This is a genomic window from Chryseobacterium mulctrae (assembly GCF_006175945.1).
Lineage (GTDB): Bacteria > Bacteroidota > Bacteroidia > Flavobacteriales > Weeksellaceae > Chryseobacterium > Chryseobacterium mulctrae.
This window is the reverse complement of record NZ_VAJL01000001.1, coordinates 2797843-2855513: the sequence shown is the minus strand read 5'-3', so window position 1 is coordinate 2855513 and position 57671 is coordinate 2797843. Positions and strand designations below refer to the sequence as shown.

54 protein-coding genes (2 of these 54 only partly in view) are annotated in these 57671 nt (G+C 33.8%); 27 read left to right on the top strand and 27 right to left on the bottom strand.

Going from position 1 to position 57671, the window contains the following annotated elements; translation table 11 throughout:
- Positions 1-446: the 5' portion of a hypothetical protein gene (locus tag FDY99_RS13075; protein ID WP_139422072.1), read on the bottom strand. It extends 49 nt beyond the left edge of the window; the window shows 446 of its 495 coding nt (coding positions 1-446); it begins with the start codon at positions 444-446; its stop codon lies beyond the left edge, outside the window.
- Between the two features lie 308 nt (positions 447-754).
- Between FDY99_RS13075 and FDY99_RS13070 the strand changes: the two genes are divergently transcribed.
- The 5 genes from FDY99_RS13070 to pyk are packed head-to-tail and all read left to right on the top strand — an operon-like array spanning position 755 to position 4934.
- A complete protein-coding gene (locus FDY99_RS13070) occupies positions 755-994 on the top strand; it encodes an acyl carrier protein (RefSeq protein ID WP_002976354.1) in 240 nt (79 codons plus the stop codon).
- A gap of 31 nt (positions 995-1025) precedes the next feature.
- On the top strand, positions 1026-2270 hold the full coding sequence (gene fabF, locus FDY99_RS13065; RefSeq protein ID WP_074232019.1) for a beta-ketoacyl-ACP synthase II: 1245 nt from the start codon (positions 1026-1028) through the stop codon (positions 2268-2270).
- 10 nt (positions 2271-2280) lie between these two features.
- Positions 2281-3045 (top strand): ribonuclease III, encoded by a 765-nt coding sequence (rnc, locus tag FDY99_RS13060; protein WP_074232020.1) that lies wholly within the window; start codon positions 2281-2283, stop codon positions 3043-3045.
- Positions 3023-3496 (top strand): IPExxxVDY family protein, encoded by a 474-nt coding sequence (locus FDY99_RS13055; protein ID WP_139422070.1) that lies wholly within the window; start codon positions 3023-3025, stop codon positions 3494-3496. The genes rnc and FDY99_RS13055 overlap by 23 nt, the downstream gene beginning before the upstream one ends.
- The gene (gene pyk / locus FDY99_RS13050; RefSeq protein ID WP_102981574.1) at positions 3489-4934 is read left to right on the top strand and encodes a pyruvate kinase; all 1446 of its coding nucleotides are present in this window, start codon (positions 3489-3491) and stop codon (positions 4932-4934) included. Before FDY99_RS13055 ends, pyk begins: the two co-directional genes overlap by 8 nt.
- A 114-nt stretch (positions 4935-5048) precedes the next feature.
- Here the strand turns inward: pyk and FDY99_RS13045 are convergent, their stop codons facing one another.
- Genes FDY99_RS13045 through FDY99_RS13035 form a run of 4 tightly spaced genes read right to left on the bottom strand, consistent with a single transcriptional unit; the run spans position 5049 to position 7936 of the window.
- Positions 5049-5558: a hypothetical protein gene (locus FDY99_RS13045; RefSeq protein WP_139422068.1), complete on the bottom strand. Its 510-nt coding sequence runs from the start codon at positions 5556-5558 to the stop codon at positions 5049-5051.
- A gap of 3 nt (positions 5559-5561) precedes the next feature.
- Positions 5562-5783 carry a hypothetical protein gene (locus tag FDY99_RS23000; RefSeq protein WP_162304169.1) on the bottom strand — a complete coding sequence of 74 codons (222 nt, stop codon included), beginning with the start codon at positions 5781-5783 and terminating at the stop codon, positions 5562-5564.
- Positions 5783-6349, bottom strand: coding sequence for a DUF6705 family protein (locus tag FDY99_RS13040; RefSeq protein ID WP_139422067.1), 567 nt, complete (start codon positions 6347-6349; stop codon positions 5783-5785). The genes FDY99_RS23000 and FDY99_RS13040 overlap by 1 nt, the downstream gene beginning before the upstream one ends.
- A gap of 12 nt (positions 6350-6361) precedes the next feature.
- Positions 6362-7936, bottom strand: a complete 1575-nt coding sequence (locus FDY99_RS13035; RefSeq protein ID WP_139422065.1) for a hypothetical protein — start codon at positions 7934-7936, stop codon at positions 6362-6364.
- Positions 7937-8110: 174 nt separating this feature from the next.
- Here FDY99_RS13035 and FDY99_RS13030 point away from each other — a divergent pair, with 174 nt between their 5' ends.
- Together FDY99_RS13030 and FDY99_RS13025 are read left to right on the top strand one after the other, a co-directional pair.
- Entirely contained in the window at positions 8111-8512 is a 402-nt protein-coding gene (locus tag FDY99_RS13030; RefSeq protein WP_139422063.1) for a helix-turn-helix domain-containing protein, read from the top strand.
- A gap of 239 nt (positions 8513-8751) precedes the next feature.
- Positions 8752-9135, top strand: coding sequence for an HU family DNA-binding protein (locus tag FDY99_RS13025; protein ID WP_139422061.1), 384 nt, complete (start codon positions 8752-8754; stop codon positions 9133-9135).
- A 56-nt stretch (positions 9136-9191) separates the two neighbouring features.
- Here FDY99_RS13025 and FDY99_RS13020 read toward each other — a convergent pair whose 3' ends face one another.
- From FDY99_RS13020 to hutI, 4 genes are all read right to left on the bottom strand, one after another.
- Positions 9192-10484, bottom strand: a complete 1293-nt coding sequence (locus FDY99_RS13020) for an aldehyde dehydrogenase family protein (RefSeq protein WP_139422059.1) — start codon at positions 10482-10484, stop codon at positions 9192-9194.
- A 274-nt stretch (positions 10485-10758) separates the two neighbouring features.
- Entirely contained in the window at positions 10759-11673 is a 915-nt protein-coding gene (gene hutG / locus FDY99_RS13015; protein ID WP_139422057.1) for a formimidoylglutamase, read from the bottom strand.
- A gap of 9 nt (positions 11674-11682) precedes the next feature.
- Positions 11683-12789 carry a DUF695 domain-containing protein gene (locus FDY99_RS13010; RefSeq protein WP_139422055.1) on the bottom strand — a complete coding sequence of 369 codons (1107 nt, stop codon included), beginning with the start codon at positions 12787-12789 and terminating at the stop codon, positions 11683-11685.
- 1 nt (position 12790) lies between these two features.
- Entirely contained in the window at positions 12791-14017 is a 1227-nt protein-coding gene (gene hutI / locus FDY99_RS13005; RefSeq protein WP_139422053.1) for an imidazolonepropionase, read from the bottom strand.
- A gap of 287 nt (positions 14018-14304) precedes the next feature.
- On the opposite strand from hutI, the gene ruvB reads away from it, so the two are divergent.
- From ruvB to coaE, 4 genes are all read left to right on the top strand, one after another.
- A complete protein-coding gene (gene ruvB, locus FDY99_RS13000; protein WP_074232027.1) occupies positions 14305-15327 on the top strand; it encodes a Holliday junction branch migration DNA helicase RuvB in 1023 nt (340 codons plus the stop codon).
- A gap of 191 nt (positions 15328-15518) precedes the next feature.
- Complete coding sequence (locus tag FDY99_RS12995; RefSeq protein WP_139422051.1) at positions 15519-16130, top strand: FMN-binding negative transcriptional regulator; 612 nt, start codon at positions 15519-15521, stop codon at positions 16128-16130.
- A 339-nt stretch (positions 16131-16469) separates the two neighbouring features.
- Positions 16470-17336, top strand: coding sequence for an MBL fold metallo-hydrolase (locus FDY99_RS12990; protein WP_074232030.1), 867 nt, complete (start codon positions 16470-16472; stop codon positions 17334-17336).
- Positions 17337-17344: 8 nt separating this feature from the next.
- Positions 17345-17983, top strand: a complete 639-nt coding sequence (gene coaE, locus FDY99_RS12985; protein WP_139422048.1) for a dephospho-CoA kinase — start codon at positions 17345-17347, stop codon at positions 17981-17983.
- A 116-nt stretch (positions 17984-18099) separates the two neighbouring features.
- Here coaE and FDY99_RS12980 read toward each other — a convergent pair whose 3' ends face one another.
- Both FDY99_RS12980 and FDY99_RS23210 read right to left on the bottom strand, forming a co-directional pair.
- On the bottom strand, positions 18100-22686 hold the full coding sequence (locus FDY99_RS12980; RefSeq protein WP_139422046.1) for a GEVED domain-containing protein: 4587 nt from the start codon (positions 22684-22686) through the stop codon (positions 18100-18102).
- Positions 22687-23020: 334 nt separating this feature from the next.
- The gene (locus FDY99_RS23210; RefSeq protein ID WP_139422044.1) at positions 23021-25084 is read right to left on the bottom strand and encodes a T9SS type A sorting domain-containing protein; all 2064 of its coding nucleotides are present in this window, start codon (positions 25082-25084) and stop codon (positions 23021-23023) included.
- A 142-nt stretch (positions 25085-25226) separates the two neighbouring features.
- Between FDY99_RS23210 and FDY99_RS12970 the strand changes: the two genes are divergently transcribed.
- A complete protein-coding gene (locus FDY99_RS12970) occupies positions 25227-25673 on the top strand; it encodes a hypothetical protein (RefSeq protein ID WP_139422042.1) in 447 nt (148 codons plus the stop codon).
- 21 nt (positions 25674-25694) lie between these two features.
- Here the strand turns inward: FDY99_RS12970 and FDY99_RS12965 are convergent, their stop codons facing one another.
- The 10 genes from FDY99_RS12965 to lpxB all read right to left on the bottom strand — a co-directional run bounded on the left by FDY99_RS12965 (position 25695) and on the right by lpxB (position 39139).
- On the bottom strand, positions 25695-26357 hold the full coding sequence (locus FDY99_RS12965) for a DUF6048 family protein (RefSeq protein ID WP_139422040.1): 663 nt from the start codon (positions 26355-26357) through the stop codon (positions 25695-25697).
- The gene (locus FDY99_RS12960; protein ID WP_139422038.1) at positions 26323-26793 is read right to left on the bottom strand and encodes a DUF6452 family protein; all 471 of its coding nucleotides are present in this window, start codon (positions 26791-26793) and stop codon (positions 26323-26325) included. Before FDY99_RS12960 ends, FDY99_RS12965 begins: the two co-directional genes overlap by 35 nt.
- 10 nt (positions 26794-26803) lie before the next feature.
- Positions 26804-29281 carry a zinc-dependent metalloprotease gene (locus FDY99_RS12955; protein ID WP_228448791.1) on the bottom strand — a complete coding sequence of 826 codons (2478 nt, stop codon included), beginning with the start codon at positions 29279-29281 and terminating at the stop codon, positions 26804-26806.
- 42 nt (positions 29282-29323) lie between these two features.
- Complete coding sequence (rlmD, locus tag FDY99_RS12950) at positions 29324-30730, bottom strand: 23S rRNA (uracil(1939)-C(5))-methyltransferase RlmD (protein ID WP_139422034.1); 1407 nt, start codon at positions 30728-30730, stop codon at positions 29324-29326.
- A gap of 164 nt (positions 30731-30894) precedes the next feature.
- Positions 30895-32430: a TlpA family protein disulfide reductase gene (locus FDY99_RS12945; RefSeq protein ID WP_139422032.1), complete on the bottom strand. Its 1536-nt coding sequence runs from the start codon at positions 32428-32430 to the stop codon at positions 30895-30897.
- Positions 32431-32570: 140 nt separating this feature from the next.
- The gene (locus FDY99_RS12940; protein WP_074232040.1) at positions 32571-33338 is read right to left on the bottom strand and encodes a succinate dehydrogenase/fumarate reductase iron-sulfur subunit; all 768 of its coding nucleotides are present in this window, start codon (positions 33336-33338) and stop codon (positions 32571-32573) included.
- Between the two features lie 24 nt (positions 33339-33362).
- Positions 33363-35375 (bottom strand): fumarate reductase/succinate dehydrogenase flavoprotein subunit, encoded by a 2013-nt coding sequence (locus tag FDY99_RS12935; protein WP_139422029.1) that lies wholly within the window; start codon positions 35373-35375, stop codon positions 33363-33365.
- A gap of 15 nt (positions 35376-35390) precedes the next feature.
- Positions 35391-36053: a succinate dehydrogenase cytochrome b subunit gene (locus FDY99_RS12930; protein WP_066674590.1), complete on the bottom strand. Its 663-nt coding sequence runs from the start codon at positions 36051-36053 to the stop codon at positions 35391-35393.
- A gap of 145 nt (positions 36054-36198) precedes the next feature.
- Positions 36199-37974, bottom strand: a complete 1776-nt coding sequence (locus tag FDY99_RS12925; RefSeq protein ID WP_139422027.1) for a ComEC/Rec2 family competence protein — start codon at positions 37972-37974, stop codon at positions 36199-36201.
- Positions 37975-38029: 55 nt separating this feature from the next.
- Positions 38030-39139 carry a lipid-A-disaccharide synthase gene (gene lpxB, locus FDY99_RS12920; protein WP_139422025.1) on the bottom strand — a complete coding sequence of 370 codons (1110 nt, stop codon included), beginning with the start codon at positions 39137-39139 and terminating at the stop codon, positions 38030-38032.
- Between the two features lie 121 nt (positions 39140-39260).
- On the opposite strand from lpxB, the gene FDY99_RS12915 reads away from it, so the two are divergent.
- The 13 genes from FDY99_RS12915 (at position 39261) to ligD (ending at position 51995) form a co-directional block, all read left to right on the top strand.
- Positions 39261-39770 (top strand): DUF2480 family protein, encoded by a 510-nt coding sequence (locus tag FDY99_RS12915; RefSeq protein ID WP_139422022.1) that lies wholly within the window; start codon positions 39261-39263, stop codon positions 39768-39770.
- Positions 39770-41023: a glycosyltransferase family protein gene (locus tag FDY99_RS12910; protein WP_139422020.1), complete on the top strand. Its 1254-nt coding sequence runs from the start codon at positions 39770-39772 to the stop codon at positions 41021-41023. The genes FDY99_RS12915 and FDY99_RS12910 overlap by 1 nt, the downstream gene beginning before the upstream one ends.
- Positions 41024-41096: 73 nt before the next feature.
- Positions 41097-41756: a DUF937 domain-containing protein gene (locus FDY99_RS12905; protein WP_139422019.1), complete on the top strand. Its 660-nt coding sequence runs from the start codon at positions 41097-41099 to the stop codon at positions 41754-41756.
- A gap of 146 nt (positions 41757-41902) precedes the next feature.
- Positions 41903-42457 carry a DUF2975 domain-containing protein gene (locus FDY99_RS12900; RefSeq protein WP_139422018.1) on the top strand — a complete coding sequence of 185 codons (555 nt, stop codon included), beginning with the start codon at positions 41903-41905 and terminating at the stop codon, positions 42455-42457.
- A gap of 56 nt (positions 42458-42513) precedes the next feature.
- Positions 42514-42939 carry an ankyrin repeat domain-containing protein gene (locus FDY99_RS12895; RefSeq protein WP_139422016.1) on the top strand — a complete coding sequence of 142 codons (426 nt, stop codon included), beginning with the start codon at positions 42514-42516 and terminating at the stop codon, positions 42937-42939.
- 9 nt (positions 42940-42948) lie between these two features.
- Positions 42949-43545 carry a DUF2975 domain-containing protein gene (locus tag FDY99_RS12890; RefSeq protein ID WP_139422014.1) on the top strand — a complete coding sequence of 199 codons (597 nt, stop codon included), beginning with the start codon at positions 42949-42951 and terminating at the stop codon, positions 43543-43545.
- A 3-nt stretch (positions 43546-43548) separates the two neighbouring features.
- Positions 43549-43755, top strand: a complete 207-nt coding sequence (locus FDY99_RS12885; RefSeq protein WP_139422012.1) for a helix-turn-helix domain-containing protein — start codon at positions 43549-43551, stop codon at positions 43753-43755.
- Positions 43756-43841: 86 nt separating this feature from the next.
- On the top strand, positions 43842-46013 hold the full coding sequence (locus tag FDY99_RS12880) for a S41 family peptidase (protein WP_139422011.1): 2172 nt from the start codon (positions 43842-43844) through the stop codon (positions 46011-46013).
- A 58-nt stretch (positions 46014-46071) separates the two neighbouring features.
- Positions 46072-46506 carry an ankyrin repeat domain-containing protein gene (locus FDY99_RS12875; RefSeq protein WP_139422009.1) on the top strand — a complete coding sequence of 145 codons (435 nt, stop codon included), beginning with the start codon at positions 46072-46074 and terminating at the stop codon, positions 46504-46506.
- 135 nt (positions 46507-46641) lie between these two features.
- On the top strand, positions 46642-48396 hold the full coding sequence (gene aspS / locus FDY99_RS12870) for an aspartate--tRNA ligase (protein ID WP_139422007.1): 1755 nt from the start codon (positions 46642-46644) through the stop codon (positions 48394-48396).
- A gap of 241 nt (positions 48397-48637) precedes the next feature.
- Positions 48638-49423 (top strand): non-homologous end joining protein Ku, encoded by a 786-nt coding sequence (ku, locus tag FDY99_RS12865; protein WP_139422006.1) that lies wholly within the window; start codon positions 48638-48640, stop codon positions 49421-49423.
- Positions 49424-49425: 2 nt separating this feature from the next.
- Positions 49426-50028 carry a DNA polymerase ligase N-terminal domain-containing protein gene (locus FDY99_RS12860; RefSeq protein ID WP_139422004.1) on the top strand — a complete coding sequence of 201 codons (603 nt, stop codon included), beginning with the start codon at positions 49426-49428 and terminating at the stop codon, positions 50026-50028.
- Positions 50029-50105: 77 nt separating this feature from the next.
- The gene (gene ligD, locus FDY99_RS12855; RefSeq protein WP_139422002.1) at positions 50106-51995 is read left to right on the top strand and encodes a DNA ligase D; all 1890 of its coding nucleotides are present in this window, start codon (positions 50106-50108) and stop codon (positions 51993-51995) included.
- Between the two features lies 1 nt (position 51996).
- On the opposite strand, the gene FDY99_RS12850 is transcribed toward ligD, so the two are convergent.
- From FDY99_RS12850 to nusB, 5 genes are all read right to left on the bottom strand, one after another.
- Positions 51997-52458, bottom strand: coding sequence for a hypothetical protein (locus FDY99_RS12850; protein ID WP_139422000.1), 462 nt, complete (start codon positions 52456-52458; stop codon positions 51997-51999).
- A gap of 11 nt (positions 52459-52469) precedes the next feature.
- Entirely contained in the window at positions 52470-53195 is a 726-nt protein-coding gene (locus tag FDY99_RS12845) for an SDR family NAD(P)-dependent oxidoreductase (protein WP_139421998.1), read from the bottom strand.
- A 269-nt stretch (positions 53196-53464) separates the two neighbouring features.
- Positions 53465-53821 carry a preprotein translocase subunit YajC gene (gene yajC, locus FDY99_RS12840; RefSeq protein WP_167494296.1) on the bottom strand — a complete coding sequence of 119 codons (357 nt, stop codon included), beginning with the start codon at positions 53819-53821 and terminating at the stop codon, positions 53465-53467.
- A gap of 4 nt (positions 53822-53825) precedes the next feature.
- Positions 53826-54353 (bottom strand): DUF1573 domain-containing protein, encoded by a 528-nt coding sequence (locus FDY99_RS12835; RefSeq protein WP_102979978.1) that lies wholly within the window; start codon positions 54351-54353, stop codon positions 53826-53828.
- Positions 54354-54371: 18 nt separating this feature from the next.
- Positions 54372-55277, bottom strand: coding sequence for a transcription antitermination factor NusB (gene nusB / locus FDY99_RS12830; protein WP_074232058.1), 906 nt, complete (start codon positions 55275-55277; stop codon positions 54372-54374).
- Between the two features lie 90 nt (positions 55278-55367).
- Here nusB and FDY99_RS12825 point away from each other — a divergent pair, with 90 nt between their 5' ends.
- Complete coding sequence (locus FDY99_RS12825) at positions 55368-57029, top strand: ABC transporter ATP-binding protein (protein WP_139421994.1); 1662 nt, start codon at positions 55368-55370, stop codon at positions 57027-57029.
- A gap of 101 nt (positions 57030-57130) precedes the next feature.
- Positions 57131-57466, top strand: a complete 336-nt coding sequence (locus FDY99_RS12820; RefSeq protein WP_029295477.1) for a DUF3276 family protein — start codon at positions 57131-57133, stop codon at positions 57464-57466.
- 144 nt (positions 57467-57610) lie between these two features.
- Here FDY99_RS12820 and FDY99_RS12815 read toward each other — a convergent pair whose 3' ends face one another.
- Positions 57611-57671 carry the 3' portion of a DUF4132 domain-containing protein gene (locus FDY99_RS12815; protein WP_139421992.1) on the bottom strand. The gene runs 4976 nt beyond the window's last position, so the window shows 61 of its 5037 coding nt (coding positions 4977-5037); its start codon lies beyond the right edge, outside the window — the gene reads right to left on this strand; its stop codon occupies positions 57611-57613.

Here is a 57671-nt window from a genome sequence, read left to right as displayed (position 1 = left end):
GCATCAAAATTAAGAAGAGATTCTATAGTAATGTAATGCTGAAATTTGCCTTCAACCTTATTGAAGGACAATTCAATATCTTTATTGTAAGTCGCTACAATTCTCACAACAGAAAAACCATTGTACGCAACTTCAAAGCCATCAAACAAACACTTGCTTTCGGCTTTATTGTAATATTTATATTCATCAAGCATCGAAGGAGAATCATTTTCATCCAACTCATTATTATGAGAGAGCGATTTCCAATCTGAATAATTTTTGGGTTCCTTCAAAATATTACCAAGCTGATCTGTTGGCACAAACATTTCCAGCGACAAAAGCATCTTAAGAAAATTAGCATAATTATTCATGACCTTAAGGGTATGAAGATCTGCATATCCTTCATGCGAATAGTATTCAATTACAAAATCCGTCATCGGAACCAGCATATGAGAAGCAGTTGACATTGGTATTAATTTTAAAACGCAAATATAAAATATAGAATCAATGCTTTTTAGTAGTAAAGCTATTTTAAAATCAATCAAAATAACCAGAATGAATAAATTGATTATACATAAATATACAAGAAGGGAGGTTAAAGATATTTTTAAAACTCAATAAAAAACAAAGGAACTATAAAACACTGATTACGAAAACACTACCGCAAAATATAATAAATTATCATCAGTCTACCGACAAAAAAGGTTAAAAAAATGTTTTATCGTAAAGAATTTTATATATTTGCACCATCTAACAATAAAAAAAATAATTTACTATGTCAGACATTGCATCAAGAGTAAAAGCTATCATCGCTGATAAGCTTGACGTTGAAGAAACAGAAGTAACTCCTGAGGCTAGCTTCACAAATGATTTAGGAGCAGACTCACTAGATACAGTTGAGTTAATCATGGAATTTGAAAAAGAATTTAACATTCAAATCCCTGATGACCAAGCTGAAAAAATTACTACTGTAGGGCACGCTATCGCTTATATAGAAGAAGTAGTAAATAAATAATATTCTTCAACAAAGAAAATTTACAAAGTTTATGGAATTAAAAAGAGTAGTTGTAACTGGTTTTGGCGCAATAACACCCGTCGGTAATAATGCGAATGAATACTGGGAAAGTCTTGTAAAAGGCAAGAGCGGTGCCGCTCCTATTACTCTTTTTGATGCCACAAACTTTAAAACCAAGTTCGCTTGCGAGGTGAAAAACTTCAATCCATTAGACCATTTCGATAAGAAAGAAGCTAAAAAAATGGATAGAAACACTCAGCTTGGGCTGGTTGCTGCAAGAGAAGCAGTAAGCCATTCAAGAATCATGGAAGACAATGTTGATAAAAACAGAGTCGGAGTGATTTGGGGATCAGGAATTGGTGGTTTAGAAACTTTCGAAACCGAAGTTTTGGGTTGGGCAAATACAGACATCCCAAGATTTAACCCTTTCTTTATTCCAAAAATGATTGCGGACATTACACCGGGACATATTTCTATTGAATATGGTTTCCACGGTCCCAATTATACTACAGTTTCTGCTTGTGCATCATCTGCAAACGCATTAATTGATTCTAAAATGCTTATTCAGCTTGGCAAAGCAGACGTTATCGTTTGCGGAGGCTCTGAAGCTGCCGTTACGGCAAGTGGTGTTGGAGGATTTAATGCAATGATGGCACTATCTACAAGAAATGACGATCCTACTACAGCATCAAGACCGTTCGACAAAGACAGAGATGGTTTTGTTTTGGGCGAAGGTGCAGGTTCTATTATTCTTGAAGAGTACGAACACGCTGTGAAGCGTGGTGCAACAATTTATGCAGAATTATTAGGTGGCGGTATGAGTGCAGATGCACATCACATGACGGCACCGCATCCTGAAGGTTTAGGAGCTTATTTAGTAATGAAAAATTGCTTAGAAGACGCAGGTTTAACTGCTGATGAAGTAGATCACATCAATATGCATGGTACATCTACTCCATTAGGAGATATTGCAGAATCAAACGCAATTTCAAGATTATTGGGTGAGCATGCTTACGACATTCAGATTAATTCTACAAAATCAATGACGGGTCACCTTTTGGGTGCAGCCGGAGTTATTGAAGCAATTGCTGCTTTAGGAACTATTATTCATGGTATTGTACCTCCTACAATCAACCATTTTACTGATGATGAGAACATCGACAGCAGATTAAATTTCACATTTAATGACGCTGTAAAAAAAGATGTAAAAGTAGCCATGAGTAATACTTTTGGATTTGGTGGGCACAATGCTTGTGTTCTGTTTAAAAAAATCTAATTATTACTGAATGGAGTTACAGAAATACTTTTCTAAATTCCTTATCAAAAAAAGAAAAAGACAACTTACGGAAAGAGACTATTTCCTGAGCACAGAACTAAATAAAATTTTAGGGATTGAGATTCAGAATGTCAACTTTTATCGTGAGGCTTTTTCAATTAAAACTTCTTCTAAAAATCAGGAAAGCAATTACGAAAGGCTTGAGTTTTTAGGAGATTCTGTTTTGGGCACAATTGTTTCGTGTCATTTGTTTCAAACTTATCCTAAAGCTAATGAAGGATACATGACGCAGATGAAATCTAAAATTGTAAACAGAAAGAATCTTAACAAATTAGGAGAAGATTTAAAGCTTACCGATCTTTTACAAAAAAACAATCATGCTGTTGCTTTAGGAGATAACATTTCAGGAAATCTCTTTGAAGCATTAATTGGTGCTGTTTATTTAGACTTCCAATACGAAATTTGCAAAAAAATCGTTCTGGATAGACTGCTTACGCCAACAGAAATCAATAAGCTTGAAAATAAAATTGTAAGCTACAAAGGTCTTTTGCTGGAATGGAGCCAGAAAAAGAAACTCAATATAAAGTACGAAACCTGTGAAGAAATTCAGGTAAACAAATCGATCGTCTTCCGATGCCATGTTTGGCTGGGAAATGAAAACATTTCGAATGCCACAGAAACTTCAAAGAAAAAAGCCGAAGAAAAAGCTGCACAAAGAGCATTTTATATTTTAAATAAAAAAGAAAATATACTTGGAAATCCAAAAACTTTATGATCTTGATGATATAGAATTTGAAGATATTACCATCGCTTTGGTAAGATTAGTCAAACACATACCAGATCACGAGTTTTTTTTCAAAATCAATCAAAACAACGATTTAAAGTTTTCAAGAATAAAAGACCTTGTCTATCACGGGTCTCATTATGATTTTCATTTCCCAAGGTTTGAAGCTTATCACAAGTATACAAGAACCTGTTTTACCTTCATCTCCAACAAATCTTCAGAAAGTAAACAAAAAAAATTACAAACTGAACTCTTCGCAGAAGAAGAAAACATTAAATTTTTATTAAATAATCATCCAGAAGTAGAATATATTCTGCACAGTTCGGAACAGTTTCCTGATTTTTCCGTAATTTTGCTGGCTGAAAATCTTGTGTTTCCTATTCAAGATTACAATCTGAGTTCTGAAGAAGAGCTCTATCAAATAATACAGTATTATGAATAAGTATTTAAAGAAGACAAAAATTATTGCAACACTAGGACCTGCTTCATCTTCGAAGGAGGTAATGTTAGGATTGATGAGAGCGGGTGTTGACGTTTTTAGAATAAACTTTTCTCATGCCGACTATGATTTAGTTCGTTCCAATATAAATATCATCAGAGACCTTAATAAAGAATACGGTTATTCCGTAAGTATTTTAGGGGATTTACAGGGTCCAAAACTTAGAGTAGGTGTTGTAAAAGAAGGTTCATACCTTAATCCTGGAGACATTCTTACGTTTACAAACGAAAAAATTGAAGGAGATTCTACGAAAGTTTATATGACTTATCAACAGTTTCCTCAGGATGTAAATGTAGGTGAAAGAATCCTTATTGATGACGGAAAACTAATGTTGGAGGTTATTGAAACCAACAAAATAGACACCGTAAAAGCAAAAACAATTCAAGGGGGACCATTGAGTTCTAAAAAAGGAGTAAACCTTCCGAATACCAACGTTTCTCTTCCTGCTTTGACAGAAAAAGATATTCAGGATGCCAATTTCATGATGGATATGGAGGTTGACTGGATCGCTTTATCATTCGTTCGTCACGCTCAAGATATTATCGACTTAAAAGAGTTAATCAAAAATCATCCAAACGGAAAATTCAAAACGCCGATCATTGCTAAAATTGAAAAGCCAGAAGGTGTTAAGAACATCGATGAAATTCTATTGGAATGTGATGGTTTAATGGTTGCTCGTGGAGATCTTGGTGTAGAAGTTCCTATGGAAGAAGTTCCTGCCATTCAGAAAAACTTGGTTGAAAGAGCTAGATTCTTCTCAAAACCGGTAATCATTGCCACTCAAATGATGGAAACAATGATTAACAGCTTAACGCCTACAAGAGCTGAAGTAAATGACGTTGCCAACTCTGTATTAGACGGAGCCGATGCGGTAATGCTTTCAGGAGAAACTTCTGTGGGTAGATATCCTATTCAGGTTGTTGAAAATATGGCGAAAATTGTGAAGAATATAGAAATGACTTCTTTTTATCAGAACAAAAATGAGCCACTGGAAAAAGATTACAACTGTATCGACGAGCGTTTTATTACAAACAGAATTTGTCTTGCAGCGGTAAGAATCGCAAAAAGTACCAACGTTGCTGCAATCGTAACTTTAACAAGTTCTGGTTATACAGCGTTCCAATTATCGGCGCACAGACCAAACTCTCACATCATTGTTTATAGTGGAAATAAGAGAGTAATTACGATGCTTAATCTACTTTGGGGAGTTCGTGCTTATTATTACGATATGAACAAACCAACGGATGAGACCATTATTCAGGTGAATATGTTGACGCACAATCACGGATATATTGAAACCGGTGATTTCGTAATCAACATCAATGCAACGCCGTCTTACGAAGGTGGAAAAACAAATACATTGAGATTAACAACGATTTAATTATTGTTTTTGATATAAGTAAAAACCTCCCGAAATTTTCGGGAGGTTTTTTATTTTGACTTTTACATTTCCTTCTGAAAGATTATATACGTCAATGGTAAAATTATTAGTCAATTATCTTTTTTCAATAAAAATACTTATCTCGAATTGTGTTTTTACAGGAAACCGATGATTTATTGCAGAACGCCATTGATTTAATTCTTTAGACTTAAATATTTGCTCAATTTGCCTTTTGCTGTCTTCATCTGTATATTTTAAAAATACTATACTTTTAATACTATCTTTTTTACCAATAGTAACAAGTATTTTATTTTCTCCCTTTTTTGACTCTGAATTTACTTGAAACTGCTCGAAGATGGTCTTTCTGAATGCTGTTATACCATTTTTAAAATGTGCATCTTGCCTTGGATTATCATCAATACAGTTTCCGCCATTCTTTTGACATTTTTCGAGAAACTTTTTTTTATCAAGTTCTAACTTTTCAATTATAATCACTTCTTCATTTGTAGGTGGAAGTATCTTTATATTTTCAAGTGTAGAAATATAATGTACAAGTGTTTTTTTTCTAACACTACAGTTTGTTAATAAGCTAAGTATTACAATAAATAAGAATATTTTTTTCATCTTTTATTTGCCCTCCCAATTTGTACTATTATATCCATTAACTCCTATAAATTTTATTTTCTCAATTTTCATATGCGAAAAAAGTTGAACAAAATTAAAATTCCTTTCACCTTGACTTTGTAAAACCATATCTTTCATACGGGTATTTAAAGGGTATGTTTGTGCTTTACAATGAATAAAATTCATTAAGATAGCAGATGCAATTAATATTCTAATATTTTTCATTATTGCTTGGTAAATATCAAATCCTCCGTTACTGGTAGATAAACTTTTGTATCAGGATTTCCGGGGCATTCCTCATCTTTATTTACAAATATCCTTCCTTCAGGTCGATAGATCCATTTTATCTGGTTGGGATTAATTTTAGAAAGATAAACAGTTCCATATCCTACACCACAATTGGTTCCAGGATAATATAAAGCAACTATATTTTCCTGCGGAAAAGTCCTTATACTATAAAATTTATTATTAAGATTATTTTGGGTATCCTGAAGAACAGTACCTGATGAATTTTTTACAGTATATCGTACTACTATAGCATCCATGTAATAAGTTTTGGTAGTTCTTTCCTTTAATATATGTTCGACTTTTGTTATATACAAAGTTGTTTCATTTCCCTGATAAATAGCTTTATATATGCCTATATATGAGTTTAACTCATTATTTAAATCTTTAATATATGAGTATGAAGGTATATTTTCATAATCCGTATTTAAAGGATATGTTTGTGCTCTGCAATGAATAAAATTCATTAAAACAACAGAAATAGCAATAATTCTAATATTTTTCATAATTATTTTGATTTATGGGCATGGTACAGGGGTCGTAGTACCATCAGGGTTTAAATTTATATTACTTATACTTCCACTCTTTTCTATTTTTTGCAGGACAACTTGGTCAGGAGTAATATTCATCTTTGCAAGAATGCCGAAAAGTAATTGTTCCAACCCCTGGGAATTAAGATCTGCAATTGGACTGGGACCATTTCTTAATGATGGATTCCCTAATAATTTCATTTTTAGTGCAGTATAGTCATCCTCTAATTTATCTTTTTGCTCCTTACTAAGGTAAGCAATAGCTCCGGTTTGAGAAAAATCACCATTGAAGCGTAAAAGATAGTTGTGATAGAAAAAATTATTCGGCGGACAATTGCAGCTTTCATTCACTACCATTCCTACAAAGGCTTCTTTTGCTATTACTGCATCCAGTTGTTTTACAACAGTTTTATACATTGTTACAATATCTTCTACCGAAAACATTTTTGTACCAGCAGGTGTATGATTATGATATATCCCCTTATAACCTGAGTAAGGAGTTATGTTCACCTCATGATCACCACCATCAATCATCTCCGAAGCAGTATTATCTTTCATATAAAGAAAAGCTTTTTCACCAATGGTTTTAGATTTTTTTTCTAAAGAATCTATCTTTGATTTCACAGCAGGATCTTCCAGTAAAGCTTTTGTTTTTTTGCAAGGATTATTAGCAGGTAAAGGTAAATTCGGTTGCGTAGGAATTCCGCTTCCACATCCACCACCTATACTAGGGTTCAGAGAAGGGTTCAATGGTTCTGTAGGAACTTCCGGTGCAGTGCAGGGTTCAGAAGGTTGTTCTGGTGGACAATCAGGACATGGTCCACCGCCGCCGCCGTTAGAGCCCGATCCCGGAATAGGACCGCCAATATCACCATCATCTACATCAAGACAAACTAATGCTACCATTGAATAGCTTTTAGCACGATTGTCTCCTGTTAGAGTACATCCTCCTTGACCCGGCATATGATCTCCCGATGCACAAGATATATTTATAGTTACCGTTTCATAAGAGCAAGATTGATATTTTCCAAAAATGTTAGAAGCGTTTCCTGTAGATAGCTCAATGATTTCCGTTTTATCTTTCGTATCTACAAATTCGTTATTCAAGATTTTTATTTTCTCGCTCTCTGTCAGATTATAACGTACTAAAAATTCTTTATAAGTGCCATCGGGAAGCGGAGTCAATAGAAGATTCTCTACAGGCGCATCTGCAGATGCATTACTTCTTATAATTCTAAAAGTGTAGGTATGGTAATTAGGTCCATTTTCTATATAGATAATATCTTCAGTATCTATAAAAACTCCGTTTCCATAATCAATTACCCTTCCGTTGACATTGGTTTTAGAGATTGCCTTAAAACTTGTCTCAGCTTTATCAAGCTCGGCAATGAGCTTTTCTTTGTGCTTGCTTTCATTCAAAGAAATCCTTTTCGAGGTAAGCTGGAATTTTGAGATGTTGTTATACTTTGTTTCATTTTCGGGAAGATGATCTGTTCTACAGGCGTAGATTGTAAGAAAGACCAAAAGAATCAGGCAAAGCCTGAGTAATAGATTTTTTTTCATACTGATTTGGTTTTTATTGAGTTAAATATAAAAATAATTTTGCAATTACAATAATGTAATTACTATTTTTCAAAAGTAATTATTGTAAAGCAGAGTTTTAATAAGTTTACTTATAAAATCAATAAGTGATCTTATAATCGTAAAAAGATTAGTATTTTTGAAAAAAATATTACAATGAGCTTAGGGGTAAAACTTAGAAATCTTAGACACAGCAAGAATTTGTCACAGGCGGAAATCGCCGACAGGTTGAGGGTTTCCCAACCTGCCTATCATCTTTGGGAAACAGATCAGGCAAAGCCAACTACAGATAACCTGCTTAGAATTTCTGAGATTTATAATATAGATCTTTATAATTTATTAGATACAAAAGATCAGAATATTGTTAATCACAATCCTGTATTTAATGACAATAGCTCCGTTCAACAACAGTATTATCCTACCATCAACAATATGGCTCCTCCCGAGTTGCTGGAAAGCCTTGTAAAAAACCAGGAGCAGATCACCCTGCAGCAGCAGCAAATCACACAGCTTATAGAATCGCAGAACAGACTTATAGAAAGTCTTTTAAAGAAATAATGTTTATTCCTTTTTTACAATACAATAATTACCTTTTAAAATTAGACGTGTAAATTAGTAAAGTTACACGTCTAACTTAATCAAATGAGACGTCTTATTTTTTTAAGTTAGACGTCTTATTTTTCAGAGCCATTATTTTCATTTGTAGATGTTTATCTACAAGCGTTATTTCGTTTGTTTTTTTAATGTACCTTAGTATTACAAATGAGCAAATGTTTAACACTAAAAAATGAAAAAAAATGCCTATCACATTCAACGCTATTCAAAAAAGAAATCCCCAAGATCCTGATGCGACACAAAAATTCTATGCAGATATCGTAGGCAACGGTGAGACCACTCTTTCAGATCTTGCCAAATACGCTTCTACAGTTTCTACCGTATCCAAAGCCGACATTCTCGCTGTATTAGAAAGTACATTTTCTAAAATTGCCGATGATGTAGCCGACGGAAAGATTGTTTACGTAGGAGAATATTTTACCTTACAGGCAGGAGGTTCCAGCGAAGGCAAAGACACTGCTGAAGAAGTAAATGCATCAAGCATCAAAAGTGTAAAAACAATCTTCCGACCGGGAAAGATGATTAAAGATGCGCTGAAGCTTGCTACCTTTCAAAAGAAAGAATAAAACGAAAAACCTCTGAAAGTTTCAGAGGTTTTTTTATAATTATGAGAAAATTTAAGTTACTTTCCCAATATTGTCTTCGCCGTCACAAACTCTTTTAAAGCCAATAAAGAAAGCTCAGTTCCATATCCTGAAGATTTGGTTCCGCCGAATGGAAAACGGGGATCAGAACTTGTCATTCTGTTGATATTTACCGTTCCGGATTCTAAATTATCAATAAAAAACTGTTGGCGATCTTCATTTTTAGTCCAGACTGCGTTTGATAAACCAAACGGAATATTATTGGCAATTTCTAACACTTCTTGATCATTATGAGCAATCATCACCATTCCTAAAGGACCGAATAATTCTTCCTGCAAAACAGGATTTCCCTCTTCTACTCTTATTAATCCCGGAATAAATTCGTTTTCAGAAATTCTTTCAAGAGGAATAATAACTTCTGCACCATGATCTAAAGCTTTCTGGTATTGCTTTTCAAGATCATCTGCCAAATCCGGTCTTGCCATTCCGGCCAATTTTGTTTCTTTTAATTTAGGATCAGCAGGAACAAATTTTTTGTATTCTTCAATAAACTTCGGAAGAAAATCAAATTCTACGTCTCTCTGAATAATAAATCTTTTTGCAGCAACACAGGTTTGTCCGCAGTTTTGTAGTCTGGCCAAAGCTCCCACTTTTGCAGCTTCATCCAAATCAGAATCCTCCAAAACAATGAAAGCATCACTTCCGCCTAATTCCAGAAGAGATTTTTTAATATTTTTTCCGGCTGTTGCAGCTACTTCAGCTCCGGCTTTTTCACTTCCGGTAAGACTTACTCCTTTAATCGTTTTATGTTCTAAAATTTCTTTTACTTCACCATGCCCTACTTCAAGATTTTGGAAAATTCCTTCAGGAAAACCGGCTTCAATAAAAACTTTTTCAATAGCATTTCCGCTTCCGAAACAGATGGATGCATGTTTTAAAACGACTGTATTTCCTGCCAAAATTGCAGGTGTTGCAAATCTTAAAACCTGCCAAAACGGAAAATTCCATGGCATTACTCCTAAAATTACTCCTTTCGGAACATAATGAATTTCTGAAATTTTATATTCAGATTCTATTTTTTCCGGGCTTAAAATATTTTCAGCATCCGCATAATAATTCATCATTAAAGCAGATTTCTCAACCTCAGAAATGGCTTGAGAAATAGGCTTATTCATCTCGTCAGTAATTAATTCACCAAAAACCTCAGCTTTATTTTTAAAAATTTCAGCAGCTTTTGCAATAAGTTTCTGCTTTTCTTCAAACGGAACTTTTTTCCATTCCTGAAAAGCCTGGTCAGCTTTTAACAGCTTGTTTTCTATTAAATTTTCCATGTTAAAAATTCCATTTTTAAAGATTCAAGAATCGCGAATCTTCTGCTTTTGGATTAAGCATTTTTAAGGCAACAAATATTGTTCCTTATATCGTATTTAATTAATGATAAATTCTATGAATTGTATTTATTACAGCTAAAAGAATTTCAAATTTAATTCAATAAAACTAAATTGATAATGACTAAAAATATTCTCTCGCAAATTACGGAGATTGAGCAGATTTGTTTGATTTATAAAATCTGCTTAATTTGCTCAATCAGCGAGACCACAGATTCTAAATCATAAACCATTCATTGGCCAGACTCGCAGCCAATCTTCCGGTATGATCCTGAATATCAAGAGCAGGATTTACTTCTGCAATATCCAAAGCAATTAATTTTTCATTTCTAAGAATATGTCTGTACAAATGCATAAATGCAGCATCTGCAAAAATTCCGTTGTAAGCCGAAGCAGAAACTCCCGGTGCAATGGAAGCATTAAAAACATCCATACAAATCGTCATGTAAAGAAAGTCTACCGAATCTGCCAATTCATTAACTCTTTCATAGATCGAAGGAAGGTTTTCGAAAAACAATTCATCCGCCAGAATATATTTCATTCCAAACTGATGAGCTGTGTCGAAAAGCTTTAACGTATTAGAATTTCTCTGAATTCCGATATGTAAAGAATTGATCTCACCTTCCTGAGCGATTTGCCAAAAACCGGTTCCAGAACTTGCTCCTACTCCATTTTCTGGTTGTCTGTTATCAAAATGAGCATCAAAATTAATAATCCCGATTTTCTGCTCCTGAAAAGCGGTTTTCACACCGCGGTAATGACCAAAAGTAACTTCATGACCTCCGCCAAGAACCAACGATTTCCCTCCTTTTAATAAAACTTTAGATACATTTTTCGCCAGTTCATTTTGCGTATTTTCAAGATTTTCATCCTCACAGGTAATATTTCCAAAATCAAGAAGTGAAAAATCAGGACGAATCACAGGAAAATTAGACATATTTTTTCGAATAACATCAGGAGCGTCTTTTGCGCCCTGTCTTCCTTTATTTCTGCGAACGCCTTCGTCAACGGCAAATCCGTGCAAAACGAAATCGTTAGTTGAAATCAAATCGTAATTACTCTCTGCTTTTACTCTCTGAAATATTCTGTGATAAAGTAGTTCTTCACCGTCTAATCTTCCTTGCCAAATCATGATTTTAATTTAATTTTGATTTACATTATAGCGTTCAAAACTCTGCCAATATTTGTCTTTATAAATTTCAAGTGTCATTTTATATTCAGGGTGATCATCCATTACTTTCTTCAAAACTTTTGAAGGTTTCCTGAAATCTTTACTTGCAAAATAACTTTCTTTCATGTTATCTGCATTTTCTCTTCCGATGTATAGATGACCATCTTCTATTTTCAATTCTTCAATAATCTGTTCCTCGATATCGCTTAATTTTTCGTAATCTTCTTTTTGGGGAAGTCCATTATTATTTTCTCCATTATACTGAACTTTCAAAATAGAAATCCATGGATACGAAGCTTTTGAATCGTAGTTTAACAAAGAAGTATTGATCGTCGCAATAAGAGGAGAACCGTTTTGCAGAGTCGCTTCAAAAACAGAAAATTTATCTTCTTCGCTAAAGCTTTTCACATTTTTATACTTTTCTGTAAACTCTCTTTCGCGCCACGATAAAAAATCTTTCAGTTTCGTAACCGGCACCAAATCTTTTTGAGCATTATCTTTTCCAACGACATTAAAAGTATCGATTTGAGTGGCAAAATTAAGTTCGCCTAAAAAGTTATCCAGAAAAACACAGACTCCGGTTATAAAAGCATCTTTATTTTCTTCGTTTAAACCTTCGTAAACAAATGTGATGTCGATTTCGTCGGGATAACCTTCGACTTCATTCTCATAAAAGAAAATATTTTCACCAGAAAATTTTCTGCCATCCATTTCAATTCCGCTTGTGAGATTCATTTCCGGTTTTAGAGCGGTAAATTTCCAATGATCAAGTTTGGGAGCCATCTCAATAATTTCTTCAGCAAAAGCTATATTTTTAATATCACCTTCTACCGTTAGAATCAATTCTGCAGTAGAATCATCGCTCATTCCCGCAAGAAAATAATATCCTCCGTTTAACTCTTTAAGTTTTGGAGCAATAATATCAAAAAAGTTATTTTCTATATTATCGTGGTTTTTTACGACATCAAAAAAATATTTTTCTTTAGTAAGAAACCAATCCCAAAAATTTTTATAATTTTTAATTTCGGCAGCTTCTTTCTCTTCTTTTTTACTGAAAAATTTATCGAAAATTCCCATATTATTTTACTTTAATCCCATCGATATAAACATTCTCTACCTTCAAGCTTCCTTGATTATAAAGAACATTTTGGAAATTGTTGGTTTTATAGGTTACAAAATCTGCTTTTAAACCTTCCTTTAAACTTCCTCTGTCTTCTAAACCTAAAGCAAAAGCTGAACGGAAAGTCATTCCTGCTAAAACTTCTGCGGTTGTTAACTTTTCAAATGTTGCTAAAATAGAAGCTTGCGTAATTAAATTCCCCATCGGTGCAGAACCAGGATTCCAGTCACTTGCAATCGCAACTATTGCTCCTGCATCCAATAACTTTCTTGCTGGAGTAAACTTTTCACCCAATCCTAAACTAGCTCCCGGTAAAGCGGTTGCCACGGTTTCAGACTTTGCCAAAAAGCCGATATCTTCATCGATTGTAGCTTCTAAATGATCTGCAGATTTCGCGCCAACTTCTACGGCAATTCGAGAGCTTCCCGGTGTAAACTGATCTGCATGAACCGTAATTTCGAAACCTAAGTCTTTAGTTTTAAGTAGGAAATCTTTACTTTCTTCCGGTTGGAATGCTGATTTCTCAATAAAAATATCAACACGTTTTGCAAGGTTTTCTTCTTTTACTTTTGGTAAAATTTCGGTTAAAATATAATTTAAATATTCTTCGTTAGTTCCTTCAAAATCTCGTGGCTTTAAATGTGCTGAAAGACAGGTCGGAACTAAAGTTGCCTGAGTCTTTTCCTGTGCTTTTTTAATCATTCTAAGCATTTTCAGCTCGTTTTCAACATCCAAACCGTAACCGCTTTTTACTTCAATGGTTGTAATTCCAAGAGAAATTAAAAAATCAATTCTTTCTAATAAAGTTTTCAGCAATTCTTCTTCTGAAGCGTTTCTTGTATGTTGTACCGAACTCCAGATTCCACCGCCACTTTCGGCAATTTCAAGATAGGTTTTCCCTGCATTTCGCATCGCAAAATCATTAGCACGGTTTCCACCAAAACAAATATGAGTGTGAGAATCTACAAACGCAGGAAGTACGATTTGTTCGCCTTCAATTGTTTCGATTTCTATATTTTGATTTTCAGATTTTAAAGTTTCAAAATTTCCGATTGCATGAATTTTATTTTCATTAACTAAAATTCCGCCATCGACGATAATTTCAATTTGTTCATCAGAAAGTTTTCCTCTTAACGGAAGATTCGCAAGTGTTACAACTTGTTTGAAAGGGCCTATAAGTTTCATTTATTTGGTTTAAAAGCTAAACTTTTCTTTTAATATATTTTGCTTAGATTACTACGGAATGACAAAAAGAAGGTGTAATTTGTCATTCCGCATGAATCTAAACGATATTATAAGCTAAGCAATTTTTATATTTAAAATTTTCTCTCTCAAAATTACTTAAAATATATCAATCTTGTAAATGATAAAAGGTCGAGCGTACAATCTTAACCTAAACCTTAATCTCTGCCTGAAATTAATCTAAATCTTAACCTAATTTTCCTATCTTTACGGTAAATGAAACTGAATTAATGCCCGATTTTTTACATCCAGATAAAGACAATTATTCGCACGAAGAGCTCATTCAGGAAGAGCAGATTCGTCCGCAGAGTTTTAAGGATTTCGCAGGACAGCGAAAAACCTTAGAAAATCTTGAAGTTTTCGTTACCGCTGCCAAAAGACGTGGCGGTGCGCTCGATCATGTTTTGCTTCACGGTCCTCCCGGATTGGGAAAAACAACTTTGGCAAATATTATTGCGAATGAGCTTGGTGTAGGCTGTAAAATCACATCCGGTCCTGTTTTGGATAAACCGGGAAGTCTCGCTGGTTTGCTAACCAATCTGGAAGAAAACGATGTGCTTTTCATTGATGAAATTCATCGTCTTTCGCCTGTTGTGGAAGAATATCTGTATTCTGCAATGGAAGATTACAAAATCGATATTATGCTGGAAACCGGTCCGAATGCAAGGAGTGTTCAGATCGGACTAAATCCTTTTACATTGGTGGGAGCAACAACCAGAAGCGGAATGTTGACCAAACCGATGTTGGCAAGATTTGGTATTCAAAGCAGATTGGAATATTACACCATTGAACTTTTGTCTATGATTATCATCCGAAGTGCGAGAGTTTTGGGGGTGAAAATTTATGAAGATGCAGCCATTGAAATTGCAAGAAGAAGCCGTGGAACTCCGAGAATTGCCAATGCACTTTTGAGAAGAGTCCGTGATTTTGCAGAAATTAAAGGAGATGGGGAAATTGAAATTGAAATTACCAAATATGCTTTAAATTCTTTAAATGTAGATGAATTTGGATTGGATGAGATGGATAATAAAATCATGCGTGTAATGATTGAAAATTTCAAAGGAAAACCTGTAGGAATTTCAGCTTTGGCAACATCTATTGCAGAAAATCCAGAAACATTGGAGGAAGTTTATGAACCATTTTTGATCCAGGAAGGATTTATCATCAGAACTCCGAGAGGAAGAGAGGTTACCGAGAAGGCTTATAAACATTTGAATATTGCGATACCGAGAAATCCCGGAGAACTTTTTTAGTTTAGGGTTTTGAGTTTAATGTTCAAAGTTTTTAACCGCAAAAGTCACAAAGATTTCAACATTTTAGTTCTTTAAGTTTAATTAAACTGAATATAAAAACATTTAAGTTTTTAAAAATCTTTGATTTTCATTTTTGTGAACTTGTTAATTTTAAACTTAAAAAAAGTTTATGCTGTAAAATAAAAAACAATATGTTTATTCCTAAATTATATAAAAGTGAAGATTATGATTTGATGAAAGAAATCATCAGAGAAAATTCTTTTGCTTTATTAATTTCCTCGGTGGATAAAATTCGTGCGACTCATTCTATGATGATGCTGAATGAAGATGATCCGGAAAATATTTATATTGAAACTCACATTTCAAGGGCAAATCCGCAAGCGAAAACCCTGACGAACGGAGATGAAGTTCTTTGTGATTTTTTGGGAGCTCACACCTATATTTCGAGCAGTTGGTACGACCACATCAATGTTTCGACATGGAATTATGAAGCGGTACAAATTTATGGAAAAATTGAGTTGATGAATCATGATGAATTGTATCAACACTTGGACAAATTAACTTCGAAATACGAAAAATCTCAGCAATGTCCGATGATGGTGAAAGATATGGGAAAAGAGTTTGTAGAAAAGGAAATGAAAGGTGCTTTTGGTTTAAAAATCATTCCGACAAAGATTTTCATTAAACAAAAATTATCTCAAAACAGAAAAGAAGATGATTTTGAAAATATTATTTTAAATCTTGAAAAAGATGATGAAAACGGAAGGCAAATTGCTGAAAAAATGAAACTATTGAAAAAATAAGGTTATTTTTTACCACAAAAGATGCAAAAGATATTAGTTTTGAAAAATCAGTCATTCAAAAGTTCATAAAAGCTAAATTTTATTTTAAAATACTTTTAGTTTTTTGTATTTTAAACATTAAGAAATTAAAATTTAAAGAATTCGATGCAACTTATGAAAATCAATTTATTGATTCTTAAATGAACAGTAAAAAGATTCTTAAACCCTTAATGTTTAAATAAGAAATAAACTTTGTTTATTTAAAATAAGAAAATTAATTTATAGTTTTAAACCATGTATCAACTTTTATGGTAAAGAATTATAATTAAGATAACAATACATTAAAAAAATAAATATTATATGAAATTATATCCTATCCAATGCGGAAAATTTAAACTGGACGGAGGTGCCATGTTTGGGGTCGTCCCAAAGAGTTTGTGGGAAAAAACAAATCCTGCAGACGAAAGAAATTTAATAGAACTAGGAACCCGCTCTCTTCTTGTGGAAGACGGAAAAAAATTAATTTTAATTGACTGCGGTCTCGGAAATAAGCAGGATGACAAATTTTTCGGTCACTATTCGCTTTGGGGTGACGATAATTTAGATAATAATTTAAAAAAATACGGTTTTGTAAAAGAGGATATCACTGATGTTTTCCTGACTCACCTTCATTTTGATCATTGCGGTGGTGCTATTGAATGGAACGATGATAAATCTGGTTACAGACCGGCTTTTAAAAACGCACAATTCTGGACCAATGAAAATCACTGGCAATGGGCAACAGAGCCAAATGCGAGAGAAAAAGCAAGTTTTTTAAAAGAAAATATTCTTCCTATTCAAGAAAGCGGACAACTGAACTTTTTACCACTTCCCGCAACCGGAAATTATGGCTTTGCACCAGACTTAAAAATGGATGTCATCTTTGTTGACGGTCACACAGAAAAGCAAATGCTACCCGTGATTCAGTATCAGGAAAAAACGATTGTCTTTGCAGCCGATTTAATTCCTACAGCAGGACATATTCCTCAGGTTTATGTGATGGGCTATGATACAAGACCATTATTGACGATAGAAGAAAAAGCAAAGTTTCTAAAACAATGTGTAGACAATGATTATCTATTGTTTTTTGAGCATGATGCACACAACGAATTGGCAAGTTTAAAAATGACTGAAAAGGGAGTTCGTCTTGATGAGACTTTCAGTTTTAATGATGTTTTTGGATATTAATATTGATTATGGAAGAATTATTGAATTCAGAAAGACAAAAAAGTGAGCCTGATTCGAAACCTGCGCCCAAAATCATTGGTTTAACAGGAGGAATTGGTTCTGGAAAAACAACGGTTGCAAAATTTATTGAAGACTTCGGATTTCCCGTGTATTATTCGGATGGCCGAGCGAAAGATATTGTGAATGATAACGATGATTTAAAGGTTAAAATCAAAGAACTTTTAGGCAATGAATCTTATGATGAAAATGGTCTTTATAATAGGAAATTTGTAGCCGAAAAGGTTTTTAATAATAAAGATTTACTGCAAAGTTTAAATGAAATCATCCATCCTGCTGTTCGCTTAGATTTTGAGGATTGGGTAAAGAAGCAGACCAAGTATTTAATATTTAAAGAAACTGCTTTGCTGTTTGAATTAAAACTTCATAAACAATGTTATCGATCTGTTTTGGTAACTGCAGAAGATAATATCAGAATAAAAAGAGTGATGGATCGGGATGGAAAAACCTACCGTGAAGTACAATCTGTAATGGAAAAGCAAATGCCTGAAAAGGAAAAAATAAAACTAGCAGATTGCATTATCTATAACAACACCAATCTTGATGATCTGAAAGAGCAAACCGAAAAGATTATTTTTGATATTGAATAAATAAAATCCCGCTGGAATTTCTTCAGCAGGATTTTTTGTTTTAAGCTTTCAAAACTTTTTGATGTATAAAAAAATAAGCTCTCATTTCTGAGAGCTTATTCTATTTAATTAATTGATTATTCTTTAATGAATTTCTTCTGAGCTGTGCCCTGAACATCATCAATGTCAATTACGTACACACCGTTAATCAATCTGCTTACGTCAATCTTATTATTTAAGATAATTCCGCTTGAGACTAGCTGACCAGCAGCACTGTAAATCTTGTAATTGGCTTTTTTACTAACATTCTTAACATTCAGAATTGATTTAACTGGGTTTGGATAAATCAAAATATCTGTTTGATTAAGTGTATTAGCGGCTGGTAATTTAGAAATTCTTACTGTGTAATCTTCTACTTCACCATCAGTAAAGCTTATACAATTTACAGGAATAGCGTCTTTAGCCATTGCCACTCTCATTACAACATATTTATCTGTAGACCCTACGAAAGCATCAGCCGGCACAGTAAATGTAGCACTTGCTGTAAGATTCGTATTCGGACCATCAGCTAAAATTCTTTCATCAAGATCAAAAGTTCCACTTCTGTCGAAGTCAATCCAAACAGCTACTCCAGCTTTAGCTCCCGAGCTAAGTGTTTTATCCACTATAATTTGGTTGCCTACAGAACCTTGAACCATATCAATAAACTTCAAAGGAACTGTTGTAAAGTCTGAATAAGCAGAACCTGGTGTAATATTAATCATCTCTGGTTTACCTGTTGGCTTCGCTGTTACTTTTGAAATAAATTCAGAAGCAAAGTTAGTTGAATGCATTTGGCAATAAACGACTGTTGGTGTTGTAAAGTAGTATTCTGGTGTAAAGTTACCAGGTGTACCCGTACAAACATTTGCTACCTGCATTTCATATTTTGTTAGTTCTAATAATCCTGTTATTGTATAGGTATTATTACTTACGTTAATTGTCGTCCAGCTTGGTATTCCTACTTTTCTGTATCTTAATATATAGTTATTAGTAGCACCTGGTCCGGTATAAGCATCCCAAACTACTTCTGCAGTTGTAGGAGTCAACTGAGTGATTGTTAATCCCGGAGGTGGAATTTCACAAACTCTAACCGTAGTAAACACTTGAGATGTAGACCAAGGATTAAACGCTAAAGATCCAATACATTTATTTCTTACCTGTACTTCATAAGTTTTATAAGAACTTAAACCTGTAAGAAGGTAAGTATTCGCAGGTGGTTGCGGAGTTGAAGGTAATGCAGGCCACCATGTTGGTGTGCCAACTTCTCTCCACTGTAATTCATAAGTTGCTCCAGCTGCAAGCGGATTCCAAGTTACTAAAGCAGATGTTGAAGTAATGTTCGTCACTGTTATATTCGGAGGTGTAGGATCACATTTGGTCATAAACTCGTTATGTGAGAATGTACCTACATTTGTGTTATTACAAACTGCTGCAACTTCCACCTCATAAAGTGTATATGGTGTCAAGTTTGACAAAGGAGATCCATTTGTAGCTCCTCCTACAGCACCTACTGTAATAGGACCAGCTGCTGGTAACCATTGAGTGGTACCTACAGGTCTGTATCTGATTTGGTAAGAAGCTCCACCTATATCTTGTGGCCAAGTAATATTTGCCGAATTATGTGTAATAGACGCAGGCACTACTGTAACAACCGGTGTAGCTGTGCTACAAACCCTTAAGATAATATTATCTACGGCAGCAGGCGGCTGGGTTCCTCCACTACTATCATTAGTCCATTCGAATACCAAACGCATTACACCAGTCGCAAAACTAGTAAGATTTAAATTGGTATTTAAGAATGTCTGCCAAGTAGTACCCTGAAGGTTATAATGACCTACTTGAATTCTACCTGATCCTGCCGTAATAGCCGTTCCTGCAGCTGGTAAGAATGAGGCAGGCACTAACCATACTCTCAAATAATCGTACTGAAGACTTCCACTTCCTTCTCCAGCAGCTTTCCAGTCAAATGAGAATGTAGCAACACTAGTTCCAGCTGGAATAGCTATGTCTCTGTATGCATGAGTCACCGATGTTGTACCTGTCGTGTAAGCATTTGCAGTTCCATTATTATTAGAAATATAGATTGAATTGCCTGTATTTCCAGTTGCAGAACCATAAAACCATTTATTTACCTGACTACCATTAATAAAACCAAAATCGTTTGGTCCCGTAAATGGTTGAATATAAGGTAGGGTAGCAGGAATCTGAGTTGTAGTAAATGATGGTCCTTGAGATAAGTAGCTTTTATCTGTTCCAGAACATACTGCTCTTACCCACCAGTAATACACTGTACTTGGAGTCAGAGTTGTCGGTAAAGTCACCGTTGTTCCAGGTCCAGTAACTGGCCCGCTTGGTGCACCTGTTGGTGTAGTCGGTGAAGTTGAAACCCAATATTCATATCCCCCAGCTGGTGGCGTAGCAGGAGCATTCCAGTTAAGAGTTGCAGAATTACCTGTTACACCTGTCACAGTTAATCCTGTAGGTGGTAAACAAGTAGGTGGTGCAACTACAGCCAAAGTAAAGTCTACATAACTTCCATATGGTGCTGGTCCACAAGGAGTAAGCCCCGTACTACTATCAGCAGTAAAGCATCTTACTCTATAATTTCCTAATGCAGTACCTGCTGGTACTGGAATTGTTCCTGATAAAGTTGCAGCCCATGAAGTATTTGCAAGAACCAATTCTCCTGGATCAGAGAAAAAGCCGTCATTATTCCAATCTATCCATACTTTATAATAATAAGTACTACCACCTGCACTTGCTAAGTTAACATTTACGTTATTTCCCGGAGAAGTTAACGCAGTCAAATTAGAATTAATATATGCGTTGTAAGAAGTTGCTGTATAATTAATATTTGTCCACCCTCCTGTAGTAGTAATACTATTTAAATAATAAGAAGTAGAGCTGCTTCCTCCTGTTGGTGTACAGTAACATTGTGAAGGAAGATTTTGTCCAACAGAAACTGTATTAGATGTGGCTGCCTGGCTGCTATTGGTACAAGTAACCACACAACGATAATCAGTAGCAGCTGTTTGACTAGCAACAGTATAAATAGGAGCTGTAGCACCTGCAATTGCAGTAAAAGTACCTGCACCTGCCGGGCTGCTATACCATTGATAAGTAATACCTCCTCCAAAAGTATAACCGGTAAGTGTTAAATCAAAAGGCACACCTGCACAAGCATTAGTAGCTGCTGCAGATGCAGTTCCAGAAACAGGCAAACCTGTACAAGCTGTACCAGCAACAACAGTAATATTATAATCTTCTGTTTCACCAGATCCAAAATTAGTACAAGCATCAGTAGGAAGATTTGGATTAGCATTTCCTCTAGTTCTTATACGCATACGTGTTAACCCCGGCACGGCTGAAACCGGAATAGTAACTGGTACACTAAGGGTAGTTCCTGAAGGAATACCTGCAGACCCACTCCCTGGTCCCACATAGAAATGTTCAGTAGCACTTAGTGTTCCATCTTGATTCCAATCTATCCACACAGAGGTAATAGCTCCTGTATAAGTACCTGCAGTGCTTATTGTTATACTTAAATTTTCAGTTGTCCCCATCACTACTGTAGTTGTAGCAGAAGGGTAAAAAGTATAATAAGGCGAAGCTGTAGGCTGAGCAGTTGAAGAGTTATTATTAATAGTGCCAAATAACACATTGTTTATCAGCGTACCATTACCTCCGGAATTTACAGGTGGGCAATAATTTAAACACGTAATCCCCGAATTTTGTCCCACAGAAACTACACTAGAGTTTTGGGTACTTCCTCCATTGGTACAAGTTACTACACAACGGTAATCAGTAGCTACTGTCTGATTCGTAACAGAATAAGACAGAGTTGTAGCACCAGCAATATTTGTGAAGGTATTAGCACCTGCAGGTGAACTTTGCCATTGATATGTAATTCCTCCTCCGCTTGTTGCACCAGTAAGTGAAAGATTGAATGCTGTATTTGCACAAGTATTACTAACAGAAGCAGATGCTGTTCCAGCTGTCACAGCACCAGAACAAGCTGTCCCGGGACTATATCCAATTTGTAAAAAAGGTCTTCTATTAGTAATACCACTTATTGAATTATTAGTTGATGAAAGAGTTCCAGTTCCCGTTAAAGCAGTATCACATATACCATAAATACTACTTGGAACTGTACTCCACAACCAACTAAAAGCCGCAGTTGAAGGGTTACCTGATACTTGACTAATATCCCATTCAACAGAAATCTCTAAAGAACCACCTGTATAAGTAAATGGCGCATTTAATGCAAAAGTAATATAATTTGGCGCCTGAGTCGCAGGAATAGCTTGATTTAAATTCTGATACACCAAAGTAGTTCCAGCATTCAGACTTGCCCAAGTCGCTGTTGCACTTCCATAACTGGCAACAGTAGAATTTTTCATATAAATTCTAAAAATTCCACCACCGGTAGTAGTTGCATTATTATTCTTTACCCAGCCTAAATCATTAATAATGGCTCCAGAGGTTATACCAGCAGCTGCAAGTTCACTTGCAGTATAAAGATATGAGTATCGGCTAGCATCATAGGCACTCGAGTTACTGGATCGGTAAATGGGTCCTGCTTGATGATCTGGTGTTCCCGCTGTTCCGGTAGTTATTTGGGCTACCTGTGCATGAACTATCAAACCTATAAGCAAACCCCAAATCAGTAATATTTTTTTCATATTATCAATTCTTAGTAATTAATTTTAAACTCATTAGATAATTTTTAAAGTAACTTGTTATAGATTTTTTAATACTAATCTGTTAGTAAAATGCCATCTAAACGATATTGTTAATAAACAATAAATTTGAAACACAAAATGTGTTAAGAATGTAAAGAATTTAATCATAGGCTGTATTATTTTATATTAAATACAAATCTAATCATTTTCTATAATTAAAATATAGATTAACCTTTTTTTTTTACAATTACTTCATCAAAACAAAGCTTATGATTTCAAAACAAAAAAATCCTCAGGGTTTTCCTGAGGATTCATTAGTATAAAAAAGAATTTATTACTTCTTGATAAATTTAGAATTTAAGCTTTCTTTTCCTTTATCTTCAATAGAAATTACGTAAGTACCTTTTATTAACGATGATACATTAATTTTTCCGTTGCTAATATTTCCATTGCTTACTAATTGTCCAGCTGCACTATAAATCTTATAAGTAGCTTTATCAGAAACTTTAGTAACATTCAAAATATCAGATGTAGGATTAGGGTAGATTTGAATACCGTTATTTAAAGCACCTTTTGTTTCTTTTGTATCTAAAACTAATAATTTAAAAGACTTACTTTGAGTAGAACCAAAATTAGTTGCTCCCTCAGCGATTACAACATTCCCTGCCGCATCTTTTACACTATAACTACCGTAAACTGTGATGCCATCTCCATCAGTATCATTAATAGTGAAGATATAGCAACCTGGTGCTAAATTCCATGTCTCAGTAACCAAAGCAGGCAAAGATATAATTGTATTTCCATTCGCAACACCATTTGCATATGGTCCCCCAGATTTCAAAGTAGCTCCTGCACTGTTTTTCAATGTCCATGTAGTTTCCGAACCATAGAAATCCGGTTGAAGCCTAAAATTGAATGTAGTAGAGCTAGCCACTGGTGTAGTTGTGAAGCTACCTGCAGCGGCATAAGCTGTATTGTTACTTGTTCTAGCATCAGAAGTTCCGTTCACAGAGGTAATCTGAGCTGAAATAGTAGAACTCTCTGTACCAGGAAGAGAAATTATCGCATATTTATCTTGAGCAAGGCTTCCTGTCCAATTGAAAGTCTGTGCAGCTCCACCATTTACTGTATAACTGATAACTGCAGATGTAAGCAGAGATGTTCCTCTATTGTAAATGCTAAACAAATAGGAAACTGAAGCTGTACCATCACAAGTAGAAGCAGCACTACAATTTCTTTCTGCTTTTAACTCAGCATCATTTGCAAACAAGGGTATTGCCACATCTTTTAATGAGGTTTTTAAAGAAGCTCTTCTTGGAGAATTATTCATTACTGCAGTAATTCTAGCTTTTTGATCATTTGTAAAAATATTCATACAAAGATCCATTGTATAATTCATATAATTACGAACCATATCTAAGCCCGGCATAGTAGGACAAGAGTCTTGATTAGGGTTACAAACATAATGAGCATCACCCACATTTGATGAGAATGGAGTATCATCAACATAATCTGTAAGACAGTTACCATCTCCCCAAAGGTGACGTAGTCCTAAAAAATGACCTACTTCATGGGTCATTGTTCTACCCAAATCTACATTCGGAGATAAATGGAAAGTACCGTCATTTGCATCATTACTCCCAAAACAGTAAAACCCAGCAACAACACCATCTGTCTCTGCCAAACCACCATTTGCATTAAGACCAGGTAAATTTGAACCTGAAGGAAACTGAGCATAACCTAAAAGCCCTTGAGTAGAGAAGTTTACACTCCACATATTCATATATTGAGTAGGATCCCATATAGTCTGTGGTTTTACAATATTATTAATTTCATCTGTAGACCATTCAGGATTACACATATTTACTCTGTCGATTCCATTTGTTGGATTGCCATTAGGATCTACTTTTGCCAAGGCAAATTGTATTTTAGTATCTGCACCAATTGTTTCTGTATTGTACCCACGTGTACCAGCCATTTTTCTAAAATCCTGATTCATTACTGTAATCTGAGACTGAACCTGAGCATCTGTAATATTTGGCCAAGCACCATAAGCTTCACCAGCATGAATAACGTGAACAACTACGGGAATTGTTATTACATCTCCATTTTGAGATTTGTTATTCATATTACTCTTAATCAAAGGATGTAGCCAAGCTTCAAATTGTCCTTCGTTCATTCTCTCAGGATATTTTTTCTGAAGGTAGTCTTCATATTCGCTAGATGAACAACGAATAAGGCCATTTGTCTTTTTCAATTCTTCAACAGTGTACACTTTTCCAAAAACTATTGTCTCACCTTCATTTGCTTTAATTTTCTGCTTTTGTCCGAATAAAAACGATGCAAACATTAGTGAAAATAGAAAAACCATTTTTGAAATGGTAGAAATCTTCTTCATAATTATTATTATTAAATTTCTACAAATATAATATAAATTACATTTATAATAATATTTTACTAATTTTATTTAAAAAAAATCATTATATTGCTTAAGTAACAACAATAACAAACACCCGTAAATTATTAAAAAATTAAATACAATGCGTTACATTATCATTATAACATCAATGATATTATTTATCATATCAAGTTGTAAAACAAATATAACTTCTAATGAAAAAACAATATTGAAAATTGAAAAAGTATCACTCTCTGAGCGTACGAGAGGCACCATAAGAGATATCACTCTATCAAATGGAAAACTGATTTATTCTATTAATGGGAATATTAATAGCCAAGAAATACCTCAAAATGATTGGTCTAAAATTGTAGAGTACGTAGAAGAAATAAATACAGAAGGTATTTCAAAACTAGAGGCTCCGACGACAAAACGGTTCAGCGATGCAGCATTGGCCTCACATATTACGATTACAAAAAATGGAAGTGATTATCAATCTTCAACATTTGATTCTGGAAACCCTCCTTTGGAGCTTAAAAAGCTTTATGATGAAATTCAAAGAATAATACAAACAAAAAAGAGCAGATAAAACCTGCTCTTTTTTTTATTTCTAAAACTTATACGCAATATTCCATGCAAAGCCCATATTAAATTTATTGGAGCTTTTTCCAAAACCGGGAACAATCATTGGAACAACTTCATCCTGTTTTGAAGTAACCATTAAATAACGGGGTTGCATACTGACATCTATGTAAAAATTAGATTCAAACAGCTGTACTCTTCCGCCTAAATTTCCTTCCAGCCAAAAAGATGATTGTGAAGAAGAAGGCATTGAAACCGACGAGCTGTTTCCGGCAAAACCACGAACCGGAATCGCCATATATTCCTGATTGTAAAATGATCCACCAATTTTTCCACCTCCATAAAAGCCATTAAAATCATTTTCACGGTCTCTTGCCAACATATAAAAGGCTCCGATTTTCACAAAAGGTCCGCTTGCTTTAGCATCGTACCCATTATTTTGGTAAATATTTTTATCAAAACCTGCTTCTATAATTCCGTGGAGATTGTCTTTTACTCTGGAAGAAATAAACCCCTGAAACATTTGTCTGTCCGAGAAAAATGAAACCCCTGCATTCAAGACATCAATACCCACAATAAAATTGGGCTCGTATTTCCATTTTGGTTTCTCAGCTTCTTTCTTTTCCTGTGCAGAAAAAATCATCAAACCGAAAACACTAAAAATTAAAGAATAAATTAGTTTTGTCTTCATTTTCTATAAAATTTTGCCCTTGTTCCACACTTTTCAAAGAATTCGGAGTCGATAATACTGAATTTACATTTTCGTAATTTTTCTTGGCACCACATCCTGGTGAAACATATATAGATTTCGTGGTGTAATTTATTCTTACCCTAGTTGAATCTTCGGTAGCAATTGTTTTTACATAAATATCTGTGTAAGGAGATTCATCCACACGTAAAGGAACAAATACGGAATCAACTTTAGAAAAAGTTCCCAGGGTTACAATTTTAGACCCGTAATCTACAAATACTTTTATATTGTCAAGCTTTGTAATTTTATTGTCTTTTCTAAATGAAATTTTCATTCGCGGCGTACCTTCACCGCTTTCGCAGATATCATCATCACCTCCACAAGAAATGACCGATGATAGGGCGAGAATTAATATGATAAATTTAAAATATTTCATACTTGAATCTTTATTTTGGATCTAAAGCTTTCTCAATACGGAAAACCAAATCTTCATTATGATATTTGCTGACCAAATCATTAGAAGTATTTTTTGCTAAAAGATCTTTTTTAATGCTATTTAAATTTCCTCTTACAATGGCAGAAACATCAGACTTATCAGAATTTTTGTTATCAATTAATTTTATTAAAGTATCTACATAATTTCTCTGAAGATTTCTTCCGTAAATGTCTGTATTTTCTTTTGTAATAATTGAATTGTTTAAATCTGAGAAAAACTCAACCAATGGATATGAATTTTGATCAACCGCTTCAGATTGATAAAGACTCTGAAGAACCATTGGACTCAAAACTCTTCCCAAAACAACATTCTGAATTTCTTCAACCGTTTTTACCGGAGTTTTACCTGTCTTCTCAAAAATATCTTTCTTAAGCAACCATTGCGGAGTGGTGAAAACATTTTCAGTTAAAAACTTCATCGCCTCTTTCTGATCTTTTTTGGCAACAACTTCATAAACCGCACCCGATTGTTCGGCAGTTTTCGGAGTTTCCATTTGTCCACCGATATATTTTGAAACGTGACCTAAATATCTTTTGAACTGTGTCGTCACCTGATCGTACATCATATCGAGATTTTTATAATCTTCGTTTGGTGTCTTCGTCCATTGATCTAAGTTATCCACAATTCTTTGCAGGTTTTTGATTCCGTAAGTACTTGCAATCATAGCATTATCACCAACTTGCTCACTTTGCGATCTTGGGTCTAAAGGATTGGTTTCTGTACCAAACCAAAGTCTTTCGTTTTTAAGATTTTTAATTACCCACTGATTCAGATATTGTTTTTCTGCATCCGGAGTTTTAAACTGATTAAATCTTTTATATCCCCACTCGATTGCCCAATCGTCATAATCACCAATTCTAGGGAAAATTCCGGCATCACCAATCTTATCTTCCGGTTGTGCAACATAATTAAATCTTGCATAATCCATAATCGAAGGAGTGTGACCGTTTTTCTCCAACCATTTTTTGTCTCTTAGTTTTTCAATAGGAACTGTAGAACTTGATCCATAGTTATGTCTCAAACCTAAAGTGTGACCAACTTCGTGAGAAGAAACAAAACGGATAAGTTCACCCATCAGTTTCTCATCAAACTCCATTTTTCTTGCTCTTTCATCATTTGGAGAAGCCTGTACAAAATACCAGTTTCTTAGCAACAACATTACATTGTGATACCAATTGATGTGACTTTCTAAAATCTCACCCGTTCTTGGATCGGCGATTGAAGGTCCTGAAGCATTCGGTACATCCGAAGGTTTATAAACAATTGCAGAAAATCTTGCATCTTCCAAACTCCATTCTGGATCTGCTTTCGGATCTGGGATTTTAGCTACAATTGCATTTTTGAATCCGGCTTTTTCAAAAGCTTTTTGCCAATCATTAACTCCTTGCATTAAATAAGGAACCCATTTTTTAGGAGTTGCAGGATCAATGTAAAATACAATTGGTTTTGCAGGCTCTACCAATTCACCTTTATTATATTTTTCTAAATCCTGCGGTTTTGGCTCAAGACGCCATCTTTTTACTAATGAAATCCTTTTTACACCTTGAGGATCTAAATCGAAATCGGTATAACCCACTGTAAAATATCCTACTCTCGGATCAAAATATCTTGCCTGCATTTTGTTTTCAGGAAGAAGCACGAATGAAGAATTGATTTCTACTGTATAATTTCCACTGATTTTTGGTGCAGGTCTTCCCAGAATTGCCGGGCTTGCAGGCGTTCCTAAAGTTCTTGCAAAAGTTTTAGTGGTATTAATTTCAATATTTGTAGGGAAAGATTTCACAAAATTGACGAATGACATATCTTTCTGGAAAGCGCCGACTCTATACGAATCTTTAGACCAAACCGAAAAAGAAGTCAGCTCGTTATCAGAATTCAGAACATCTGTAACTTCAATTACAGAAGAATTGTTCTTTACTCCGTAAGCTTTTACATCAAAAGATTTAATGATAGAATGCACATTATTTCTCGTAACCGAATTATACATCTGCGAGGTAGAATCTTTCGCATAATCTACGTGAGAAATAGAACGTAACAAGATTTTATCTTTGGGACCTTTTTCAAAAGCAATTACCTGCTGCCCGATTTGGTCTCCTGCATAACCAGAAGTTCCGGAACGCATTCCTGCAGCTGCTTTTGTTAATCTTGTTACCAAAAGAAACTCCTTTTTCAGCATCGCATCCGGAATTTCAAAATAATATTTGTCGTCTACTTTATGAACCGTAAAAACTCCCTGATCTGAAACCGCCTTATCGGTAATGATATCTTTAAATGGCTTAATCAGACTTTTCTTTTTATCATCTTTCTTTACTACGGCAGTATCTTTTTTTACAACAGTAGAATCTTTCTCTTTTTCCTGAGAAAATAAATTCTGCTGGGTAAAAAATAATGCACCAACTAAGAAAACAGTTTTACAGTTCTTTATCATATTCATTAAACTTTTGATTTTTGTATTTTCAAATTTAAGTAATTATTTCTTGATAAGCAGAGCAATATTCTCCACATGGTGGGTTTGCGGGAACATGTCTACCGGTAATATTTTCACCAAAGTATAATGCTCTTTCATTAAAGCTAAATCTCTAGCCTGAGTCGCAGAATTACAACTTACATACACTACTTTTTCCGGAGTTAATTTCAAAATCTGCTCAACTACTTTTTGGTGCATTCCGTCTCTTGGTGGATCGGTAATCAACACATCAGCTTTTGGGTGGTTTTCTAAAAACTCGTCATTGAAAACGTTTTTCATATCACCACAATAGAACGTCGTATTGGTTAAACCATTCAATTCAGCGTGTTCGATTGCTGCATCAATTGCTTCCTGTACAGACTCGATTCCAATTACATGTTTTGCGTTTCTTGCAACATATTGAGCGATTGTTCCTGTTCCTGTATATAAATCATAAACAACTTCATCACCTTTTAAATCAGCAAATTCAAGTGTTTTTCTATATAATTCTAAAGCCTGTTTGTAATTAGTTTGAAAGAAAGATTTCGGACCGATTTTAAATTTCAAACCGTCCATTTCTTCCATTAAAAATCCTTCACCGAAATATACTTTGATATTTTGATCGTAGATTGAATCGTTTTGTTTAGGATTAATGGCATAAACCAACGTTTTTATTTGTGGAAACTGCTCCAAAAGATAATCAAAAAGCTGAGTACGGTTTTCTTTTTCTTCTCTGTAAAGCTGGAATAAAACCATCCATTCTCCTTTTGAGTTTTGTCTCATCATCAAAGTTCTCAAGAAACCTTCCTGATTTTTAACATCAAAAAAATCTAAACCTTTATTTTCAGCAAATTTTTTCACTGCCAAACGAATTGCATTCGATGGATCTTCCTGAAGGAAACATTCTTTTAAATCTAAAATTTTGCTCCACATTCCCGGAATATGGAAACCTAACGCGTCTCTGCTTCCAAAGTTTTCCTCAGAACTTATTTCGTAATGACTCAACCATCTTGCATTAGAGAAAGAAAATTCCATTTTATTTCTGTAAAAATACTGCTCTTCTGCACCCAAAATAGGAACGGTTTCAAAATCATCGATTCCGCCAATTCTCTTGATATTGTTATAAACTTCTTCCTGTTTAATATCAAGCTGCTTTTCGTAGCTCATATTTTGCCATTTGCAGCCACCACAGGTTCCGAAATGAATACACTTCGGCTCAACTCTGAATGGAGATTTTTCTACAATTTCTTTTACTTCAGCCTCAAAATATTTTGATTTTGATTTTTTTATTCTTGCATTCACCACATCTCCAGGAATCGCTCCGGAAACCAAAACAGTTTTTCCTTCTTCAGTTTTTCCTATCGCAACGCCTTTTGCGCCCGCTGCAAAAAGTTTTATATTCTCAAGAATTACGTCTTTCTTCTTTCTCATATCAATTTCAGTATGATGAAGATAGCTTTCTACCCTATCTTCATCTATTTTCTATTTTTCTAATAATTTTCTCTGAAACCTTTCAGTTTCAATTTTGTCTGCAAAAATACAATAAAAAAAACCTTATCTGAAGACAAGGTTTTTTTATATTTTGTTTAAGCTAATTATTTTGCTTCAACCGGAACTTTCTCAACCTGAGGAGCCGGTTGTTGCTGTAAAGCTGAAGGATCAATCTGCAACTGAGCTGCCGGATCTACCTTTGGAGCTGAAAGACCTGTTTGCTTATCTAAGATTGTAATCAAATCCTGATCACCTAGATTTACAAAAGATCTGCTTGTTACTTTACCGTTTTTATCAACTACGATGAAGCTTGGTAATTTGAAACCGTATACTCCATATTTTTTAGCAATGTCAGAGTTTAAACCTCCGTCACCATAAACATTAGTTCCGGGAATTCCTTTTAATAAAGCATTGCTTGTTTTTGTAAACTGATCTTTAGTATCATCTAAATTTACGAATACGAAATTCATTTTAGATTTGTAGAAATTAACAACTTCTTTCAAAACAGGCATTGTACCTTCAGCAATGTAAGGATTCCAAGAAGCGTAGAAAACGATCATGTAAGGTTTTCCTTTGTTATCGCTTAATTTATAAGCTGAGCCGTCTTGTTTTACCAAAGAAGCTTCCGGTGCATCATCACCAATTTTGAATCCGTTGATTACGAAAAGCATTTTCTTCAAATCAGCTTTAATAGTAGCGTCTTTAATATCTTCTTCGATAATTTTTTTGATTTTATCGGTTGTAGCAGCAGGAGTTTGTGGATGTACATCAGACTGAGCCATTACGAAAGCTAATAAATAATCTTTCTCTGTTTGAGAAACTTCTTTTTTACCTTTCAAGAATTCATTAAATAACTCTGAAGTTGTAACATCTGTTTTTCCTTGAGCTTTTGCCTGAGCAAATGTTTGGAAATCCGGGCTCATTTTTGTTAAAAGATACTGTCTGTAAAACGGACTTGTTTTAATCATAGTTTCTTTATTCTCCTGAAGTTTAGCTTCATAATCTGTGAATGCCTTAGCTAATTTGAATGAAGGATTGTTACCCGACATTTGCTTTTTAGTCATTTCATAATTTACCAATAAATTAAGAATAGCCGTTTTAGCATCTATTTTTTTCCATTCAACCACTTCTTTTCCAGGATTGAATTTCTTTACGTTTTCTTCGATATTTTTATTGATATCAGCTTCAATTTTCTGCATTGCTTTCACATAAGCACCTTCATCACCTGAAGCCAACTGCTGAATATTCAGAGTCTGACCATAATTTGTTAGGAATTTCTGGCAAGCCTGAAAGAAGTCGTTATCACTTTTCGCATCACCAGTCACTACATATTCGTTCGGGAAAGTAGCAGAATTACCTGAAATATTAAGTTTCTGACCTCCTTTAAGGAAAATAAGATTCTGTTTTCCTGCATAGTTGATCACGTACATTCCGTTTTTTGGAGCTTCAAAAGTCCCTGCAAAGTTTCCGTCTTTATCGATACCAAAGTTAGCCAATGGCAAAGTAGCAACACCGGAAGCTTCTACAAACTCAATTCTCTCTAATGGAGAACTGCCTGCGATTTTTCCTTTTACTTCAACTTTTTTTGAACAAGACATTGCGAATATTGCAATGACAAACAACAAAAGATATTTTTTCATTTTTGATTTTAAATAATTTAGCAAAAATAAGTTTTTCAAATATACTAAATGCAATATTTGAAGGTAATTTATGAAAGATTTAACTAAAAAAATCGTCTCCACAAGGGAAGACGATTTTTTATAATTTATTTTAAAACAGATTATCCTCTGTCTGCATAAGCAGCCATGTATTCTCTGTTCATTCTTGCGATATTCTCAAGAGAAATTCCTTTAGGGCATTCTACTTCACAAGCTCCTGTATTTGAACAGTTACCGAAACCTTCTTCGTCCATAGCTTTCACCATGTTTAGAACTCTACGTTTCGCTTCTACTCTACCTTGAGGTAAAAGTGCGTACTGAGAAACTTTAGCTCCAACGAACAACATTGCAGAACCGTTTTTACAAGTTGCCACACATGCTCCACAACCGATACAAGCTGCAGCATCCATTGCTTTGTCTGCATCTTCTTTAGGAACCGGAATTGCATTGGCATCCAAAGTATTTCCTGAAGTGTTTACCGAGATAAATCCACCTGCAGCCATTACTCTGTCGAATGCGCTTCTGTCTACCATTAAGTCTTTGATAACAGGGAACGCAGCACTTCTCCAAGGTTCAATAACGATGGTTTCACCGTCTTTGAACATTCTCATGTGAAGCTGACATGTTGTAATACCTGTATCCGGACCGTGAGCTCTACCATTGATGTAAAGAGAACACATTCCGCAGATTCCTTCACGACAGTCGTGATCAAAAGCGATAGGTTCTTTTCCTTCGTTGATTAAGTTTTCGTTCAGGATATCTAACATTTCTAAGAATGAAGAATCTGTAGAAACATCTGATATTTTATAGGTCTCAAACTGACCTTTAGTTTTTGTATTTTTTTGTCTCCAAATTTTCAGCGTAAGATGAAGGCCTTTTTTTGCACTCATAATTATTTATTTATAGGTTGGAGATTATTTGTAACTTCTCGCTTTAACTTCGATGTTCTCATAGATAAGGTCTTCTTTGTGCAGAACTTCTTGCTTGATATCATCACCCTGATATTCCCAAGCTCCTACATATTTAAAGTTAACATCATCTCTTTCTGCTTCACCTTCCGGAGTCGCATGGTCTTCTCTGAAATGTCCTCCACAAGATTCGTTTCTGTGTAATGCATCGATAGCCATTAATTGACCTAATTCGATAAAATCGGCAACTCTGAATGCTTTTTCAAGCTCGGTGTTCATTCCTTCAGTTTCACCCATTACTTTTACATCTTTCCAGAAGTTCTTTTTCACTTCGTCGATCTCTACGATAGCTTCTCTCAAACCTTCAGGAGTTCTTCCCATCCCCACTTTATTCCACATAATGTGTCCTAATTGTTTATGGAAATAATCTACTGAGTGTGTTCCTTTATTATTAACAAAGAAGTTTACTTTGTCTTTAATTTCTTTTTCAGCTGCGTCAAATTCTGCAGAGTTGGTAGGAATTTCTCCTGTTCTGATGTCTGCAGAAAGATAATCTGCAATTGTGTAAGGAAGAACGAAGTATCCGTCTGCCAAACCTTGCATTAATGCAGAAGCTCCCAATCTGTTTGCTCCGTGATCTGAGAAGTTTGCTTCCCCAATTACGAAACATCCAGGAATTGTAGATTGTAAGTTGTAATCAACCCAAACACCACCCATTGTATAGTGTACAGCAGGATAGATCTTCATTGGAGTTTTGTAAGGATCATCAGCAGTAATCTTTTCGTACATTACAAATAAGTTACCATATTTTTCCTCAATCCAAGCTTTTCCTAAATCATAGATTTGCTGCTCTGTAGGATTGTGAATATGTTTTTCGATAGCAGATTCTTTACCTTTTTTCATGATCTCTGTAGAGAAATCTAGGTAAACACCTTCTTTAGTTTCATTATTTTCGATTCCGAAACCAGCATCACATCTTTCTTTACCAGCTCTAGACGCAACGTCACGAGGAACTAAGTTTCCGAATGCAGGATATCTTCTTTCTAAATAGTAATCTCTATCTTCTTCTTTAATATTTTCAGGTCTCAATTTACCTTCTCTGATGGCAACTGAATCTTCAATTTTCTTAGGAACCCAAATTCTTCCGGAGTTTCTAAGTGATTCAGACATCAAAGTCAGTTTAGACTGCTGTGTTCCGTGAACCGGAATACAAGTTGGGTGAATCTGTACATAACAAGGGTTTGCGAAATACGCTCCTTTTTTGTGAATTTTCCAAGCTGCAGAAACGTTAGAACCCATTGCGTTAGTAGAAAGGAAATATACGTTTCCGTAACCTCCTGAAGCAATTACCACTGCGTGAGCTGAGTGTCTTTCGATTTCACCTGTTACCAGGTTTCTTGCAATAATTCCTCTTGCTTTTCCATCTACGATTACCAATTCAAGCATTTCGTGACGGTTGTACATTTTTACTCTTCCTTTTCCGATTTGACGGCTTAATGAAGAATATGCACCTAATAATAACTGTTGACCAGTTTGTCCTTTTGCGTAGAAAGTTCTTTTAACCTGAACTCCACCAAATGAACGGTTATCTAATTGTCCGCCGTAATCTCTACCGAATGGAACCCCTTGAGATACACATTGGTCGATAATATTTGCAGAAACTTCAGCTAATCTGTAAACGTTTGCCTCTCTTGCTCTGTAGTCACCACCTTTAATGGTATCGTAGAACAATCTGTAAGTAGAGTCACCATCACCTTGATAGTTTTTAGCAGCGTTGATACCACCTTGTGCAGCAATAGAGTGCGCTCTTCTTGGTGAATCTTGGTAACAGAATGCTTTCACATTATATCCTTGCTCAGCTAAAGTAGCTGCAGCAGAACCACCTGCCAAACCTGTACCTACAACAATAATATCAATCTTATCTCTGTTGTTTGGTGCAACAAGGTTCATATGGTCTTTATGATTTTTCCATTTATCCTTAAGAGGACCAGCAGGAATTTTTGAATCTAATTTACTCATATTAGTATATTGATATTATTGAGTTACGTAATGAAAAATTGCAATAAAAATAAAACCTGCAGGAATAAGGATCGAATACCAGTTTCCGAAAGCTTTAATAACAGGAGTGTATTTTTGGTGTCTAGCTCCGATCGACTGGAAAGAAGACTGGAAACCGTGTGCCAAATGCAGACCTAATAATCCGAAAGCGACAACATAAAGAGCCACTCTCCAAAGGTCGTGAAACTTGTGGTGAAGTTCTGCCCAATATCTTGTCTCATCTGGTGTATTTGCCTGAATGTACTTGTAGTTCATTTCAGGAAAATAAAAATCATAAAAATGCAATACCAAGAAAGCTAAGATCACAGCTCCGGAAATAATCATATTTCTAGACATCCATGTAGAATTAGCCGCTCCGTTGTTGTTCGCATATTTAATCGGACGAGCCTTGTTGTTCTTAATCTCAAGAACGAACCCCATTGCAAAATGGAAAATCACTGCAAACATCAAAATCGGCTGCATCAGATACTGCACCGCCGGATTGTATCCCATAAAATGAGAAGCCTCATTAAAAACATCTTCGCTGAAAACGGATGTCATGTTGGTAGATAGATGCATCACTAAGAATATCAGCAAAAACATTGCTGAAAGTGCCATAGCATATTTTCTACCTATTGTAGAACTTGTTAAACCTGCCATATTAAGTTTAAATTTGAATTTCCACAAAATTATGAAATGTTAACAATACTAAAAAGTGAGAAATCTCACTATTAGACAGTTTGTAATCTTTCTAAATAAGATTCATAAGTATATTAAATACAAGAAAAAGCATTAAAATTTGAGATTACTTTAATTCATGAATTTTACCTTCAAACTTGACCATTTTAGCCGAAGCCGGAAAGTTTTTGATTTCCAAACTTTTTATCCTGCGTGACGAAACATATGGATTGATAATATACTGTTGAATTTTATCTTTATCATCTGAAGAACTTATCCAAAAGATGACCTTGTTTCCTTTTTTCACGGAAATAACATTTTCTTTTTTATAATGATGAACCACAAACTCATCTTTCTGATTATCAAAAAGATTAAAAGAAATTCTCACTATAAAAAATATGGTCAGTGCTAAAATTACATTTGAAATATTTCTAAAACTGAGTTTATCAAGCATAAATTTCAGGAAGTAAATAATTCCAAACAGGAGAAAAACCTCAGCTAAATTCAAAGGAATATTTTCAAAGAAAACGGCATCGAAATCAGCAAACCAATGAATTACTTTCAGCAAAATCTTAATAATAAAATCGTAACACCCATTAATTATTTCAAAATCTAAATTAAAACCCATCAAAGCTGTCATTAAAAAAGAAAATATAATAATGAGTTCAGAAAACGGAACGATTATAAAATTGGCGAGAATGGAAATCAATGAGAACTGATGAAAATAATATAAAACGAGAGGCAATGTCGCCAATTGTGCTGCAACAGAAATAGAAATTGTATTATAGATCAGTTTTTTGAAAAAATTATCCTGCCTCGGAAGGTATTTTAAAATGGGTTGATTGAGCCAATAAATACCCAAAACCGCCAAAAAACTCAATTGAAAACCTACATCGAAAATCTGTTGCGTATCAATCATTAAAATAATAAACGCCGAAAGTGCCATTGAATGGAGCAAATCTGGTTTTCGTTGAAGCAAAACATAAATAAAATATACAGAAATCATGATGCAAGACCGCACCACAGAATTTCCAAATCCGATAAAGACTGCAAAAATCCATATGAATAGTAAACTGATGACGATGGCATATTTTTTTAGACGAACAGATGAAAACCTCATCATCAAAAAATAAAACATTCCGAAAATTACGACAATATGCGTTCCAGAAATGGCAAGAAAATGCACCAAACCAGAACGGTTAAAATCCTGAACAGTTTCAGCATCAATTTCTGTGCGGTCTGCAAGAATAATTCCTTTTAAAAATTCACGACTGCGGAAAGACATTTCAGAATTATTGATTTTCTGCAAAGTTTCCAGACGTTTTTGCTTTATCTTTTCTGTAAAACTCAAATCACTTCTTGCAGCAGAAGAAATTTCTCCGTTAATATAACATTGATAGAAAATATTTTTCCGACTTAAATATTTTGAATAATCCAACTGAAAATCATGTTCTGGAGATTTTGGCTCAACCAAATAAGCTTTTGCTTTATAATAGTGATTAAAATCTAATTCTTTCCGAGTTTTTTCAACATTCGCAATCGCTTGAAAAGGCTGATTATCAAGCTCAGCTAAAACCTCATACTTCTTATATCTTTCGTTTGAATTTAATTTTTTTGAAACTTTAAAAATGATGGTTTCATTAGTTTTTACATTAACCTTTTGAGTCGTAGAGTTATTATAAAAATGAAAAATAATTCCCAATCCGAAAAAGAAAATCATCAAAAGGAAATTCCTGATTTTAAATAAAATCTGACTTTTCAGGAAAAATAATCCGAAAATAATGATAGAAAAAAGTAAAATTAGAATGATGGAACTTTGCTCAAGAATCAACTTATCCTGAAAGAAAATCCCAAGAATAAAACAGAGTACAACAATCAAAAGAGGTTGCTTGTTCAAAATCATTTGTGTTTGAACAAACTAAGTTAGAAAATTTTAGAATACAGAAATAGATTTATTTCTATTTTTTGAGATTTAAAACAATATCAGCAGCATTTTCACTTGCACCTTTTCCACCCAATTTTTCTCTGAGCAATTTAAAATCCTGAAGCATTTCACTTCTTTTTTCACCATCAATAATGAAATTTAATTCTTTGACTAGATTTTTAGTATTAAGTTCACTTTGAATTAATTCTTTCACCACTTCCCTATCCATAATCAGATTCACCAAAGAAATATATTTGATGTTTTTGACTAATCTTTTGGCGATGGCGTAAGAAATTTTGCTTCCGCGATAACAAACCACTTCCGGAATATTCAACAGAGCCGTTTCTAAAGTTGCAGTTCCCGAAGTAACCAAAGCTGCTTTTGAACATCTCAGTAAATCATAAGTTTTGTTGGAAACGAAGTGCACATTTTCATCAACATATTTTTGATAAAATTCCTTTTCAAGACTTGGTGCACCTGCAATTACAAACTGATAATTCTCAAAATGCGGACGAACAGAAAGCATGATTTCAAGCATTTTCTCCACTTCTTGTTTTCTGGAACCCGGCAAAAGTGCAATGATCTCTTTTTCATTTAAATCGTTTTCAGTTTTAAAATCATCAACAGAAATATTCTGAAGTGTAGAAATTGCATCTAATAAAGGGTGCCCAACAAAGTGAGATTTTACATCATGTTTGTGATAAAAATCTTCCTCGAAAGGTAAAATCACCATCATTTCATCAACATATTTTTTGATGATTTCAACACGACCTTCTTTCCAGGCCCAAAGTTGAGGAGAAATATAGTAGACTACTTTTATCCCCAATTCTTTTGCAAATTTTGCGATTCGCAAATTAAAACCGGGATAATCAACCAAGATTAAAACATCAGGTTGGTTGTTTTTAATATCTTCTTTGCAGATTTTAATATTATTTAAAATCGTTCTCAGATTCATCGCAACTTCCAAAAAGCCCATAAAAGCCAAGTCACGGTAATGTTTTACCAAAGTACCGCCTTGTTTCTGCATCAAATCTCCGCCCCAAAATCTGAATTCTGCGTTGGAGTCTTTTTCTTTTAAAGCTTTCATTAAATTGCTACCGTGCAAATCTCCGGAAGCTTCACCTGCGATGATATAATATTTCATAAATGACAATTGATAGGCGATGAATGATTTTGTCTATTGAAATGACATTTAATCTCAAATTGCAAACATCAAAATTCAAATTATAATTGAGTAAATTTGCTTCAAAGATAATGATAAAAAAATGTCAGAAGAATTTGAAATAAAAAATAAAGTAGCAGCGAGTGGATTGATCAACTTTGATCTTACTGATCTTGTTCCCAAAGGCACAAGAAAAGGTATTGATCTGAAAGATTTTCTTTTCATGGAAATGATTTTAAAAGAGAAAGATTTCCGTGAAAAAGTGGCAGCTATCGATACTGAAGAATACAAAGATGCTTTCGTTTACGTTTACAACTCTGCAGATGCAATTGTTCCGCTTTGGGCGTATTTTTTAATTACTGCTAAATTAACAGACGTTACAAAAAAGATTGTTTTTGGAAATGCTGAAAACCTTGAAATCGTTTTAATGCATGACGCCATCAAAAATCATGATTTTTCTGAAATGAATGGTAAAAGAGTTTTAGTAAAAGGTTGCTCAGACAAAGCGATTCCTGAAAATGCGTATGTTGAATTGGTAGAAAACCTTAAACCGATTGTAAAATCTCTGATGTTTGGTGAGGCTTGTTCGAATGTTCCTATCGTTAAAAATTAATGGTAAATAATAAAAAAAAACTTACTATTATTTTATTCGTAGGTTTTCTATTTGTTTATTTCATCGGAAGTTTTTCAAAAGTACCTTTTGGAGACTCTGTTGATTTTGTTCTAAATGCTGAGCGTGGTACATTTATAAACTCAACTTCTACCTATGCGCATTTTCTTTACAGCAATACTTTGGTACTTTTAACAAAAGCATTACCATTTGCAGAAGGCAGAGAAATTGCAAGGTGGCTTACTATTGTTTCAGCAGCACTATGCGTCCCCATACTTTATAAAACATGTCTTTTGATTACGAAAAGCAATCTTGCTTCTCTTACTGCAAGTATAGTTTTTGGGCTAGGATTCTCATTTTGGAAGAATGCCGAGATTGTAGAAATATATACTTTCAATCTACTAATTATCTCATTATTTTTCTATCTTGTTATTTTAACAATACTCTCTAAAAGATACATTTTAATTATTTACAGTGCTATTATACTAGGAATCAGTCTATTCAGTCACATTCAAAATGTTTTAATTTTTCCCGCTTTCGGAGTTCTAATATTGTTAATTGTGCCGAAAAAAATTAAATATATTTCCATCACTATTTTAGGGGCTCTATTTTTAGGGCTGTTTATTTTTCCATTAAAAAATAATGAGCCTTTATCTAGTGTTTACTCTTCTGGTGTGGTCTCTGAAAAAATATCTAATACTAATATTTTAAAAAGTTTATTAATTGCAATCGGTTATCTTGTTTATAATTTTTGGTACTTTCTAATTTCTTCAATCCTAGGGATGTTTCTTTTATACAAAAAAAATAAACTCTTATTCTTTTTTTTAACAGGAAGTGCTTTACCAATATTTATTTTCTCAATAATTTTTGGCGTTTCAGATAATTATGTATACTTCATTCCGTTTAATTATATTCTTGCAATATTCTTAGGACTTGGCGTATCAGACGTTATTTCACTTAAATTAAGGCAATGGCTTGCAAAGTCTGTGATATTGATACCTGCATTTTATTTTTTGACCTACAAAATTATTATTCAAATTCCACAGGCAGAAAATTTTGCAAAATCTAAATCTTACAAAGGTGGTTTAAAATATTATTTACTCCCGTGGATGAATAACAATGTCGGAATATTAGAATTCACTCTTGATAAAAAAATACCTCCTGAGCCCGTTGATTGGATGACAAAAAGTGCCGAAGAATATATATACTTATTAAAAATCAAAGGCTATACTGAGAAAGAGATTAAAGAACTTTAGGTCTGGAATACTTATACATATCTATTTTTTTAATAACTTTGAGTTTATTAACACTTAAAAAATAAACACAAAAATGAGTTTAATTGATTTACTTACAGGAAACACAGGAAATCAGGTTGCAGAACAAGCTGAAAACAAATTCGGAATCAGTAAAAACCAAATCATTGCGCTATTGGCGGTGGCAACACCTCTTGTAATCTCCTATCTGAGAAACAAATCTCAGGACAATAAAGAAGCTGAGGCTTTAAATAACGCACTAGATAAAGATCACGACGGAAGTATTTTAAACGACACTTCGCAGTTGGAAACGAGACAAAGTGAAGGCGGATCGATACTCTCTCATATTTTCGGAAATGAGAAAAGCACTGTTGAGAATCAACTCTCACAAAATACAGGAATCTCTATTGATAAAATCGGTCCTATTTTGGCAATGCTTGCTCCGGTAATCATGGGCTATATTGGTAAAGAAAAACAACAGAATAATGTTGGAGCAGGAGGTCTTGGTGATCTTTTAGGAGGAATTTTAGGCGGTGCACAAACTCAGGCTCAACAGCAACAGTCTAATCCACTGAACGATATTCTTGGAAGTGTTTTAGGAGGAGGACAATCGCAATCTTCAGGAAATCCTTTGAATGATATTTTAGGAAGCGTTTTGGGAGGAGGACAACAAAAACAACAACAAAGCGGAGGCGGTTTAGGAGATCTTCTTGGTGGACTTTTTGGAGGAAAATAATTTTTCAAAAAATAAAAATATGGAAGTACCGGAGATTTTTCTTCGGTATTTTTTTTATATCCGATTTAAAATATTTTAAAATTTCAATAATTAATTATTGTTTTGCGATAATTAATTATACATTTGCAATAATAAAATACTTACACATGAAAATAACATTATCAGGCTTAGTTTATTGGCTTGCAAAAATTTGCTTTATTCTCAGCATCCTAATCCTTATCTATATTATTTCCGGACTATTAATATATATGTATGAGGAGATTAGTAACATAAAGACCAACCTTATTGATAGAATACATCACGAAGGGAAAGAAATGGTTCATCTAAAATTGCCTTTTACAAAATTTGCAGTCGGATTTCCAACAAAATCTTTATCACCTATTTTCATGGTTCTTGTTTTTGGATTTTATTCTTTTTATTTTTTTTTAATGCAAAAATTTTTCGCAATTTTCAATACCAACACTTCATTTACTGAAGAAAATCTAAATGCGTCTAAAAAGTTTTTACAAATAAATATTGTTCCTATAGTTTTTTGGATGGCAATGATCATCTACTCTATTTTTAATACTCATGAAATCCATTTTAGCGAAAATTTCATTTTCATTCTTATCCATATTTTCATCACTCTTCTCATTTATCTTTATCAAGACATTCTCAAAAAAGGACTGCTGTTAAAAGAAGAAAATGATCTAACTATATAAATTCTATAAAACTAAGATTCACTTTAATATAAATTTAATATCAAAAAAATTATACAATGAAAAAACTATTTTTAATAATCTTCGCATTTACAATCAGTACTTTCTCTGCTCAGGAACTTACAGATGAGCACAAAAAAATGCTGAAGTATGATGATACTTCCAGTTTTTCTACATTAGTGAATAAGGAAAATATTAATGCTTGTTATCCCATAGAAAATATATCTTACTCATTATTAGCTTTGGCAATCAAGATGAATAGTTCTAAGGTTTTCCAAAAACTTATTGATGAAAAAGCAGATTTAGAAAAAATATGTGACGGCAAAACACCTTTAATGTTTGCTGCTAAATATGGCAATCTTAATATCGCAAAAAAACTTTTGGAAAATGGAGCAAAAAAAGAAACCAAAACAGAAAAAGGTTACAATGCTTTGGATTATGCCAAAAAATATGATCAAAAAGAAATCATTACACTTTTAGAATAAATTACAGCTATGAAAATTATCGGAAAAGATTCACTCTCTCAATATATCAGTTATTTCATTTTTGTATTGTTTATTATTCTGGTAGGAAAATCGATCTATGAGCAAATTGGTTATTGGGTTTCCTATTATAATTATAGCAATCATTCATACATTTTATCCACCTTTTTTGTAATTGGGAATGATGTAGGTTGGGAAATAAACAAGTTTACAAGCAAATATGATGATGTGATGAAATTTAAATTCTACATTCCTTTTACTACACAAAACTTAATTACTGGGATTTTTAATTTAGGAACATATATCAACAATACTGTAAGAGATTTATTCTTAGTAGGCTTCTTTTATACAGGCTATAAAAGTTTTAAAGAAATAAGCAGCGATAAAGTTTTTAATCTCAATGTAATTCTATGGCTGAAGAGATTTGGATGGCTTAATATTATATTTTCAATATTAATACTATTCATAAGTATTTTTCATTTAAACATTTTTGGTACATCAGATCTATATACGTTTTACTTTTTATTTTTTGGAGTTTTTATTTTATTCATTGTAGAATTCTTTAAAAAAGGGTACGACTTACAATCTGAAAACGATTTAACAATATAAATTATGCCAATAGTAATCAATGTAGACGTCATGTTGGCGAAAAGAAAAATGCAGTCTCAGGAACTTGCAGAAAAAATAGGAATTACACAAGCCAATCTTTCAATTTTAAAAACAGGGAAAGCTAAAGCTTTGAAGCTCTCTACATTAGAAGCAATCTGTAAAATTCTCGATTGTCAGCCGGGAGACCTCCTTGAGTATATAAAAGATTAAGATTTGTAACGCAAATAGTCTGTTAAACTTTGATTGCATATTCTAAGACATACTATTCACTTTATTCAGATAAAATTCAATCAATTATGAAAAAATATTTAATATTCACATTTCTGCTACTGGGAACTATAATCTATGCTCAAAAGAAAGTGGAAAACCTCAACTTTGAAGCTGTAGAAAACAATTTTCCAAAAATATGGAACCCAATAAGAGGTAATTCTGGAAAAGCATATACAGATACACATGAAAAACAAGAAGGGAAAACTTCGGTTGTCATAGAAAATGAAAAAGAGGGCTTCTCTGGAATAATGTATACATTACCTGAAAATTATGACGGTAAAGAAATTACCGTTTCGGGCTTTATAAAAACACAAAATATCACCGAAGGTTATGCAAGTTTATGGATGAGAATAGATCCCGAAGTTTCTTTTAAAAACATGCAAGATTTAAATATAAACGGTACCAATGATTGGAAAAAATATGAAATATCTTTAAAGCTTTCACCCAACGATACGAAGAAAATAGTTGTAGGTGCACTGCTTTCAGGAAAAGGAAAAATGTGGGTTGATAATCTACAAATCACAATTGATGGTGAAAACATTGATAAAGTAAAAGCTTTTGATAAAAAAGTAGATAAAATAAATTCTGACAAAGAATTTGATAATGGTTCGAAAATCAATGCAATAAATCTTGACAAGAACAATGTTGAATATCTTAAAAACCTTGGACTTATATGGGGATATTTAAAATACTATCATCCGAATGTTGCAGCGGGAAACTTTAATTGGGATTATGAGCTTTTTAGAATCTATCACAAAAGTCTAGGAGCTTCAGAAAATCAAAGAAATCAAATTTTAATAGAGTGGATTAAAAGTTTAGGAGAATTTCAAACTAAAAATGATCCTGAACCCAAAAATCTGAAAATGAAAGCCGATTTGAAATGGATTACAACTTCAGGGTTTTCTAAAGAGCTCACCGATTTATTATTAAAAGTAAAAACAGCAGAAAGGAAAAATTCAAACTACTATATTTCACTGGATAGCAATGTTCAGAATCCTATCTTTCGAAATGAAAATCCTTACCCTAAAATGACTTCTCCAGATGCAGGATTTAGGCTTTTAAGTTTGTACCGTTACTGGAATATCATTCAGTATTATTTTCCATACCGATATGCAATAGGTGAAGATTGGAAGAAAGTTTTATCAGAATTTATTCCGAAATTTATTAATGCAACCGATGAAACAAAATACACACTCGTCTGCTTGGAAATTGCTACCAGAATTAACGACTCTCATGCTAGAGTAAATAATAAAATTACACACAGTTTTTTTGGAACAAAATTCCCACCCCTTGAAATTGATTTCATAGAAAACAGCGCTGTCATTAAAAATTATCTGGATGATGAATTAGGAAAAAAAACAGACCTGAAAATAGGAGATGTAATATTGGAAGTTGACGGAAAAAACATTTTAAAAATACTTGAAGAGAAATCAAAATATTTACCTGCTTCAAATAGATCTGGCAAATTAAGTAGTTTATCAAATTATCTGTTAAGAACCAATAATGATCAAATCAATGTAAAATATTTAAGCAATGGAGTTACAAAAACAACATCTCTTAAAACATACAAATATGATGAAATAAACTACACCCAGAAGCAACCATCGATGTTTACAATGCTAAATAACAATATTGCTTATCTTCACATGGCAGATGTTAAGAAAGACAAACTTTCAGATATTTTCAACGAGATAAAAAACACAAAAGGTTTAGTGATAGATTTACGCACATACCCCTCAAAATTTGTGATCTTTGAAATAGGAAATTTCTTACTGTCAAAACCTGAGCAATTTGTAAAATTTTCTACGACAACATTAACTTCGCCAGGAGATTACATAATAAAAGAGGGTGCACCTATAGGAACTAATAATAAAAATTACTATCTCGGAAAAATTGCTATTTTGGTAAATGAAACATCAATCAGCAGTTCAGAATACCATACAATGGCATTGAGAAAAGCACCTCACGCTAAAGTTTTTGGTTCTCAAACTGCTGGTGCAGACGGAAATGTTTCATACATTACATTACCAGGAGAACTTCAAACCACCTTTACAGGAATAGGTATTTACAATCCTGATGAATCAGAAACTCAAAGAATAGGAATCATTCCCGATATAGAAGTAAAGCCTACAATTGAAGGAATAAAAAATAGTCGAGACGAAGTTTTGGAAAAAGCAATGAAATGGATTAATAATTAGCAACATGTATCAAAAAAATTATTTAGCTTTGTATATTAGTTAGATAAAATTAAGATTTATGAAAAAAATAATTACTACTACTTTACTATTTGGGATTGCTATCTTTAGTAATGGATTATTTGCACAAAAACTTTCAAATGAGAAAATGAAAGTTTTTCAGACGGATAAAATAGAAGATATAAAAAAGGTTTTCACAAAAGAAGACTTTCTTACATGTTTTGATATCAAAGGAGTTTCTTACAATATGCTTTCTTTAAGCGCAAGGTATGAAAGAGTGAATCTAATCAACTATTTACTTGCAAACAATATAAGCGTCAACAAAACTTGCAGCTATACTACTCCGTTAATGTATGCTGCAATGTATGGATACACAGATATCGTAAAACTTTTTTTAAAAAACGGAGCAAAAAAAGAGACAAAAGATAACAATGGTAAAACAGCTAAAGATCTTGCTTTAGAAAACAATCATCCGGAAACAGCTGCACTTCTTTAGAAAAATTGATAATATAATAGCTTAAAACTTCCTTCGGGGAGTTTTTTTGTTTTAAAAACTTTCAAAAACCTTATCTTTGTCAACGAAAAATTAGGCACATTAACGTCTAATATCTAACGTCTAATATCTAAAACAATGTTTCGATCGCACACAAACGGAGAATTATCTCTCAAAAATCTTAATGAAGAAGTTACACTTTCAGGATGGGTACAAACCATTCGTGATAAAGGATTTATGATTTGGATAGATCTTCGAGATCGTTACGGAATTACTCAGTTGGTTTTCGACCAAGACCGTTCTACAGCGGAATTGATGGAAAATGCAAAAAAATTGGGACGTGAATTCGTTATTCAGGTTACAGGACGCGTGATCGAAAGAGTCAGCAAAAACCCCAATATTCCAACTGGGGAAATTGAAATTTTAGTTGAAAAATTAGAAGTTCTTAATGAATCTCAACTTCCGCCTTTCACGATTGAAGACGAAACAGACGGAGGTGAAGAATTAAGAATGAAATACCGTTACCTGGATATCAGAAGAGCTCCGGTAAGAGATAAATTGATCTTCCGTCACAAAATGGCGCAAAAGGTGAGAAATTATCTTTCAGACGAAGGATTTATCGAGGTTGAAACTCCGGTTTTAATCAAATCTACCCCGGAAGGAGCTAGAGATTTCGTGGTTCCAAGCAGAATGAATCCGGGACAGTTTTATGCATTGCCACAATCTCCACAGACTTTCAAACAATTGTTGATGGTTGGTGGAATGGATAAATATTTCCAGATCGTGAAATGTTTCCGTGACGAAGATTTGAGAGCCGACAGACAGCCGGAATTCACACAAATCGATTGCGAAATGGCATTCGTAGAGCAGGAAGATGTAATGAATGTTTTTGAAGGAATGACGAAAACGTTAATCAAAGATATTACAGGTCAGGAATTCGGAACTTTCCCAAGAATTACGTTTGCTGATGCAATGCAGAAATACGGAAACGACAAACCGGATATCCGTTTCGGAATGGAATTCGTTGAATTAAACGATTTAGTAAAAGGAAAAGATTTCAAAATATTTGATGACGCAGAATTGGTTGTCGGAATCAATGTTGAAGGTTGTGCAGATTATACAAGAAAGCAAATCGACGAACTTGTTGATTGGGTGAAAAGACCACAAATTGGAGCTTCAGGAATGGTTTGGGCTAAATTCCAGAATGACGGAGTGAAAACTTCTTCTGTAAATAAATTTTACAACGAGGAAGATTTAGCAAAAATCATCGAAAAATTCGGAGCGAAAGAAGGCGATTTAATGTTGATTCTTTCAGGAAATGAGCACAAAGTAAGAACTCAGCTTTCTGCTTTGAGAATGGAGCTTGGAAACCGTTTAGGATTAAGAAAAGGAGACGTTTTTGCACCACTTTGGGTTGTTGACTTCCCATTATTGGAATTTGATGAAGAAAGCGGACGTTATCACGCAATGCACCACCCTTTCACGTCTCCAAAACCTGAAGATATTCATTTATTGGAAACAGATCCAGGAAAAGCAAGAGCTAATGCATACGATATGGTGTTGAACGGAAACGAGATCGGTGGAGGTTCTATCAGAATTTTTGATAAAGATCTTCAATCTAAAATGTTTGACCTTTTAGGATTCTCAAAAGAAGAAGCAGAAGCTCAGTTTGGATTCTTAATGAATGCGTTCAAATACGGAGCTCCGCCTCATGGTGGTTTAGCTTTCGGATTTGACCGTTTGGTAGCTATTTTGGATGGAAATGAGGTTATTAGAGATTATATTGCATTCCCGAAAAATAATTCTGGACGTGATGTGATGATCGATGCGCCTTCATCAATTGCTGATGAACAGCTCGATGAATTGGAATTGAAATTAAATTTAAAAGCATAAATTAGAAGCGGAGATTTTTTCTCCGCTTTTTTATTTAAACTTATTTATATAATAATTATTAAATAGGATGTTTGTCATTCCGTAGGAATCTCAACAAAGTTTATTTAAAAGCATTTAGATTCCTACGGAATGACAAACTAATTACAAATAATAATTCTGTCGTCTTCTCAGTACAAATTTTCGGTTAAATTAAAAACTTTCACGGCACAATCATTGCAAGTTTTCCTAAAAAAGTAAGACAATGAAAGCAATTTGGAACGGTGCCATTGGTTTTGGCTTAGTCAATATTCCTGTGAAGATTTATTCTGCAACAGAAACCAGCAAACTCGATCTTGATATGCTGGATAAATCTGACTTTTCTAATATTAAATTCAAAAGAGTTAACGAAAAAACAGGTAAGGAAGTGAAGTGGGCAAACATTGTAAAAGGGTATCTGATGGACGATAAATATGTTGTTCTGGAAGATGAAGATTACGAAGCCGCAAGTCCCGAGAAAACTAAGATTCTTTCTATTGAACATTTCGTAAAAGAAGCTGAAGTAGATTCTGTTTATTTTGAAACTCCTTATTTTCTTGAGCCACAAAAAAACGGCGAAAATGCTTACAGACTTTTGATAAAAGCTTTACAGCAAACTAAAATGGTCGGCATCGGAACGTTTGTTCTTCGCGACAGCGAAGCGATCGGTATGATTCGTCCTTATAATGATGAGGTTTTGGTTTTAAATCGATTAAGATTCGATCAGGAAATCAGAGATTACAAACAGTTTAAAATTCCTGCCAAAAAAGCTCCCAAACCTACCGAACTGAAAATGGCAAAAAATCTTATCGAGCAGCTTTCAAAGCCTTTTGATCCCACATTTTACAAAAATACTTATTCCGCTGAACTGCTTAAAATCATTAAGAAAAAAGCGAAAGGTAAAACCGTAAAACTAAAAAAATCAGAACCGGCAAAACAGGGCAAAATAATTGATTTAATGGCACAGTTAAAAGCCAGTTTACAAAGTCCAAAATCTAAAAACGCTTCGTGATTATGGCACTTAAAGATTATAACAATAAGAGAAAGTTCGATGAAACTACCGAACCCAAAGGAAAAACAAAAAAAAGCAAAGACCAGCTTATTTTTGTGATTCAGAGACATGCTGCATCAAGACTTCACTATGATTTTCGTTTAGAAATGGAAGGCGTTCTGAAAAGTTGGGCCGTTCCAAAGGGTCCATCATTAAATCCCGAAGACAAACGTTTGGCGATGATGGTTGAAGATCATCCGTACGATTATAAAGATTTTGAAGGAAATATTCCTGAAGGAAATTACGGAGCCGGACAAGTTGAAATCTGGGACAGCGGAACGTATGAACCTTTAGACGAAACCAGTAAACTTTCTGATGAAAAAGAACTGTTGAAAGAATTGAAAGCAGGTTCTTTAAAATTTATTCTTCACGGCAAAAAACTGAAAGGAGAATTTGCTTTGGTTAAAATGAAAAATGCCGAAAATAACGCTTGGCTTTTGATTAAACATAAAGATAAATTTGCTGAAGAAAAATATGATGCTGAAGAAAATACTGCCAAAAATTCTCAGGTGACAAAATTTTTAGAGGAAAAAAAAAGCCTGAAAAGCAACAAAAAGAAGTCATAACTTCTGAAACAAAACCAAAATTTCAACGATTCAACTCTTTAGGTGATGAAAAAAAACTCGAAAAATTCATCAAACCTATGCTTGCAAAATCTTCTGACGATGCTTTTGATCACGAAGACTGGATTTTCGAGATCAAATGGGATGGTTACCGGGCTGTAGCTGATTTAAGCAAAAAAAATCGACTCTTCTATTCCCGGAACGGCATTTCTTTTCTGTCTAAATTTGACACTATTGCCGAAGATTTCATTCAGCAAAAGCACAAAATGATTCTGGATGGCGAAATTGTCGCTTATGATGAAAATGGAAAACCTAACTTCCAATTATTACAGCAAATTGGAGACAACCCAAATTTGGCTTTAACGTATCAGGTTTTTGATTTGCTTTGGCTCAATGGTCATTCTACCGAAGAACTGCCTTTAATTCAAAGAAAAGAGCTTTTAAAAGATGCTTTAATTGAAACAGACCTGATCAAATTTTGTGATCATGTTCCTAAAAAAGGAATTGCTTTTTTTAATCAGATGAAAAAAATGAAGCTGGAAGGAATGATTGCCAAGAAATCGGACAGCATTTATACCGAAAACAGCAGAAGCTCCGATTGGCTTAAAATAAAATTCACCAACACGGAAGAAGCAATAATTTGTGGTTTCACAGAACCAAAAGGTTCCAGACAAGGTTTTGGAGCTCTTATTTTGGGAAAATACATCGATGGAAAACTGATTTATTCAGGACATACCGGAACCGGATTTAATAATGAATTGTTGAATGAGCTTCATCAAAGGCTGAAAAAATTAGTGATAAAAACATCACCTTTTGAAACTATTCCTAAAACAAATATGCCTGTAACATGGACGAAACCTGAATTGGTCTGCGAAATAAAATATTCTGAGATCACAAAAGACGGAATGTTCCGTCATCCTGTTTTTGTGGCGATCAGGGAAGATAAAGATGCAAAAGAAATCAGTAATTCAATAAAAAAATCTAATCAGAAAACTACCAAATCTAAAAATATGACGACTAAAAAATCCACAGAAAAAACAGAAAGCGATCTTGAAAAAGACACTGAAATTACACTGAACCGTCATAAAATAAAGCTCACAAATCAGGATAAAATTTATTTTCCGAAAGATAAAATCAGCAAAGGCGATGTTGTGGAATATTATCAGTCTGTAGCTGAATATATTTTACCCCATCTGAAAAACCGTCCGCTTTCTTTAAACCGCTTTCCAAACGGAATTGATCATTCAGGGTTTTACCAAAAGGACACTGGAGATTCTTTTCCTGATTGGATTAAAACAACAAAAGTTCATTCAGAGTCTACCGATAAATACATCGATTACGCTATCTGTAATGATAAAGCGACCTTAGCTTATTTGAATAATCTGGGCTGCATTGATTTTAACCCGTGGAACTCTTCGCTTCCAGATCTGGAACATCCTGATTATTTGGTTTTGGATCTTGATCCTTCGAAGAAAAATAGTTTCAACGACGTTATTGAGACAGCCCAACAGGTGAAAGAAGTTTTAGATTTAATTAAAATAAAAGGGTATTGTAAAACTTCAGGAAGTACAGGAATTCACATTTATATTCCGATGGGTGGAGCGTACGATTATGATCAGGTGAAAGATTTTGCCCACATTCTGATGAAGCAGGTGAATGAAAAACTTCCAAAAATCACAACATTAGAAAGAAGTTTACAAAAAAGAGACGATAAAAAAATCTATCTCGATTATCTTCAAAACCGACAGGGACAAACTTTAGCGAGTATTTACAGCTTGAGACCAAAAGAAGGAGCATCAGTTTCAATGCCGATTGAATGGAGCGAACTAAAAAAAGGTTTGAAGCCTACTGATTTTAATATAGAGAATGCTTTAGAAAGAATAAAGGAAAAAGGAGATTTGTTCAAACCTGTTTTGGGAAAGGGAATCGATATGATGAAGGCGCTGGAATTGTTGCAGGATGTGGAGTAAATTAGTTATCAATATTTTCAATAATTTTTAAACAAAAATCAATACTATTTTCATCTCTTAAATAATTGATTAGTAAGTATAAATTATTTATTATATCTTGAAGAGACAGAGATAAATCGTTTTTGAAAAATTTCCTATGCATTAAATGCAGTTCTAAATCCTGATATAAATATTCCAAATATTTTACATTATCAATTTTAGCAAAGCATTCACAGAAAACATAAGATGATTCGTATCTTCCTTTCAATATATAATCAGTAAAATTTAAACAATCTGCTACGAAATATAATTCATGATCATACCAAGTAAAAATTGCATTTATAAAATCATCCTGTTGTTTTGCTGTGAAATTTTCTAAAACACCTTTCAGATAAGGATAATGATCATATTCACGATTCTCTGAACTATCATAATAACTTATATTATTAATATAAGTTCTGATTTCTAAAAATTCATCTTTCATTACTAAATAATTTAAGGAAGTTGTGCCACCAGACTTTCCGGCAAGATTTTCAAAATAAAATAAATGATCTTCCATTTAAAATTTGGGACAATGGTAAAAGAATTTCCTGCATTCACGATATGTTTTGCGACATAATCAGGTTCCATCAGGAGATTTTTATTAAGTTCTAATCCAGCGTTTATTTTTGTATTGATATATCCGCTAATCAAAACATTAACTATTATATTTTTCGGCACTAATTCTTGTCTCAAACCTGCTAAATAAGTTGTAAAAGCCGCTTTCGTACTTCCGTAAACAAAATTACTTTTTCGACCTCTCACTCCTGAAAGTGAAGAAAGCCCTGTTATTCTTTCTAAATTTTTATTGCTTTCGTCCATCGCAATAATGTTCAAAATAGATACTGCACCCATATAATTAACGGTCATCATTTGTTGGGCACCTTTGAAATCGCTTAATGCTTTTTCATTATCTACTAAAAATCCGGCTGCGTAAATTACAATGTGAGGTTTTGTTGGAAGTTGATTATAAAATTTTTGGTGAGAATCAAAATCTTCAACATCAAAAGATAAAACCGAAACTTTTGAATTAAGATTATTTTTCTGAATAAAACTTTCTAAAGAATGGGTATTTCTGGAAGCAGCAATTATAGAGAATCCTTTTGCAACATATTGTAAAATACATTGTTTAGCAACATCAGAATTGGCTCCGAGAATGAGAATGATTTTGTTTTGATTCATTGAGCAAAGATATTTTATTTTAAATTTTAAACACAATTTCCACTAATATTTTCACGAATAAACACAACGACTAAACGGTTTGTCATTTCGACGAAGGAGAAGTCTTTTAAAACTTTAAGTTTTAGTTAAGTGGTTAAGATTATTAAGATAGATTCTTCATTCCGCTTTGCTTTGTTCTGAATGACAATACGCTTAAAAAGGAATTAAAAAAGAATCGGCGCGGTGACCTTTGGTCACCGCGCCGAAACACAATATTATTTAAAACTAAATTATTTCTTTTCAGTTTCTGTAACTTCTTTTTTGTCAGCTGTAGCTTTGTCTCCAAATCTAGTTGCTGTAAACTCTCTAGAGATCGCTGCTTTTTCAAATTTCAGTTTCCCGGAAAGCGTTTCAATAACTACTCCATCTTCCTGAATCTGAGCAATTCTTCCATGAAGACCAGAAGTAAGTACTACTCTGCTTCCCACTTTCAGATCTTCCTGAAATTTTTTCTCCTGCTTCTGTTTTTTCATCTGAGGTCTGATCATCAGAAAATAAAATCCAACAACCATTACTCCCATCATCATCAACATGGTGGTTGAATTTCCCTGAGCAGGTGCTTGTAAAAATACTGTTAACATATTCATTTAATTATGGTTGAATATTAGCATTGAATGTCAATTTTATCGGCGCTTTTTCTACGTTTGCAAAAACATCAGCATATTTTTGTACGCTTCCGTCGAAGTTTGTAGAATCAAAACTCAAAGTAATTTTACCTTTTTTACCCGGCATAATCGGATCTTTTGTAAATTCAGGAGCAGTACATCCGCATCCAGGCTTTACTTCAGAGATAATTAATGGGTTTGTACCTGTGTTGGTTACTTCGTAAACGTGGTTTACTTTTGCACCTTTTTTAATCGTTCCAAAATCGAAATTGCTTTCAGATAATGCAATTGTTGTGGTAGGTTGGTTAGATTTTACAGGTGCTGCAGCTTCAGCTCCGGCAACAGCAGGAGTTACAGGTGCAACTGTAGAATCAGTTGAAGGTGCTGCAGGTGCATTGGTAGAATCTACACCGATTACTTCTGCATTTTGCACTTCTTTATTTTCTTCTTTTTTACAAGAAACCAATCCTAATCCGATTACAGACAAAGCAATAATTGATAATGTCTTTTTCATATTAAATTAATTTTTAATTTATATTCTATTTAAATCTTTACAATATTTATCTAAAATACCGTTGATGAATATATTAGAACGATCTGTAGCAAATACTTTTGCAATCTCGATATATTCATTAATAATAACTCTTGAAGGGGTAAAAGGAAAATTGTCAAGTTCTGAAATAGCAGTCGTTAAAATAACTTTATCCATCAATGCCACTCTCTCCAAATCCCAGTTTTCAAGACGCTCAGAAAGTTTTTTCTCGTTGGTTTCCCAGTTATTCAACGTATCTCTAAGAAGTTTGCTTGCGAAAGTTTTGTCTTCTTCATCTTTAATCATTTTAATTAAAGTGCGGCTTTCTTCATCTTCTTTCAAAAATCCGATTGTCTTTTGAACCATCGAATTTGCAATGTGAATATCATCTGACCAAGTTAATTCTCTATCGCTGATATAATCATGAAAATCATCATTTTCGGCAACATATCTTAAAAATAATTTTCCGATAAATTTCTGATCATCTTCGAAAGAATAGCCATCTTCCTTCATAAAATCCTGATAACGTTTTCCGGCAGTCATACGCTGGAAAGTTTTCACCAACATATCATCGTGCAAGTCCCACTTCAAATCTTTATGCTGACCAGAGAAAAATAATCTCTCAGGGTTTTCATCAAGTTTTTTTAAAACCTGATTATTGATAAATTTTTGATTGGGATTGACATCTGAATCAGTTTTAAAATACTTGTTTTTACCAATTTCCATTTGATTTTCTGCAAGATCCTTCAGACCTACCAAAAAATTCAACTGAAAAATATAGAGATTATAGATTTTCTCTATTCCCGAAAACATGTTTTTTTCTAACACATCAAATTTTATCGGATTTTGGTAGTACGAATACACGGATTCTACTACTTTTTCACGGATTTGTCTTCTTCCTAACATTCAAAGAGCTTTTTATGGGTGCAAAGATATGAAATTTAAAATTTATGAAATTCTCAGTCTGCTTCAATTTTTGTAATTTTGTGAAACTTTATGAAAGCACTGAAAACTCTGAACCCTTACTTTTGGAAGCACAAAATATTATTGTTTTGGGGGTTACTCTTCATCATCGCCAGTAATTTTTTTAACATCTATAAAGTACAGTTTGTCGGAAAATCAGTTGACGAATTGACGAAACACGGAAATCTGGGCTTTAATAAACAGGTTTTAATTTACGTTGCCATTATTGTTGGCTGTTCACTTCTCACAGGATTTTTTACTTTTATGATGCGACAGACCATTATTGTTGCCTCAAGAAGGATTGAATATGAGCTGAAAAATAAAATCTACAGACATTACCAGAATTTATCGCTTACAGATTATAAGCAGACAACCATTGGAGACTTAATGAACCGATTAAGTGAAGATATTGTTGCCGTAAGAATGTATTTGGGACCGGGTGTAATGTACGTTGTCAATCTCGTTGTACTATTATTGATTACCAGTTTTTATATGATTAAAACTGATGCATCGATGACGGTTTGGACATTGTTGCCGCTTCCTATTTTGTCTTATATCATATTTAAAGTAAGCTCCATTATCAATAAAAAATCAAAAGTGATGCAGAAAAGCCAATCTGCAATTTCCACTTTTGTACAGGATAGTTTTTCCGGAATACGAGTGGTAAAATACTTTGCAAAGGAAAAATATATTCAAAAAAATTACGGTATTAAAGTAAGCGATTACCAAGACAAAGCTTTAGATTTAGCAAAAACAGAAGCCTATTTTTTTACCATCATTTTATTTGTAATCGGACTATTGAATGTTGCAGTCATTCTGATTGGCGGACAAAAATATATCGCAGGCGAACTTACAGTCGGGAAAATTGCAGATTTCTTTATGTACATCAATATTTTGATCTGGCCGTTTTCAATGGTAGGTTGGGTAACTTCAATCAACCAAAGAGCTGAAGCTTCAATGCAAAGAATTAATGAATTCTTGGAAAAACAGTCTGAGATTTACAATAAAAACTTTGACAATTATCCTATTAAAGGAGATATTGAATTTAGAAATGTATCTTATGTTTATCCGAATACGGGAATTAAAGCATTAGATAACTTAAGTTTTAAAATTGAAGCCGGAAAATCTTTGGCCATCATGGGGAAAACCGGTAGCGGAAAATCTACCATTGCTTTACTTCTATGCAGATTGATTGATCCTACTGAAGGTGAAATTTTGATTGACGGTAAAAATTTAAAAGATCACAATCTGGAAAACTACAGAAATTTCATCGGATACATTCCGCAGGAAAGTTATCTTTTTTCAGATTCTATTGAGCATAATATCGGATTCTCTATCGACAATCCTACTCACGAAAAAGTGGTAGAATATTCTAAAATTGCAGACGTACACAAAAATATTGTTGAGTTTAAAGAACAGTATAAAACCATGGTAGGAGAACGTGGAGTAATGCTTTCGGGAGGTCAGAAACAAAGAATCTGTATTGCAAGAGCGTTAATAAAAGACCCGAATATCATTATTTTTGATGATTCTTTATCCGCTTTAGACACAGAAACCGAACAGAATATCCTTGAAAATATTGACTCTAAAATCAATAACGCAACTTCCATAATCATCACACATAGAGAGTCTAGTGCACAAAGAGCCGACAAAATTCTTAATCTTAGCGAAATTACCAATTCTGCAACTGCATAGTCAAAACATTTGGAATTGTTAAATAAATCATAAAAAAAATTTTGTGATTAAAAGAAATATTTTATATTTGTTCTTAACAAGATTAAAAAAAATATCTAATAATGAGTGAATACAAGGAACGCCATGAAAATGAAATTTTCACTAAGGTGTTAAAAGCGGGGAGAAGAACTTATTTCTTTGATGTGCGCGAGACTAAAGCAGGAGATTATTATCTTACGATTACCGAAAGCAAAAAGAATTTCGGAGAGAATGGAGAAGCTACATTCGAGAAGCATAAAATTTATCTTTACAAAGAAGATTTTAAGAGTTTTCAGGAGATGTTTAATGAGTCCACAGATTTCATCATTAACGAAAAAGGTGAGGATGTTATTTCAGAAAAGCATGATAAAGATTTCAAAAGCAGAACTTACACTATAGATTCTGACGACGAAGTTTAAATCAAAACATATCTAAAAAAACACAAGCATCTGAAAAAGGATGCTTTTTTTATGCTACACTTTCCAACTTGTTATTATCAGATATTAAAAATAAAAAGTACACTTTTCACAGTGTACTTTTCTATTATATGATCAATATTAGTTCTAAACATATTCTCTTTTGATCTGAGAAAGTATTGTCGGATCCTGAATTTCATTATCTTTT

What these genes read in the sequence shown, in the direction of transcription:
- FDY99_RS12960 (WP_139422038.1), bottom strand. Translation starts at nt 26,793, where the DNA reads ATGAAATATTTTAAATTTATCATATTAATTCTCGCCCTATCATCGGTC.
- ku (WP_139422006.1), top strand. Translation starts at nt 48,638, where the DNA reads ATGAAAGCAATTTGGAACGGTGCCATTGGTTTTGGCTTAGTCAATATT.
- FDY99_RS13010 (WP_139422055.1), bottom strand. Translation starts at nt 12,789, where the DNA reads ATGGGAATTTTCGATAAATTTTTCAGTAAAAAAGAAGAGAAAGAAGCT.
- FDY99_RS13070 (WP_002976354.1), top strand. Translation starts at nt 755, where the DNA reads ATGTCAGACATTGCATCAAGAGTAAAAGCTATCATCGCTGATAAGCTT.
- ruvB (WP_074232027.1), top strand. Translation starts at nt 14,305, where the DNA reads ATGCCCGATTTTTTACATCCAGATAAAGACAATTATTCGCACGAAGAG.
- FDY99_RS13045 (WP_139422068.1), bottom strand. Translation starts at nt 5,558, where the DNA reads ATGAAAAAAATATTCTTATTTATTGTAATACTTAGCTTATTAACAAAC.
- FDY99_RS12925 (WP_139422027.1), bottom strand. Translation starts at nt 37,974, where the DNA reads ATGATTTTGAACAAGCAACCTCTTTTGATTGTTGTACTCTGTTTTATT.
- lpxB (WP_139422025.1), bottom strand. Translation starts at nt 39,139, where the DNA reads ATGAAATATTATATCATCGCAGGTGAAGCTTCCGGAGATTTGCACGGT.
- FDY99_RS12875 (WP_139422009.1), top strand. Translation starts at nt 46,072, where the DNA reads ATGAAAAAAATAATTACTACTACTTTACTATTTGGGATTGCTATCTTT.
- hutG (WP_139422057.1), bottom strand. Translation starts at nt 11,673, where the DNA reads ATGATTTGGCAAGGAAGATTAGACGGTGAAGAACTACTTTATCACAGA.
- FDY99_RS12910 (WP_139422020.1), top strand. Translation starts at nt 39,770, where the DNA reads ATGGTAAATAATAAAAAAAAACTTACTATTATTTTATTCGTAGGTTTT.
- FDY99_RS23000 (WP_162304169.1), bottom strand. Translation starts at nt 5,783, where the DNA reads ATGAAAAATATTAGAATATTAATTGCATCTGCTATCTTAATGAATTTT.
- FDY99_RS12885 (WP_139422012.1), top strand. Translation starts at nt 43,549, where the DNA reads ATGCCAATAGTAATCAATGTAGACGTCATGTTGGCGAAAAGAAAAATG.
- FDY99_RS12850 (WP_139422000.1), bottom strand. Translation starts at nt 52,458, where the DNA reads ATGAAAGATGAATTTTTAGAAATCAGAACTTATATTAATAATATAAGT.
- FDY99_RS12835 (WP_102979978.1), bottom strand. Translation starts at nt 54,353, where the DNA reads ATGAAAAAGACATTATCAATTATTGCTTTGTCTGTAATCGGATTAGGA.
- pyk (WP_102981574.1), top strand. Translation starts at nt 3,489, where the DNA reads ATGAATAAGTATTTAAAGAAGACAAAAATTATTGCAACACTAGGACCT.
- FDY99_RS13030 (WP_139422063.1), top strand. Translation starts at nt 8,111, where the DNA reads ATGAGCTTAGGGGTAAAACTTAGAAATCTTAGACACAGCAAGAATTTG.
- nusB (WP_074232058.1), bottom strand. Translation starts at nt 55,277, where the DNA reads ATGTTAGGAAGAAGACAAATCCGTGAAAAAGTAGTAGAATCCGTGTAT.
- FDY99_RS12990 (WP_074232030.1), top strand. Translation starts at nt 16,470, where the DNA reads ATGAAATTATATCCTATCCAATGCGGAAAATTTAAACTGGACGGAGGT.
- rlmD (WP_139422034.1), bottom strand. Translation starts at nt 30,730, where the DNA reads ATGAGAAAGAAGAAAGACGTAATTCTTGAGAATATAAAACTTTTTGCA.
- FDY99_RS12820 (WP_029295477.1), top strand. Translation starts at nt 57,131, where the DNA reads ATGAGTGAATACAAGGAACGCCATGAAAATGAAATTTTCACTAAGGTG.
- FDY99_RS12860 (WP_139422004.1), top strand. Translation starts at nt 49,426, where the DNA reads ATGGCACTTAAAGATTATAACAATAAGAGAAAGTTCGATGAAACTACC.
- coaE (WP_139422048.1), top strand. Translation starts at nt 17,345, where the DNA reads ATGGAAGAATTATTGAATTCAGAAAGACAAAAAAGTGAGCCTGATTCG.
- FDY99_RS12980 (WP_139422046.1), bottom strand. Translation starts at nt 22,686, where the DNA reads ATGAAAAAAATATTACTGATTTGGGGTTTGCTTATAGGTTTGATAGTT.
- FDY99_RS13040 (WP_139422067.1), bottom strand. Translation starts at nt 6,349, where the DNA reads ATGAAAAATATTAGAATTATTGCTATTTCTGTTGTTTTAATGAATTTT.
- FDY99_RS13020 (WP_139422059.1), bottom strand. Translation starts at nt 10,484, where the DNA reads ATGGAAAATTTAATAGAAAACAAGCTGTTAAAAGCTGACCAGGCTTTT.
- FDY99_RS12905 (WP_139422019.1), top strand. Translation starts at nt 41,097, where the DNA reads ATGAGTTTAATTGATTTACTTACAGGAAACACAGGAAATCAGGTTGCA.
- hutI (WP_139422053.1), bottom strand. Translation starts at nt 14,017, where the DNA reads ATGAAACTTATAGGCCCTTTCAAACAAGTTGTAACACTTGCGAATCTT.
- FDY99_RS12890 (WP_139422014.1), top strand. Translation starts at nt 42,949, where the DNA reads ATGAAAATTATCGGAAAAGATTCACTCTCTCAATATATCAGTTATTTC.
- FDY99_RS13035 (WP_139422065.1), bottom strand. Translation starts at nt 7,936, where the DNA reads ATGAAAAAAAATCTATTACTCAGGCTTTGCCTGATTCTTTTGGTCTTT.
- ligD (WP_139422002.1), top strand. Translation starts at nt 50,106, where the DNA reads ATGCTTGCAAAATCTTCTGACGATGCTTTTGATCACGAAGACTGGATT.
- FDY99_RS12915 (WP_139422022.1), top strand. Translation starts at nt 39,261, where the DNA reads ATGTCAGAAGAATTTGAAATAAAAAATAAAGTAGCAGCGAGTGGATTG.
- FDY99_RS12945 (WP_139422032.1), bottom strand. Translation starts at nt 32,430, where the DNA reads ATGAAAAAATATCTTTTGTTGTTTGTCATTGCAATATTCGCAATGTCT.
- FDY99_RS12955 (WP_228448791.1), bottom strand. Translation starts at nt 29,281, where the DNA reads ATGATAAAGAACTGTAAAACTGTTTTCTTAGTTGGTGCATTATTTTTT.
- FDY99_RS23210 (WP_139422044.1), bottom strand. Translation starts at nt 25,084, where the DNA reads ATGAAGAAGATTTCTACCATTTCAAAAATGGTTTTTCTATTTTCACTA.
- FDY99_RS12995 (WP_139422051.1), top strand. Translation starts at nt 15,519, where the DNA reads ATGTTTATTCCTAAATTATATAAAAGTGAAGATTATGATTTGATGAAA.
- rnc (WP_074232020.1), top strand. Translation starts at nt 2,281, where the DNA reads ATGGAGTTACAGAAATACTTTTCTAAATTCCTTATCAAAAAAAGAAAA.
- FDY99_RS12900 (WP_139422018.1), top strand. Translation starts at nt 41,903, where the DNA reads ATGAAAATAACATTATCAGGCTTAGTTTATTGGCTTGCAAAAATTTGC.
- FDY99_RS13025 (WP_139422061.1), top strand. Translation starts at nt 8,752, where the DNA reads ATGCCTATCACATTCAACGCTATTCAAAAAAGAAATCCCCAAGATCCT.
- FDY99_RS12965 (WP_139422040.1), bottom strand. Translation starts at nt 26,357, where the DNA reads ATGAAGACAAAACTAATTTATTCTTTAATTTTTAGTGTTTTCGGTTTG.
- FDY99_RS12895 (WP_139422016.1), top strand. Translation starts at nt 42,514, where the DNA reads ATGAAAAAACTATTTTTAATAATCTTCGCATTTACAATCAGTACTTTC.
- FDY99_RS12845 (WP_139421998.1), bottom strand. Translation starts at nt 53,195, where the DNA reads ATGAATCAAAACAAAATCATTCTCATTCTCGGAGCCAATTCTGATGTT.
- yajC (WP_167494296.1), bottom strand. Translation starts at nt 53,821, where the DNA reads ATGAATATGTTAACAGTATTTTTACAAGCACCTGCTCAGGGAAATTCA.
- aspS (WP_139422007.1), top strand. Translation starts at nt 46,642, where the DNA reads ATGTTTCGATCGCACACAAACGGAGAATTATCTCTCAAAAATCTTAAT.
- FDY99_RS12935 (WP_139422029.1), bottom strand. Translation starts at nt 35,375, where the DNA reads ATGAGTAAATTAGATTCAAAAATTCCTGCTGGTCCTCTTAAGGATAAA.
- fabF (WP_074232019.1), top strand. Translation starts at nt 1,026, where the DNA reads ATGGAATTAAAAAGAGTAGTTGTAACTGGTTTTGGCGCAATAACACCC.
- FDY99_RS12970 (WP_139422042.1), top strand. Translation starts at nt 25,227, where the DNA reads ATGCGTTACATTATCATTATAACATCAATGATATTATTTATCATATCA.
- FDY99_RS12825 (WP_139421994.1), top strand. Translation starts at nt 55,368, where the DNA reads ATGAAAGCACTGAAAACTCTGAACCCTTACTTTTGGAAGCACAAAATA.
- FDY99_RS12930 (WP_066674590.1), bottom strand. Translation starts at nt 36,053, where the DNA reads ATGGCAGGTTTAACAAGTTCTACAATAGGTAGAAAATATGCTATGGCA.
- FDY99_RS12940 (WP_074232040.1), bottom strand. Translation starts at nt 33,338, where the DNA reads ATGAGTGCAAAAAAAGGCCTTCATCTTACGCTGAAAATTTGGAGACAA.
- FDY99_RS12880 (WP_139422011.1), top strand. Translation starts at nt 43,842, where the DNA reads ATGAAAAAATATTTAATATTCACATTTCTGCTACTGGGAACTATAATC.